Source organism: Mesorhizobium sp. M1143 (genome assembly GCF_040318435.1).
Taxonomy (GTDB): domain Bacteria; phylum Pseudomonadota; class Alphaproteobacteria; order Rhizobiales; family Rhizobiaceae; genus Mesorhizobium.
Genome location: NZ_JAMYMJ010000036.1, coordinates 1 through 54,631, shown reverse-complemented (window position 1 = coordinate 54,631; position 54,631 = coordinate 1). Strand labels below are relative to the sequence as shown.

The 54,631-nt window shown below is 63.6% G+C and carries 59 protein-coding genes, 1 tRNA gene and 1 pseudogene; 38 read left to right on the top strand and 23 right to left on the bottom strand.

All coding sequences use genetic code 11. The features are described 5' to 3' along the window. Positions 1–74 precede the first annotated feature (74 nt). The 5 genes from NKH35_RS21860 (at position 75) to NKH35_RS21840 (ending at position 2,589) form a co-directional block, all read left to right on the top strand. On the top strand, positions 75–578 hold the full coding sequence (locus NKH35_RS21860) for a hypothetical protein (RefSeq protein ID WP_023694007.1): 504 nt from the start codon (positions 75–77) through the stop codon (positions 576–578). A gap of 412 nt (positions 579–990) precedes the next feature. Further along, positions 991–1,185: a hypothetical protein gene (locus tag NKH35_RS21855; protein ID WP_023734574.1), complete on the top strand. Its 195-nt coding sequence runs from the start codon at positions 991–993 to the stop codon at positions 1,183–1,185. A gap of 308 nt (positions 1,186–1,493) precedes the next feature. Next, positions 1,494–1,937 carry an SDH family Clp fold serine proteinase gene (locus tag NKH35_RS21850; RefSeq protein ID WP_352916351.1) on the top strand — a complete coding sequence of 148 codons (444 nt, stop codon included), beginning with the start codon at positions 1,494–1,496 and terminating at the stop codon, positions 1,935–1,937. Between the two features lie 53 nt (positions 1,938–1,990). Continuing rightward, a complete protein-coding gene (locus NKH35_RS21845) occupies positions 1,991–2,365 on the top strand; it encodes a hypothetical protein (RefSeq protein WP_352916349.1) in 375 nt (124 codons plus the stop codon). Beyond that, positions 2,362–2,589 carry a hypothetical protein gene (locus NKH35_RS21840; protein ID WP_352916347.1) on the top strand — a complete coding sequence of 76 codons (228 nt, stop codon included), beginning with the start codon at positions 2,362–2,364 and terminating at the stop codon, positions 2,587–2,589. The genes NKH35_RS21845 and NKH35_RS21840 overlap by 4 nt, the downstream gene beginning before the upstream one ends. Here the strand turns inward: NKH35_RS21840 and NKH35_RS21835 are convergent. Next, a pseudogene (locus NKH35_RS21835) lies at positions 2,586–2,805 on the bottom strand (IS1595 family transposase); the annotation flags it as partial. The gene NKH35_RS21840 and the pseudogene NKH35_RS21835 sit on opposite strands and share 4 nt — an antisense overlap. A gap of 185 nt (positions 2,806–2,990) precedes the next feature. Here NKH35_RS21835 and NKH35_RS21830 point away from each other — a divergent pair. The 4 genes from NKH35_RS21830 to NKH35_RS21815 all read left to right on the top strand — a co-directional run bounded on the left by NKH35_RS21830 (position 2,991) and on the right by NKH35_RS21815 (position 7,610). Beyond that, positions 2,991–4,394, top strand: a complete 1,404-nt coding sequence (locus NKH35_RS21830; protein WP_023734577.1) for a lipopolysaccharide biosynthesis protein — start codon at positions 2,991–2,993, stop codon at positions 4,392–4,394. Beyond that, positions 4,394–5,674, top strand: coding sequence for a GNAT family N-acetyltransferase (locus NKH35_RS21825; RefSeq protein ID WP_023734578.1), 1,281 nt, complete (start codon positions 4,394–4,396; stop codon positions 5,672–5,674). The genes NKH35_RS21830 and NKH35_RS21825 overlap by 1 nt, the downstream gene beginning before the upstream one ends. A 75-nt stretch (positions 5,675–5,749) precedes the next feature. Beyond that, positions 5,750–6,901 (top strand): YncE family protein, encoded by a 1,152-nt coding sequence (locus NKH35_RS21820; protein WP_023734579.1) that lies wholly within the window; start codon positions 5,750–5,752, stop codon positions 6,899–6,901. Between the two features lie 133 nt (positions 6,902–7,034). Next, positions 7,035–7,610 (top strand): cation efflux transmembrane domain-containing protein, encoded by a 576-nt coding sequence (locus NKH35_RS21815; protein WP_023673757.1) that lies wholly within the window; start codon positions 7,035–7,037, stop codon positions 7,608–7,610. Between the two features lie 188 nt (positions 7,611–7,798). On the opposite strand, the gene NKH35_RS21810 is transcribed toward NKH35_RS21815, so the two are convergent. Next, a tRNA-Leu gene (locus tag NKH35_RS21810) sits at positions 7,799–7,883 on the bottom strand. A gap of 206 nt (positions 7,884–8,089) precedes the next feature. Between NKH35_RS21810 and NKH35_RS21805 the strand changes: the two genes are divergently transcribed. Further along, positions 8,090–8,674, top strand: coding sequence for a YqaA family protein (locus NKH35_RS21805; RefSeq protein ID WP_023673756.1), 585 nt, complete (start codon positions 8,090–8,092; stop codon positions 8,672–8,674). 62 nt (positions 8,675–8,736) lie between these two features. Continuing rightward, a complete protein-coding gene (locus NKH35_RS21800) occupies positions 8,737–9,255 on the top strand; it encodes a disulfide bond formation protein B (protein ID WP_023686688.1) in 519 nt (172 codons plus the stop codon). A 265-nt stretch (positions 9,256–9,520) separates the two neighbouring features. Here NKH35_RS21800 and NKH35_RS21795 read toward each other — a convergent pair whose 3' ends face one another. Together NKH35_RS21795 and NKH35_RS21790 are read right to left on the bottom strand one after the other, a co-directional pair. Next, positions 9,521–10,078 (bottom strand): HNH endonuclease, encoded by a 558-nt coding sequence (locus tag NKH35_RS21795; protein ID WP_023734595.1) that lies wholly within the window; start codon positions 10,076–10,078, stop codon positions 9,521–9,523. A 128-nt stretch (positions 10,079–10,206) separates the two neighbouring features. Beyond that, entirely contained in the window at positions 10,207–10,848 is a 642-nt protein-coding gene (locus tag NKH35_RS21790; protein WP_023685318.1) for a DNA-3-methyladenine glycosylase family protein, read from the bottom strand. Positions 10,849–10,922: 74 nt separating this feature from the next. On the opposite strand from NKH35_RS21790, the gene gluQRS reads away from it, so the two are divergent. After that, positions 10,923–11,798, top strand: coding sequence for a tRNA glutamyl-Q(34) synthetase GluQRS (gluQRS, locus tag NKH35_RS21785; RefSeq protein ID WP_023734596.1), 876 nt, complete (start codon positions 10,923–10,925; stop codon positions 11,796–11,798). Here gluQRS and NKH35_RS21780 read toward each other — a convergent pair whose 3' ends face one another. Next, on the bottom strand, positions 11,799–12,086 hold the full coding sequence (locus tag NKH35_RS21780) for a hypothetical protein (RefSeq protein WP_023671677.1): 288 nt from the start codon (positions 12,084–12,086) through the stop codon (positions 11,799–11,801). Positions 12,087–12,304: 218 nt separating this feature from the next. Here NKH35_RS21780 and NKH35_RS21775 point away from each other — a divergent pair, with 218 nt between their 5' ends. Further along, positions 12,305–13,180 (top strand): DMT family transporter, encoded by an 876-nt coding sequence (locus NKH35_RS21775; protein WP_031195766.1) that lies wholly within the window; start codon positions 12,305–12,307, stop codon positions 13,178–13,180. Here the strand turns inward: NKH35_RS21775 and NKH35_RS21770 are convergent. Then, positions 13,177–14,028: a YihY/virulence factor BrkB family protein gene (locus NKH35_RS21770; RefSeq protein WP_023671675.1), complete on the bottom strand. Its 852-nt coding sequence runs from the start codon at positions 14,026–14,028 to the stop codon at positions 13,177–13,179. The two genes, NKH35_RS21775 and NKH35_RS21770, sit on opposite strands and share 4 nt — an antisense overlap. 60 nt (positions 14,029–14,088) lie before the next feature. Here NKH35_RS21770 and NKH35_RS21765 point away from each other — a divergent pair, with 60 nt between their 5' ends. The 7 genes from NKH35_RS21765 to NKH35_RS21735 all read left to right on the top strand — a co-directional run bounded on the left by NKH35_RS21765 (position 14,089) and on the right by NKH35_RS21735 (position 19,514). Continuing rightward, on the top strand, positions 14,089–14,955 hold the full coding sequence (locus NKH35_RS21765) for an SDR family oxidoreductase (protein WP_084023796.1): 867 nt from the start codon (positions 14,089–14,091) through the stop codon (positions 14,953–14,955). A gap of 24 nt (positions 14,956–14,979) precedes the next feature. Next, positions 14,980–15,171, top strand: coding sequence for a twin transmembrane helix small protein (locus NKH35_RS21760; RefSeq protein WP_023671673.1), 192 nt, complete (start codon positions 14,980–14,982; stop codon positions 15,169–15,171). Positions 15,172–15,190: 19 nt separating this feature from the next. Continuing rightward, complete coding sequence (locus NKH35_RS21755; protein ID WP_023671672.1) at positions 15,191–15,772, top strand: cob(I)yrinic acid a,c-diamide adenosyltransferase; 582 nt, start codon at positions 15,191–15,193, stop codon at positions 15,770–15,772. 28 nt (positions 15,773–15,800) lie between these two features. Continuing rightward, positions 15,801–16,601 (top strand): rhomboid family intramembrane serine protease, encoded by an 801-nt coding sequence (locus tag NKH35_RS21750; RefSeq protein ID WP_023734598.1) that lies wholly within the window; start codon positions 15,801–15,803, stop codon positions 16,599–16,601. Between the two features lie 214 nt (positions 16,602–16,815). Then, the gene (locus tag NKH35_RS21745; protein ID WP_023686691.1) at positions 16,816–17,565 is read left to right on the top strand and encodes an electron transfer flavoprotein subunit beta/FixA family protein; all 750 of its coding nucleotides are present in this window, start codon (positions 16,816–16,818) and stop codon (positions 17,563–17,565) included. A 20-nt stretch (positions 17,566–17,585) separates the two neighbouring features. Continuing rightward, complete coding sequence (locus NKH35_RS21740) at positions 17,586–18,515, top strand: electron transfer flavoprotein subunit alpha/FixB family protein (protein ID WP_023734599.1); 930 nt, start codon at positions 17,586–17,588, stop codon at positions 18,513–18,515. A 120-nt stretch (positions 18,516–18,635) separates the two neighbouring features. After that, positions 18,636–19,514, top strand: coding sequence for a 3-hydroxybutyryl-CoA dehydrogenase (locus tag NKH35_RS21735; RefSeq protein ID WP_023671668.1), 879 nt, complete (start codon positions 18,636–18,638; stop codon positions 19,512–19,514). Positions 19,515–19,541: 27 nt separating this feature from the next. Here the strand turns inward: NKH35_RS21735 and NKH35_RS21730 are convergent, their stop codons facing one another. The 3 genes from NKH35_RS21730 to NKH35_RS21720 form a co-directional block, all read right to left on the bottom strand. Further along, positions 19,542–21,476, bottom strand: a complete 1,935-nt coding sequence (locus NKH35_RS21730) for a PAS domain S-box protein (RefSeq protein ID WP_050587141.1) — start codon at positions 21,474–21,476, stop codon at positions 19,542–19,544. A gap of 202 nt (positions 21,477–21,678) precedes the next feature. Next, on the bottom strand, positions 21,679–22,317 hold the full coding sequence (locus NKH35_RS21725) for an NrsF family protein (protein WP_023671666.1): 639 nt from the start codon (positions 22,315–22,317) through the stop codon (positions 21,679–21,681). A 1-nt stretch (position 22,318) separates the two neighbouring features. After that, on the bottom strand, positions 22,319–22,870 hold the full coding sequence (locus NKH35_RS21720) for a sigma-70 family RNA polymerase sigma factor (RefSeq protein WP_023671665.1): 552 nt from the start codon (positions 22,868–22,870) through the stop codon (positions 22,319–22,321). A 204-nt stretch (positions 22,871–23,074) separates the two neighbouring features. On the opposite strand from NKH35_RS21720, the gene NKH35_RS21715 reads away from it, so the two are divergent. The 3 genes from NKH35_RS21715 to NKH35_RS21705 all read left to right on the top strand — a co-directional run bounded on the left by NKH35_RS21715 (position 23,075) and on the right by NKH35_RS21705 (position 26,890). After that, entirely contained in the window at positions 23,075–24,082 is a 1,008-nt protein-coding gene (locus NKH35_RS21715; RefSeq protein WP_023685327.1) for an iron ABC transporter substrate-binding protein, read from the top strand. A 154-nt stretch (positions 24,083–24,236) separates the two neighbouring features. Continuing rightward, positions 24,237–25,811 (top strand): ABC transporter permease, encoded by a 1,575-nt coding sequence (locus NKH35_RS21710; RefSeq protein ID WP_352511810.1) that lies wholly within the window; start codon positions 24,237–24,239, stop codon positions 25,809–25,811. Continuing rightward, a complete protein-coding gene (locus NKH35_RS21705; RefSeq protein ID WP_352916339.1) occupies positions 25,808–26,890 on the top strand; it encodes an ABC transporter ATP-binding protein in 1,083 nt (360 codons plus the stop codon). The genes NKH35_RS21710 and NKH35_RS21705 overlap by 4 nt, the downstream gene beginning before the upstream one ends. A gap of 35 nt (positions 26,891–26,925) precedes the next feature. Here NKH35_RS21705 and NKH35_RS21700 read toward each other — a convergent pair whose 3' ends face one another. From NKH35_RS21700 to ugpB, 4 genes are all read right to left on the bottom strand, one after another. Continuing rightward, positions 26,926–27,987 (bottom strand): sn-glycerol-3-phosphate import ATP-binding protein UgpC, encoded by a 1,062-nt coding sequence (locus NKH35_RS21700; RefSeq protein WP_023673333.1) that lies wholly within the window; start codon positions 27,985–27,987, stop codon positions 26,926–26,928. 7 nt (positions 27,988–27,994) lie between these two features. Next, positions 27,995–28,843: a sn-glycerol-3-phosphate ABC transporter permease UgpE gene (gene ugpE, locus NKH35_RS21695; protein WP_023694018.1), complete on the bottom strand. Its 849-nt coding sequence runs from the start codon at positions 28,841–28,843 to the stop codon at positions 27,995–27,997. 9 nt (positions 28,844–28,852) lie between these two features. Next, a complete protein-coding gene (gene ugpA / locus NKH35_RS21690) occupies positions 28,853–29,737 on the bottom strand; it encodes a sn-glycerol-3-phosphate ABC transporter permease UgpA (protein ID WP_023685330.1) in 885 nt (294 codons plus the stop codon). Between the two features lie 70 nt (positions 29,738–29,807). Next, positions 29,808–31,118, bottom strand: a complete 1,311-nt coding sequence (ugpB, locus tag NKH35_RS21685; protein ID WP_023734601.1) for a sn-glycerol-3-phosphate ABC transporter substrate-binding protein UgpB — start codon at positions 31,116–31,118, stop codon at positions 29,808–29,810. 185 nt (positions 31,119–31,303) lie between these two features. On the opposite strand from ugpB, the gene NKH35_RS21680 reads away from it, so the two are divergent. Both NKH35_RS21680 and NKH35_RS21675 read left to right on the top strand, forming a co-directional pair. After that, positions 31,304–31,450, top strand: coding sequence for a hypothetical protein (locus NKH35_RS21680; protein WP_023734602.1), 147 nt, complete (start codon positions 31,304–31,306; stop codon positions 31,448–31,450). A gap of 147 nt (positions 31,451–31,597) precedes the next feature. Next, the gene (locus NKH35_RS21675) at positions 31,598–34,045 is read left to right on the top strand and encodes a bifunctional diguanylate cyclase/phosphodiesterase (RefSeq protein ID WP_352916336.1); all 2,448 of its coding nucleotides are present in this window, start codon (positions 31,598–31,600) and stop codon (positions 34,043–34,045) included. A gap of 99 nt (positions 34,046–34,144) precedes the next feature. On the opposite strand, the gene tlpA is transcribed toward NKH35_RS21675, so the two are convergent. Then, positions 34,145–34,837 (bottom strand): thiol:disulfide interchange protein TlpA, encoded by a 693-nt coding sequence (gene tlpA / locus NKH35_RS21670; RefSeq protein ID WP_023734604.1) that lies wholly within the window; start codon positions 34,835–34,837, stop codon positions 34,145–34,147. A gap of 35 nt (positions 34,838–34,872) precedes the next feature. Here tlpA and argH point away from each other — a divergent pair, with 35 nt between their 5' ends. The 3 genes from argH (at position 34,873) to lysA (ending at position 37,881) form a co-directional block, all read left to right on the top strand. Beyond that, a complete protein-coding gene (gene argH / locus NKH35_RS21665) occupies positions 34,873–36,273 on the top strand; it encodes an argininosuccinate lyase (RefSeq protein WP_023734605.1) in 1,401 nt (466 codons plus the stop codon). A gap of 68 nt (positions 36,274–36,341) precedes the next feature. After that, positions 36,342–36,548, top strand: coding sequence for a hypothetical protein (locus tag NKH35_RS21660; RefSeq protein WP_023673325.1), 207 nt, complete (start codon positions 36,342–36,344; stop codon positions 36,546–36,548). Positions 36,549–36,612: 64 nt separating this feature from the next. Beyond that, the gene (gene lysA / locus NKH35_RS21655; RefSeq protein ID WP_352916333.1) at positions 36,613–37,881 is read left to right on the top strand and encodes a diaminopimelate decarboxylase; all 1,269 of its coding nucleotides are present in this window, start codon (positions 36,613–36,615) and stop codon (positions 37,879–37,881) included. A gap of 20 nt (positions 37,882–37,901) precedes the next feature. On the opposite strand, the gene NKH35_RS21650 is transcribed toward lysA, so the two are convergent. Further along, a complete protein-coding gene (locus NKH35_RS21650) occupies positions 37,902–38,204 on the bottom strand; it encodes an ArsR/SmtB family transcription factor (RefSeq protein ID WP_023748498.1) in 303 nt (100 codons plus the stop codon). Positions 38,205–38,254: 50 nt separating this feature from the next. Between NKH35_RS21650 and NKH35_RS21645 the strand changes: the two genes are divergently transcribed. The 3 genes from NKH35_RS21645 to NKH35_RS21635 all read left to right on the top strand — a co-directional run bounded on the left by NKH35_RS21645 (position 38,255) and on the right by NKH35_RS21635 (position 42,334). Next, positions 38,255–39,196, top strand: a complete 942-nt coding sequence (locus NKH35_RS21645; RefSeq protein ID WP_023734607.1) for a threonine/serine dehydratase — start codon at positions 38,255–38,257, stop codon at positions 39,194–39,196. Positions 39,197–39,332: 136 nt separating this feature from the next. Further along, positions 39,333–41,921, top strand: coding sequence for a TIGR02302 family protein (locus NKH35_RS21640; protein WP_352916330.1), 2,589 nt, complete (start codon positions 39,333–39,335; stop codon positions 41,919–41,921). A 41-nt stretch (positions 41,922–41,962) separates the two neighbouring features. Beyond that, on the top strand, positions 41,963–42,334 hold the full coding sequence (locus tag NKH35_RS21635; RefSeq protein ID WP_023685340.1) for a glyoxalase superfamily protein: 372 nt from the start codon (positions 41,963–41,965) through the stop codon (positions 42,332–42,334). On the opposite strand, the gene NKH35_RS21630 is transcribed toward NKH35_RS21635, so the two are convergent. Beyond that, positions 42,331–43,194: a LysR substrate-binding domain-containing protein gene (locus tag NKH35_RS21630; protein ID WP_023734609.1), complete on the bottom strand. Its 864-nt coding sequence runs from the start codon at positions 43,192–43,194 to the stop codon at positions 42,331–42,333. The genes NKH35_RS21635 and NKH35_RS21630 overlap by 4 nt on opposite strands. Before the next feature lie 226 nt (positions 43,195–43,420). Here NKH35_RS21630 and NKH35_RS21625 point away from each other — a divergent pair, with 226 nt between their 5' ends. Further along, positions 43,421–44,371: a DMT family transporter gene (locus NKH35_RS21625; RefSeq protein ID WP_023673317.1), complete on the top strand. Its 951-nt coding sequence runs from the start codon at positions 43,421–43,423 to the stop codon at positions 44,369–44,371. 6 nt (positions 44,372–44,377) lie between these two features. Here NKH35_RS21625 and NKH35_RS21620 read toward each other — a convergent pair whose 3' ends face one another. The 3 genes from NKH35_RS21620 to NKH35_RS21610 all read right to left on the bottom strand — a co-directional run bounded on the left by NKH35_RS21620 (position 44,378) and on the right by NKH35_RS21610 (position 46,016). After that, entirely contained in the window at positions 44,378–44,749 is a 372-nt protein-coding gene (locus NKH35_RS21620) for a response regulator (protein ID WP_023734610.1), read from the bottom strand. Between the two features lie 64 nt (positions 44,750–44,813). Further along, positions 44,814–45,356: a hypoxanthine phosphoribosyltransferase gene (hpt, locus tag NKH35_RS21615; RefSeq protein WP_023673315.1), complete on the bottom strand. Its 543-nt coding sequence runs from the start codon at positions 45,354–45,356 to the stop codon at positions 44,814–44,816. A 24-nt stretch (positions 45,357–45,380) separates the two neighbouring features. Beyond that, the gene (locus NKH35_RS21610) at positions 45,381–46,016 is read right to left on the bottom strand and encodes a hypothetical protein (RefSeq protein WP_352916326.1); all 636 of its coding nucleotides are present in this window, start codon (positions 46,014–46,016) and stop codon (positions 45,381–45,383) included. Between the two features lie 178 nt (positions 46,017–46,194). Here NKH35_RS21610 and ftsE point away from each other — a divergent pair, with 178 nt between their 5' ends. From ftsE to NKH35_RS21595, 3 genes are all read left to right on the top strand, one after another. After that, positions 46,195–46,854, top strand: coding sequence for a cell division ATP-binding protein FtsE (gene ftsE / locus NKH35_RS21605; RefSeq protein ID WP_023685344.1), 660 nt, complete (start codon positions 46,195–46,197; stop codon positions 46,852–46,854). Continuing rightward, a complete protein-coding gene (locus NKH35_RS21600; RefSeq protein ID WP_023824702.1) occupies positions 46,847–47,836 on the top strand; it encodes a cell division protein FtsX in 990 nt (329 codons plus the stop codon). Before ftsE ends, NKH35_RS21600 begins: the two co-directional genes overlap by 8 nt. A 133-nt stretch (positions 47,837–47,969) precedes the next feature. Next, on the top strand, positions 47,970–48,689 hold the full coding sequence (locus tag NKH35_RS21595) for a YdcF family protein (protein WP_023824703.1): 720 nt from the start codon (positions 47,970–47,972) through the stop codon (positions 48,687–48,689). Between the two features lie 92 nt (positions 48,690–48,781). Here the strand turns inward: NKH35_RS21595 and NKH35_RS21590 are convergent, their stop codons facing one another. After that, the gene (locus tag NKH35_RS21590; RefSeq protein WP_023673310.1) at positions 48,782–49,414 is read right to left on the bottom strand and encodes a pyridoxamine 5'-phosphate oxidase family protein; all 633 of its coding nucleotides are present in this window, start codon (positions 49,412–49,414) and stop codon (positions 48,782–48,784) included. 112 nt (positions 49,415–49,526) lie between these two features. Between NKH35_RS21590 and NKH35_RS21585 the strand changes: the two genes are divergently transcribed. Further along, positions 49,527–50,432, top strand: coding sequence for a LysR family transcriptional regulator (locus NKH35_RS21585; RefSeq protein WP_352916323.1), 906 nt, complete (start codon positions 49,527–49,529; stop codon positions 50,430–50,432). Between the two features lie 115 nt (positions 50,433–50,547). After that, positions 50,548–51,357, top strand: a complete 810-nt coding sequence (locus tag NKH35_RS21580) for a lysophospholipid acyltransferase family protein (protein WP_023673308.1) — start codon at positions 50,548–50,550, stop codon at positions 51,355–51,357. Positions 51,358–51,426: 69 nt separating this feature from the next. On the opposite strand, the gene NKH35_RS21575 is transcribed toward NKH35_RS21580, so the two are convergent. From NKH35_RS21575 to NKH35_RS21565, 3 genes are all read right to left on the bottom strand, one after another. Continuing rightward, positions 51,427–52,053: a LysE family translocator gene (locus tag NKH35_RS21575; protein WP_023698717.1), complete on the bottom strand. Its 627-nt coding sequence runs from the start codon at positions 52,051–52,053 to the stop codon at positions 51,427–51,429. Between the two features lie 82 nt (positions 52,054–52,135). Beyond that, positions 52,136–53,083 carry an aldo/keto reductase gene (locus NKH35_RS21570; RefSeq protein WP_352916320.1) on the bottom strand — a complete coding sequence of 316 codons (948 nt, stop codon included), beginning with the start codon at positions 53,081–53,083 and terminating at the stop codon, positions 52,136–52,138. Between the two features lie 164 nt (positions 53,084–53,247). Next, on the bottom strand, positions 53,248–53,781 hold the full coding sequence (locus tag NKH35_RS21565) for a gamma-glutamylcyclotransferase (protein ID WP_352916317.1): 534 nt from the start codon (positions 53,779–53,781) through the stop codon (positions 53,248–53,250). Positions 53,782–53,903: 122 nt separating this feature from the next. Between NKH35_RS21565 and NKH35_RS21560 the strand changes: the two genes are divergently transcribed. After that, on the top strand, positions 53,904–54,631 hold a 728-nt coding region (locus NKH35_RS21560), incomplete at its 3' end, for a DUF2125 domain-containing protein (RefSeq protein WP_352916314.1).

Sequence of the window (54,631 nt, the reverse complement as noted above, 5' to 3'; positions counted from 1 at the left end):
ATCCTTAAACCACGCCACCGGCGTTTCGGCATCGGCCGCCGTCGCCTTAAGCGTCAACAAACGGACGGAAGACCATGACCATAACTCTTTGGACGACACGCTTCGCGGCTTTCGCCGCCATCTCGATCGCGGCGGGTGCGGCCGCCCAGGCGCACGACGCCAATCCGCTGGCCGAAAAGGTGCGCGCCGCCAACAGCCGCTTCGAAAATGTGGCAGCCGCCACCGCCGAAGGCTATGCCCCCATCCCTTGCGCCAGCGGCATCACCGGCGGCGCCATGGGCATCCACTATGTCAACGGCGCCTATCTCAAGGACGATGCCGTCGATGTCGCCAAGCCCGAAGCGGTGATGTACGAGCCGACGGCCGACGGCAGCCTGAAGCTGATAGCGGTCGAATACATCACCTCGAAAGGCCCGGCCTCGCTCGAAGGCCAGCTGTTCAACTTCAACAGCGCCCCCAACCGCTACGGCCTCGGCCCGTTCTACGAATTGCATGTCTGGGCCTGGAAACAGAACCCGACCGGCGCCTTCGCCGACATGAACCCGAACGTGTCCTGCGATGCAATGAAGGGGATGTAACGCTCCGACAACCTCTGGCACCGGACACCCGGTGCCTGGCCATCCCCCTTGGCGGGGGAGGGGCGAGCGAAACGCCGACCGGCTCCCCAGTCTTCCCCGGCGTTCGCTCGCCCTTTTGTTTTGCCTCCGATGTCGCCAAGCCCGAGATGTCCGAGCCGACCGCCAGCGGTACGCGTTTCCATCTTCCTTGTGGCGTTGTGACCGCAACTATGCTATGGTTATGGCTATGGTGCTGATTGGCGCCGACAACCCGCCGCCGAGGCGGGTTTTTCATTTTCCTGGGTGATTCACTGCTGTTTGCTAACGACGCCACCCCGGCCCAGGGCTGGCGTATCCTTTTCTACGCCGCCTTCAGCCGCACCATTTCGGCCTCGTCCGCTCCACCCGATAGGAACACGCCATCAACACGCTGGTGGCGAAACGCGCGGAAATATCCGGCGCAATCCGGTTCAACGGTGCGACCCTGGCTGACCAGCTACAGTACATAGACGCGGTGCTGCTGATCCTTGGCTACGAGGGCGACCCGGCGCAGATCACGCCATTTCGACGCCAGCCCAGCAAGGCCAACAAGGAAACGGCCCAGCGCATTGTAACGATGAAAGGCTGAGAACCGTCGCTTGTCGAGCGGGTCAGGCAGTGCGTCAATACCGCGAAAGTGCGGCGAAGACGGAAGGCAAACGGCCTGTAACGAGGCCGCTAGGTGGTGCGCTTCTACTATGAGGGTGACAGGGCCACCGGCAGCACTTCGAAGACCATTAATTGTAGTGGGTTCATTTCACTTCGGTATATTGTGGAAACGTCACGAAACACTTACACTCCGAATCTGTGGGGTATAAGGGGGCTCTCGGCTGGGAAAACCAGCGAGAGAAGGGTCGGGATGATGGTCTGCCAGAGGGTCACAGCGGAGCTGGTTCAATGAACCCGCACGATCTGGACCACACAATTCTGCATCACATTAACGGTAAGGCCGCCGAGCTTGAGGAGCACCTCAAGTCCGACGTTGTTGCATTTTACGGGCAAATTCAGCCGGCGTACTTCCGTGTCTTCCGGAATTTTATTGAAGAGGTAGCAAAAACCTCAAAACGCAAAGAGAAGACGCTCTCTATTGTTCTGCGAACTCCCGGCGGGTCAGCCCAAACGGTTGAGAGAATGGTTTCTGTGGTCCGGAAACATTATAAGTTGGTGAACTTTATTGTTCCAGACCTTGCGATGTCAGCAGGGACAATCTTCTGTATGTCTGGTGACAAGATATATATAGATTATTCTTCGTCGCTTGGGCCAATTGATCCACAAGTCATGCTTCCGGACGGGAGCGGGTTTGTAGCTGCTTTGGCTATCTTGATAAGGTCGAAGAGATAGTAAGTAAGAAACAATTGTCGCCGGCGGACGTTGTGTTCCTTCGAGGCCTTGACTTGGCCAAATTGGCACTGTTTGAACAGGCTAGGGATTTGTCGATCGACCTGCTCAAGACATGGCTAGTTAAGTATAAATTCAAAGACTGGAAGACTCATCGGACTACTAATGCCGGCGCCAAAGTGACGAGAGCTGAGAAAATCGAACGGGCTGAAGCGATAGCCAAGCAGCTTGCTAATCACAAGAAATGGCATTCGCATGGCCGAGCGTTGGATGTTGATAAGCTAAAACTTCTACGACTTGAAATCGATGATTATTCCGACGATGCCGACCTTGCGCCTGCGATACGCGGATACAATGATCTTTTGACTGCATATACAGATCAGCAGAAATTCCCTTTCTACTTGCATAGTCATCTAACGGAGGCTCCATGATGTCTGAAAAGCTGACCGAAAAAGTGAAAAAAGTGCAAGGTGACCTTAACAAAGAGAAAGTTCGGCGCGCGGTTACTCTTAGGAAGGAGGTGCTAGACGCACTAGCGCTTGCTGACCAGTTCTCATCCATCCAGCCCGAGGTCTATGTCCTCCCACTCGATGCGATGGGAGGTTTTTGCGTTGCCAACGCCAAGACAGAGTTGGTTTTGGAGGCTGCGGTCTAGGCGGTCGAGCGCTGCCAGTATCCAGCCCACACGCGGTTTACGGAGTGATTGAGCGCGCCACCAAGTAGGGCATGCGCATTGTTGCCATTCGACCGGCGAGGGCCATCTTCAACCCAAGCGGCATGATTGTCGTACTGGTAAAGGTAGCGGCGCGAAACGTGGTGGTGCTGACCGGCGACCATCCGGCTGAAATAGCTCGACCATGTTGGTATGCTGCCGTGGCCCTCGAGCTCTCCGAGTGGTTGATGCGAGTCGCGAGCCCGCGCCGCCCCTCGTCTGCCTGCCGGCACCTTCTCCCCGTATGGTGACGGGGAGAAGGGAGCTCACCCGCCCACCCTTTCTTAATGTGTCTCCGCTACATCGAAACCTTGGAAACAGGCGGAAAACGGAGAGACATCGGGGTGCGCTTTTCCGCGGCGACGACGGCCGGGCGGTTCTTGCCGCAGCGCTTGGCGCTGCGCATGGGGCCGCTGCTTGGCCGCATCGATGCGGTGCTGTTCACCGCCGACGAGCGCGGCGAAGCCGGGCGCATGTCGCTGATCGCCTTTGCCATCCGCATCGTCAGCGCCGTTATCGCCTTCATCAGCCAGGTGCTGATGGCGCGCTGGATGGGCTCGTTCGAATACGGCATCTTCGTCCTCGTCTGGGTGACGATGGTCATCGTCGGCAACCTCGCCTGCCTGGGCTTCCACACCTCGGTCATCCGCTTCATCCCCGAATACCGCGAACGCAACATGCTGGCCGAGCTGCGCGGCATCGTGGTCGCCAGCCGCGTGTTCGTGCTGATTGCCTCGACCGCGATCGCCGGACTTGGCGCGCTGGGCGTCTGGCTGTGCGCGAACTGGATCGAGAGCTACTATGTAATGCCCTTCATCCTCGGCCTGTTCTGCCTGCCGATGATCGCCATGGGCGACCTGCTGCAAGGCCAGTCACGCGCCAATTCCTGGGCGTTGTTTGCATTGTCGCCGACCTATCTGGTGCGGCCGGTGCTGATCCTGGCGCTGATGGCGCTGATGCTGGCGCTGGGCTATGCGCCCGACGCCAGGACCGCGATCTTCGCTTCGATCGCCGCCACCTACGCCACCACGCTCGGCCAGCTCATCGGCGTGACCACACGCATGGGCAGGAATATCCCGGCCGGGCCGATGAAGGTGCATTTCGCCGAGTGGTTCATCGTCTCGCTGCCGATCTTCCTGGTCGAGAGCTTCTTCTTCCTGCTCACCAACGCCGATGTGCTGATGGTCGGCGCCTATCTTCAGCCCAACGACGTCGCCGTCTATTTCGCCACCGTCAAGACGCTGGCGCTGGTGCATTTCGTCTATTTCTCCGTCAAGGCCGGCGTTGCCCAGCGCTATGCGCAGTTCACCCATGGCGAACCGGAAAAGCTCGCCGCCTTCGCCCGCGAGACCGTGTCATGGACGTTCTGGCCGTCGCTGCTGATGGCGCTGCTGGTGCTGGCGCTCGGCGAACCGATGCTGGTTCTGTTCGGCCCGGAATTCACCGCCGGCTATCCGCTGTTGTTCCTGCTGGTGTTCGGCGTCGTGGCGCGCGCCGCCGTCGGCCCGTGCGAAAGCCTTCTGACGATGAGCGGCAACCAGAACATCTGCGCCGCCGTCTATGCCATGACGCTGGCCTTCAACATCGGTCTCAACGTGGTGCTGATCCCGTTCTTCGGCCTGTGGGGGGCGGCGATCGCCACCAGCCTCGCCATGGTCTTCGAGGCCAGCGCCCTGTCCTTCACCGTCTGGCGCAAGCTCGGCATCGTCATGCTGATCTTCGTGCCCGCTGCCGAGGGAGCCGCCTGATGGCCGCCATCCCGCTGATCGAGGAAACCAGCGGCGGTCCGGCCGGCGCCATGGTGTCCGGCCTTGCCGGCCTGGCGCGCGACGCCGATCCGGCGCATCTCGAGATCCTCGCCAACAACCGGCCGCTGCGCAAGCTGGCGATCTATCCGGCTTCGGCCGGCTTCGAACTGGTCGAGGAACTCGACTTTCTCTGCACCCGCACGATCGAGCCCAACGTCTTCTTCAACCCGCGCTTTCTGGCGCCGGCCATGCCCCGGCTGGAAGATCGCGAGGTCAAGCTGGCGGTGATCCGCGACGGCGACGAATACCGCAACCGGCTGCGCCTGCTGGTGCCGTTCTCGGTCGAAAGGCCGGCCGTGCCGCTCGGCGTTCCGGTGATGCGCACCTGGTCGAGCCCGTTCGGCCCGATCGGCACACCGCTGGTCGACCACGACGACCCGATCGGCGTCGTCGAGGATTTCTTCGGCATGCTGTCTCGGCCGCATCTCAAGCTGCCGAAGGTCTTCGTGCTGCCCGACATGCGCCTCGACGGCCCATTGGCCAGCGTGCTGGCCACCGTTGCCGAGACGCGCGGCCTGACAATGGTCACCACCGGCAAGGCGGACCGGCCGGTGCTCGAAAGCACCCTCGACGGCGAGGCCTATTTGAAAGCATCGCTGCGCGCGCACCACTACCGCGAATTCCGCCGCCTGAAACGGCGCCTGGGGGATCTCGGCAGGCTGGAGCATGTCGTGGCGCGGGGACCGGACGAAATCCGCCACGCCATCGAAAGTTTCCTGACGCTGGAGGCGGCCGGCTGGAAGGGCCGCGAGCGCACCGCCATGGCCATCGACCGCTACCGCGCCGCCTTTGCCCGCGAAGCCGTGCACCGGCTGGCCGAGCACGACATGTGCCGCATCCATTCGCTGACGCTGGACGGCCGCACGATCGCCTGCCTGGTCGTCTTCGTCGAGGCCGGCGTCGCCTACACCTGGAAGACCGCCTATGACGAGACGCTGGCGACCTATTCGCCGGGCACGCTGCTGATGATCGAGGTGACCAGGCAGCATCTCGACGACCCCAACATCATGATGACGGATTCCTGCGCCGTGCCCGACCACCCGGTGATGAGCCGGCTGTGGAGCGAGCGCAAGCCGATGGGCTCGCTGGTGATCGGACTGACGCCGGATGCCGACCGCCTCGCCCGCCAGGCCGCCTCGCAGCTGCATCTCTACCGCGAGACCCGCAACATGGCCCGTCTGCTGCGCAACCGCGTGAAGAGTTTGCTGGGACGGCGATAGCCACTGGATCAACGGCAAGACACCAGCTATGGCTCCGGCGGCAATTTCGGCCGGCCTTCACGACAAGCCATCCTGATGATCAGAACCTTTTTGCGTCACGCCGGTCCCCGTGCGGCCTTTTTGCTGCTTGCGCTGCTGCCTGTCCGCGCCTGGGCCGATAGCTGTCCCGAGGATTGCAGCGAGCCCGCGCCGTCCATCAACATCTACAGCCACACCGCCGCCAGCCATCTCAGCCCGGCCACGCTGGGTGCACTGCCGCGCGTCTATGTGCCGAACCGCTCCTCCAACAGCGTCACGGTGATCGACACCATGACACTCAAGGAAGTCGACAGGTTCCCGGTCGGCAGCAAACCGCAGCACGTCGTGCCGTCCTGGGACCTGAAGACGCTCTGGGTCGCCAACAATGGCACCGGCAAGAACGGCAGCCTGACGCCGATCGACCCGATGACCGGCAAGCCCGGCCCGCAGATCGCCGTGGACGATCCCTACAATTTGTATTTCATGCCGGGCGCGGCCATCGTCGTCGACGAAGCCCTGGAGCGGCTCGATTTCCGCGATCCTCACACCATGGCGCTAATGTCGAGCCTGCCGACGCCCACTTGCCCCGGCATCAACCACGCCGAATTCTCGGTCGACGGGGCCTACGCGATCTTCACCTGCGAATACGGCAATGGCGGATTGGCGAAGATCGACCTGAAGAACCAGAAGGTGCTTGGCCATCTCGACTTCTCGAAAATGGGCATGCCGCAGGACATCCGCCTCTCGCCCGACGGCAAGGTTTTTTACGTCGCCGACATGATGAATGACGGCGTGTTCCTCGTCGATGGCGACAGTTTCAAGGAAATCGGCTTCATCCCGACCGGCATCGGCGCCCATGGCTTCGTCGTCAGCCGCGACGGCAAGCGGCTCTATGTCTCGAACCGGGGCTCGCACAAGATGGAGCAGGGCAAGGCAAAGGGACCGGGCAGCGTGACGGTGATCGACTTCGCTACCCGCGCGGTCGTCACGCAATGGCCGATCCCCGGCGGCGGCAGCCCCGACATGGGCAACGTCAGCGCCGACGGCAAACAACTATGGCTGTCCGGCCGCTTCGACAGTGCCGCCTACATGATCGACACGACAACAGGCGCCGTGACCAAGTTTCGGGTTGGCTCTGAGCCGCACGGCCTGACGGTGTGGCCGCAACCGGGACGGTATTCCCAAGGCCATACGGGAAATATGCGCTAAGTCCGCGTTCGAGGCGCGCTCGAACGCAAGGGGTCGCAAAGGGCGACCGCTCGTCGGCCCGGAACGAGCAGGGGCTTTCCTTGGACACCGCGAAGCTGTAGCTCCACACACTGGTTTCGGATACCGCCAGAAGATGAACCTCCGCCGCATCGTCCTCATCGTCGCGCTTCTCAATCTTGCCTATTTCGGGATCGAGTTCGCTGTGGCGCTCGCCATTGGATCAGTGTCCCTGTTCGCCGACAGCATCGACTTTCTTGAAGATGCTTCCGTGAACCTCCTCATCCTGCTCGCACTTGGCTGGTCTGTGCGCTCCCGTGCGCGGGTGGGGATGGCATTGGCGCTCATCCTTCTCATGCCGGGTCTGGCAACGCTCTGGACGGCTTGGGAAAAGTTCAACGTGCCGGTGCCGCCGCAGCCTATCGCCTTGACCTTGGCGGGACTTGGCGCTCTCGCCGTCAACCTGTCCTGTGCCTACATGCTGGCCGCGCACCGGCATCGTGGCGGCAGCCTCACAAAGGCGGCCTTCCTGTCGGCCCGCAACGACGCCTTGGCCAACATCGCCATTATTGCCGCAGGGTTGGTCACGGCCTTGCTCTGGCATTCCGCGTGGCCCGATTTGGCGGTGGGATTGGGGATCGCGGTCATGAACGCCGACGCGGCCCGCGAAGTGTGGGAAGCTGCCCGTGAAGAACACCGTGCGGCGGCCTGAGAGCACGTAGAGCTGGGCTACCGGCCGCCGCTGATTGGCGCTATCGCTGTCATTCGCAGCAGCCGCGGTTGGCTCTGTGTTCAAGGCACTGTTCGAACCCGGAGGGTTCGCAAGGGCGACCGCCCGTCGGCCGGTCAGGCCGCCCCATCGGAGCCCATGAGCGAAGCGAACTAGCATGAGATCAAAAATGGTGCCCCTAGCCGGAATCGAACCAGCACTCCTTGCGGAACTCGATTTTGAGTCGAGCGCGTCTACCAATTCCGCCATAGGGGCTCAGGCCCAAAGGCCTGGATGGGCGCGGACTATACGGTTGGAGGCCTGTTCGTCAACTGGCCAAATGCGCCGCCGTGCCCTGCTTGCGGCAAAAGCCCGCCTTTCTGTTTCGTGAAGCTCCTGCCATTGTGCGGCGCGGAAAATCTTTCTAGACAGACGCGCATCAAAGCGCGTTGCGTCTGGGCAACCTGCATCCAGGAGAGCCGATGCTTCGCGGACTTTACGACTGGACCTTGTCGCTGGCGGCCCGCAAATCCGCCGAATGGTGGCTGGCCTTCATCGCCTTCGTCGAAAGCTCGGTGTTTTTCATACCTGCCGACGTCTTGTACCTGCCCATGGCTTTGGCGCGGCCCGAACGCGCCTATCGCTACGCGCTGACCGCTACTGTCGCGTCGGTGCTGGGCGGCATTGCCGGCTGGCTGATCGGCTACTATGCCTACGACACGATAGCACGGCCGATGCTGGAGCACTTTGGCGGCCTTGACGCGTTCGAGAGGTGGCAGTCGGCCGGCACCGGGCTGATGCTGGTGCTGCTCGTCACATCGGGTGCCGCCCACCTGCCGCCGATCAAGGTGGTCACCATTCTGGCAGGCGCCCTCCACGTCAATCTTTTCGTCTTCATCGTCTCCGCCATCCTGGCGCGTGGCGCTCGTTTCCTGCTTCTTGCCTGGCTGCTGCGCCGCTATGGCGAGGAGATCAAGGAATTCATCGAGAAGCGTTTGGGATTGATCGTCGGCGCCGGCGCCGCCGCCCTGATTTTGCTCTATATCGTCGTCAAATACGCCTTCTGACCGCCCAAGGCGGGCGGTGGGTCAGGACTATGCCGGCGGACGGCGAATTCAACGGACGAAACATGACAGCCACGATGACAGCCGATACCGGACGCCAGCGGACGCGCACCGCTTTGTTTCTCGCCGTGGCCATGGCCGCCACGGTCGGCTCCGCGCTCGCCTTCCAGCACATAGGCGGCTACATCCCCTGCCATCTCTGCCTGGAACAGCGCACGCCCTATTATATCGGCGCCCCGCTGATGCTGCTGGCGGTGATCGCCTCGATGTTCAGCGCACCCGCATGGCTGACGCGCGGCCTGCTTGCCGTCGGCGGCCTGCTGATGCTCTACGGGCTCTATCTCGGCGTCTATCATTCGGGCGTCGAATGGGCCTGGTGGCAGGGTCCGGCCGATTGCACGGCCGGCGCCGGCCCGGTCGATACCGGCGGCAAAGGCGTGCTCGACGCGCTCGACAAATTCGTGCCGCCATCCTGCGACAAGGCAGCCCTTCGTATCCTCGGCCTGTCGCTGGCCGGCTGGAACGCCATCGCCAGCTTCATCCTCGCCGCCGTCGCCTTTCGCGGCGCGCTGGCCCGCGATTAATCAAGTGCGAGGTCGCGCCATACGGCCAGTCTCTAAATGTTGGCACCGCCCCTCATTGCCCTGCCGGGCATTTCTCCCCGTATAGTGACGGGGAGAAAGACGCAGTCATCAATGGTTTCGCCAATCCCGAACGCTGAAAGAAGGGCGCCAAATTTGCAGACAATTCCCTTCTCCCCGTCACTATACGGGGGAAGGTGGCGGCAGCCGGATGAGGGGCAGCACCTGACATCGGCGATTGCCCTGGCAAGGCCGATCGCGCCAATCCCTACGGCTCCAACTCCACATCCCAGTAGAGATAATCCATCCAGCTTTCATGCAGATGGTTAGGCGGGAACAGCCGGCCATTGTTGTGCAGGTCGTGCACGGTCGGCTGGTAGGGCTTCTGCAGCGGCCACATCTTGGCGTGCGCCGGCATCATGCCGCCCTTCCTCAGATTGCAGGGTGAACAGGCGGCCACGACATTCTCCCACGTCGTCGCCCCGCCGCGATGGCGCGGGATGACGTGGTCAAAGGTCAGTTCCTCGGGCGTGCCGCAATACTGGCACTGGAAGCGGTCGCGCAGGAACACGTTGAAGCGGGTGAATGCCGGGTGCCTCGACGGCTTCACATAGGCCTTCAGGCTGACGACGCTGGGCAGCTTCATCGAAAAGGTCGGCGAAGACACCGCATGCTCGTATTCGGCGACGATGTTGACCCGGTCGAGGAACACCGCCTTGATGGCATCCTGCCAGGACCAGAGCGACAAGGGGTAATAGCTGAGCGGACGGTAATCCGCATTCAGCACCAGCGCAGGAAGCCCATCCGGAGATACGGCAACCGTCACCTTGTTGACCTCCTCGTTTTAAAACCGATCGGCGTGGATACTGTAAGCCCGACATGACAGGGATGTGAAGCGGATTGTCATCAGCCAAACGCGGCAAAAATGCAGGGTTTTCATGCTTTTTTGCGGTTTCAGGCCGGAGGTGCTGCGTCCCGGCCCCTGGTTTCGCGATAATAGGACCAGAAAAGCCGCGATGCGACGCCTCGCCACGGGCTCCATGATTCGGCCAGAGCGATCAGCGTTTTCTCCGGCGGACGCGGCTCGATGCCGAGCGCGTGGCCGACCGCGCTCTGCAGCGCGACGTCGCGCGCGGGGAAAATATCGGGGTGGCCGGCGGCAAACAGGAGATAGACTTCCGCCGTCCACGGGCCGATGCCCGGCACCGCGATCATAGCCGCGATCGCCTCTTCGGCGTCGAGCGAACAGAGGTGATGCAGGTCGAGCCCCTCAACCACGGCCTGCGCAACCGCGATCAGACCGCGCTGCTTCGGCCGCGACAGCCCAGCCTCACGAAACATGTCCTCGCCGGCGGCAAGGATCGCCTGCGGCGTTAGCGGATCGACCAGTTTCACCAGCCGGCCGAAAATGGCATCGGCGCTCGCACGGGATACTTGTTGCGAAACGATAATGGAGGCCAGGCTTCGAAAGCCGGGCTCCGACAGCCGCAGCGGCACCTCGCCGGCCATGCCGCGCACCTTTTCCAGGCGCGGATCGATTGCGCAAAGCGCATCCAGCCCGCGCGCAATATCGTCCAGTGTCGCGATGCGTTGCATGTTTTCTTGTTCCTGAACCGACCTCACGGTAGCAATTGGCAAAACCGCTGCACAACCCGATTGCCGCTTGTGAGATGACGCTCCTGACATTCCGCTTCGCGCCGAGCCCGAATGGCGAACTGCATCTCGGCCATGCCTATTCGGCACTGCTCAACCAGCAACTGGCGCGTGCGGCCGGCGGCCGCCTGCTGCTGCGCATCGAGGACATCGACACGATCCGCTGCACGCCTGAATTCGAGGCCGGCATCTTTCGCGACCTCGAATGGTTAGATCTCGAATGGGAACAGCCGGTGCGGCGCCAGGCCGAGCATTTCTCCGACTATCAGGCCGTGCTCGACCGGCTGGTCCGCGAAGAACTCGTCTACCCTGCCTTTATGAGCCGTGGCGAGATCAGGGCCTTCATCGCCGACAGCGAAAAGCGCGGCCGCGGCTGGCCGCGCGACCCGGACGGCGTGCCGCTTTATCCCGCCGCCGACAAGGCGCTGCCGGTCAGCGAACGCAACCGCCGCATCGCCGAAAATGCGCCCTTCGCCTGGCGCCTCGACATTGATGCAGCGCTGGCGCGCGTCGGCACGGATTTGTCCTGGCGCGAATTCACCAACGAGACGCTTTCGGCGACGCAGCGTGTCGAGGCGCGTCCGCAGGACTGGGGCGACGTCATTCTGGCGCGCCGCGACATCCCGACCAGCTATCACCTGGCCGTCGTCGTCGACGACGCTCTGCAAGGCGTCAGCCATGTCGTGCGTGGCCGCGACCTCTATTCCGCGACCGGCATCCAGCGCCTGCTGCAGGAATTGCTCGGCCTCGGCCAGCCGCAGTATTTCCACCACCGTCTCATACTCGGTCCGGATGGGCGCAAACTGTCGAAGAGTTTTGCTGATACCGGCCTTGCCGCGCTGAGGCAGGCAGGCATGTCGCCGGACGAAGTCAGGCGGCTGGCCGGGCTATGACTAAAGCCGGGCCAGCCCCGCCTTGAGCAGCGCCAACGCGCCGATAAACGCGAAGGCGCCGCCCAGTCCCCAGGCAACCGCGAGCTTCAGATCTCTCAGGACGATGCCATGTTCGTTCGCGGCCATGACCGCGGCGAAAAAGCCGAGCGTGAACAGCAATGTGTTGCCGGTCGACCCAAAACCGTCCTCCTGCATGATGGCGTCGAGCGCTGAGCCGAAGAAGAAGCCGAACACGGCCACACTGGCCACCGTCATCAACAGCCAGCTTGTATCGAGATGCAACAGCATGCGCGCTCCCTGTCGAAGCCAAAACGCCATGTCGCCGGATCGATCGACAGAAGTCGATTGCCCTGACGCCGCCTTTTGAATTCGGCCACCTCCTACATCAGGATGAGCTTATGTACCAATTGTTTCACTTTGCTTGCCGGATTGAACCGCATTAGAGCAATTGCCGTATTTGTCTCTTCACCGAATCGGACCTCTCCACCGGAAACGGCTTCCCCGAAATGCACAGTCTCAAGCGGTTCATCCCCGCCTCGTTTGTCGTCCTGTGGGCGACAGGTTTCATCGGCGCGCGCTACGCCATGCCCTGGGCGGAGCCCTTCACCTTTCTGGCAGCCCGCTTTGTCATCGCCGCCTTGCTGCTTGCCGGGCTGATGCTCGTGCTTGGCTCGAAGCGAGCCACAAGGGCAGAAGCGCTTCACGCCACGGTCGCCGGCATCCTCATGCATGGCATCTATCTCGGCGCCGTGTTCTGGGCGATCCACAGGGGCATGCCCGCCGGGCTTTCGGCGCTGATCGTCGGCCTGCAACCGCTGATCACCGCCGTGCTTGCCGGCCGGTTCCTCGGCGAGGACATCCTGCCGCGCCACTGGGCCGGCCTTGCCGTCGGCCTTGTGGGAGTGATCATCGTGCTGTGGCCGAAGCTCGGCGCTCTCGGCGGCGGCGTTACGCCCGAAACCCTGACGGCGTCGCTGGTCTCGGTGCTGGGCATGAGCGCCGGGACCATCTGGCAGAAGCGCTATGCCTCGGGTGGCGACCTGGTGGCGGCGACGATGTGGCAATATATCGGCGGCGGCTCGCTGATGATCCTGGCTTCGCTGGCACTGGAGACCCACACGGTGATCATCAACGGCGAACTGATCTTCGCCATGGCCTGGCTGGTCCTGGTGCTGTCGATCGGCGCCATCTTCCTGCTGATGGTGATGATCCGCGACGGCGAGATGTCGAAGGTCGCGTCGCTGTTCTACCTGGTGCCGGCCGTCACCGCTGTCATCGCCTGGGCGCTGTTCGGCGAACAGCTCAGCCTCGTGCAGATCGTCGGCATGGCAATCGCGACGCTCGGCGTCGGGCTGGCCACGGCTCGGCCAGCCAAAACCTAGCTGCCGACACGTGCGCGCGCTTCGAGAAAGCGGCTGATCGCCGCATTGAGTTCGCCGCCGAGGATGAAGATCGCCGACAGCATATAGAGGAAAACCACGGCGATCATGATCGAGGCGAGGCCGGCATAGGTCGTCACATAGGACGAGAAATGGTCGAGGTAGGTCGCGAACATCGTCGAGCCGACAAGCCACGCAGCCAGAGTGAAGATGATGCCAGGCACCAGCGAGACAAAGCGGCGCTTGCCCGCCGGCAGCCAGTAGTGGACGGCAAACAAGCCACCAATGATGACGGTTGAGGCGATGACGTAGCGCCACAGCGTGATCGTGCCCGTATAGGGTTTGATCCACTCGAAATGAGCTTCCGCCAGCCGCGCCAGCAAAGGCGCAAAGACCAGGAGCACGCTGATCGCCAGGAAACCGGCCGTCGCGATCAGCACGAAGAAAATGCTCTGCACCCGGCGGTAGATGATGCCGCGCGTTTCGGCGACGCGGTAGGCGCGGTTGAGCGAGGTGCGCAGCGCCTCGATGCCGTTGGAGGCGAAATAGGCCGCCAGAAGCACGCCGTAGGTCAAAAGATCGGTGCGCCGCACGGTCAGCACGTTGAGCACCTCGCGCGCGATAGGCTTGGCGATCTGTTCGGGCCAGGTGTCGAAGACCAGGTGCACGGCAGTATCGGCGAACGCCTGCGCACCGAGGAAGCTCGCCAGCGTGGTGGCGAAGATCAGGAACGGGAACAGCGCCATGAGCGAAGTGATCGCCAGATGGCTGGCCATGGCCCAGCCGTCATCGGTGTTGAAATGGCCAAGCGCGTCATAGAGCACGCGGCGCAGCACGACGATATTCCGCATCAAGAGCCGCGTTCCCTTCGATTGTCTCGACGCCGCGAATATGGGAAGGGATTGTGGCAAATGGCAACCCTTGCTCAAACCACGATGCCGCCTGCCAAAGAGTTGCGCACCATCATCGTCACCGGCGCCTCGTCCGGGATAGGCGCCCACTGCGCCCGTGCACTGAAGGCGGATGGCTGGCGCGTGTTTGCAACGGCGCGCAAGCCGGATGACATAGCCGCACTTGAAGCCGATGGCATCGAGGCCTTTTATCTCGACTACCGTGAGCCGGATTCCATCGCAGCACTTGCGGCATCGGTGCTGGAGCGGACAGGCGGACGCCTCGACGCCCTGTTCAACAACGGCGCCCATGCACAGCCCGGCGCCGTGGAAGACCTGCCGGTTGCGGCATTGCGCGAGCAGTTCGAGGCCAATTTCATCGGCTGGCACGACCTCACCCGACGCATCGTACCGGTAATGCGTCGCCAGGGACATGGCCGCCTCCTTCATTGTTCCTCGATCCTTGGGCTAGCGCCGGTGCCTTTTCGCGGCGCCTACTCAGCCTCCAAGCACGCGCTCGAAGGCCTGATGCTGTGCATGCAGCAGGAACTCAGGGGCAGCGGCATCCATGTCTCGCTGATCGAACCGGGGCCGGTGACCTCGAAAATCGCCAGCAACGGGCTGTTCTGGTTCCTGAAAAACATCGACCACGAGAATTCCGTCCACCACGTCGCCTATGCCACGCAGCTGGCGCGGCTTCGGGCCGGCGGCAGCTCATCACGGCTGAAAAAGGGGCCGGAGGTGGTCTATGCGGCCTTGCGCCATGCACTTCTGTCGCGGCGCCCGCGCCCGCACTATGTGGTAACAGTGCCGGCCAGGATTGGCGTGATGCTCAAGCGCATCCTGCCGGCATCGATGCTCTACCGCGTTCTGGCCGGACGCGCCTGATCGCAACAGAACTGGGAACAGATCATGGCAACCGTCATCAAAGTCCTCCTCGTCCTCGTCATGGTCGCCGTGGTGATCGTGCTTGTCCGCGGCCTCATCAACATGATGCGCGGCGGCTCCGGTGTGAGCTCGAACAAGCTGATGCAGGCACGCGTGCTGCTGCAGGCGCTGGCGTTGGCACTGATCCTGCTGGTGGTGTATTTCACCCGCAAGTGACGGCCGTTCGGGAGGCGACGTGGTCAAGCTCAACAAGATCTACACCCGCACCGGCGATGACGGCACCACTGGCCTCGGCACCGGTGAACGCAGGCTGAAATCCGACCTGCGCGTCGATGCCTACGGCACCGTCGATGAAGCCAATGCCTGCATCGGCATCGCCCGCCTGCACACAGCGGCAAGTTATCCCGCCATCGACGCCATGCTGTCCCGCATCCAGAACGATTTGTTCGACCTCGGCGCCGATCTCGCCGTGCCCGACGACGGCAAGCCGCTGGGCTACGAGCCGCTGCGCATCATCGCCTCGCAGACCGACCGCGTCGAAAAGGATATCGACCTTCTCAACAAGGATCTGCAGCCGCTCAAATCCTTCGTGCTCAATGGCGGCACGCCGGCGGCGGCAGCACTTCATCTTGCCCGCACCGTGGCGCGACGGGCCGAGCGGATCATGGTGGCGCTGGCGCAGGACCCGGCCGAACATGTCAATCGCGAGGGGCTGAAATACATAAACCGCGTCTCCGACTTTCTGTTCGTCGCCGCCCGTGCGGTCAATGACAACGGAAATGCCGACGTGTTATGGGTGCCCGGCAAGAACCGCTGAATTTCGAAGGCGGGAAAGGGCTTGGGGCATGTTCATCCCGCTTTACGACTCCAACAGGTTGCGCCACATCCGGCTGCAATATGTGACGATCGGCCTGATCGCGGCCAACGTGTTGGTCTTTCTCATCACCACGATCGGCGGCGAAAATTTCAACAACGCAGCCGTGCTCGGCTTCGGCTTCATTCCTTCGGTTGTCCACGACACGGCAGAACTCTCGCCCCAATTCGTCGTCATTCCGGAGAGCCTGAGTTACCTCACCTATGCCTTCCTACATGCCGATATCTTTCATCTCGGCGGCAACATGCTGTTCCTGTGGGTGTTCGGCGATAATGTCGAGGACGCACTCGGCCACATCCGCTACCTCATCTTCTACCTGCTTTGCGCCATCGCCGGCGCCTTCTTGCAGGGGCTCGTCGCCTGGAGTTCGGAGGTTCCGCTGATCGGCGCCTCCGGCGCCATTGCCGGCGTCGTCGCCGCCTATCTGGTCCTCTACCCCCGGGTGAAAGTGTGGGTGCTGGTCTTTGCCCGGATTCCGCTGCGTATCCCAGCCTTCATCCCACTGATCCTGTGGATCGGCTTCCAGGTGGTGATGTTTGCCGCCGGCGGCGAAAACCAGATATCCTGGGCCTGCCATATTGGCGGCATCATTGCCGGTGGCGTGCTGGTGCTCATTATGCGCAGCCGCGGCGTGCCGCTGCTCGCCGGTGGCGACGGCGAGCCGCAACCCGCCGATCAGCCAGCCGCTTCTACTGGGCCGGCGCCAGCCGGTCCCGCTCCCGTGCAACCTGAGACGCGTTGGGGCCGGGGTGGCGCTTCCGGTCACAAGTGAACCGATTTGGGTGGTTTGGCCGCTGCCGTGGCATATTGACGTGTTGCGTCGCCACAACTACGGAGAGCGCCACCGCTAGGCGGCAGAAGACCAGAATTCGTCCGGCCAGGATTCCGTTTGGCCGGAATTCAGTCAGGAATGTCGGCTTTCGACAACTCTGCGGAGGCGCACGCTGCTATAGCGCGCCCGGATATCTCAGGAGAGGTGACAGACAATGAAGATCCTTGTGCCCGTGAAGCGGGTTGTGGATGCGAACGTCAAGGTTCGCGTCAAGGCCGATGGTTCGGCGGTGGAACTCGCCAACGTCAAGATGGCGATGAACCCGTTCGACGAGATCGCGGTGGAAGAGGCGCTCCGGCTGAAGGAAGCCGGCAAGGCCGAAGAGATCATCGTCGTTTCGGTCGGCCCGCAGCAGGCGCAGGAAACGCTCCGCACCGCGCTCGCCATGGGCGCCGACCGCGCCATCCTGGTCAAGACCGACGAGCAGACCGAGCCGCTCGGCGTCGCCAAGGTGCTGAAGGGCGTCGTTGACGCCGAACAGCCCGGTCTCGTGATCCTCGGCAAGCAGGCGATCGATGATGACTCGAACCAGACCGGCCAGATGCTGGCCGCCCTGCTCGGCTGGGCACAGGGCACTTTCGCCTCCAAGGTCGTGATCGACGGCGACAAGGCCAAGGTGACGCGCGAAGTCGACGGCGGCCTGCAGACGGTGGAACTGAAGATGCCGGCGATCATCACCGCCGATCTTCGCCTCAACCAGCCGCGCTATGCCTCGCTGCCCAACATCATGAAGGCCAAGAAGAAGCCGCTCGACGAAAAGAGCCCGGCCGATTACGGCGCCGACGTCAAGCCGCGCCTGAAGGTGCTCAAGACCGAGGAGCCCAGCGGCCGCAAGGCGGGCGTGAAGGTCAAGAGCGTCGCCGAACTGGTCGACAAGCTGAAGAACGAAGCCGGCGTGCTCTGAGACTGGAAGGAACAGATAAAATGACCATTCTCCTCATCGCAGAACACGACAACGCAACTCTTTCCGACCAGACCGCCAAAGCGCTCTCGGCGGCGCTGCAGATCGGTTCGGACGTGCATGTGCTGGTGGCCGGCAAAGGCGCCAAAGGCGCTGCCGACGCCGCCGCCAAGCTCAAGGGCGTGAGCAAGGTGCTGCTGGCCGAGGCCGACGAACTGGCCGAGCGCCTCGCCGAACCGCTCGCCGCACTCGTTGTCTCACTGGCCGGCGCCTACGACACCATAATCGGGCCGGCGACCTCGTCGGGCAAGAACGTCTCGCCGCGCGTGGCGGCCCTGCTCGATGTCGCGCAGGTCTCCGAGATCATCGAAGTGGTTTCACCAGACACGTTCAAGCGGCCGATCTATGCTGGCAATGCGATCCAGACGGTGCAGTCTACCGACGCCAAGAGAGTCATCACTGTGCGCACCGCCTCCTTCCAGGCTGCCCCCGAGGGCGGCTCGGCAGCTGTCGAGACGGTGAAGGCCGCGGCCAATCCCGGCCTCTCCACTTTCGTCGAGAACAAACTCTCGGAAACCGACCGTCCGGAACTGACCTCGGCCAAGATCATCATTTCGGGCGGCCGCGCGCTCGGCTCCTCGGAAAAGTTCCAGGAAGTCATCCTGCCGGTCGCCGACAAGCTCGGTGCAGCCGTCGGCGCCTCGCGCGCTGCCGTCGACGCCGGCTACGCCCCGAATGATTGGCAGGTCGGCCAGACCGGCAAGGTCGTGGCGCCTGACCTCTATATTGCCGTCGGTATTTCCGGCGCCATCCAGCACCTTGCCGGCATGAAGGATTCGAAGGTCATCGTCGCCATCAACAAGGACGAGGAGGCGCCGATCTTCCAGGTTGCCGATTATGGCCTGGTCGGCGACCTGTTCGTCATCCTGCCGGAACTGCAAAAGGCGCTTTGACGCTTTCTGCCAAAGCGTATTAAATTGTGAAAGGGTGGGGTAGACGAAGCTGCCCCACCCTTTTAGTTTGCACTGCACAAAAAGCAGGCCGCAAAGGCCTTTTCGACGGGATCGCTGCAAATGGCCAAGATCGAGACGATCGGCATCATCGGCGCCGGCCAGATGGGCGGCGGCATCGCGCATGTATCAGCACTTTCGGGTTTCAAGGTGCTGATCTACGACGTCTCGCCCGACCGTATCGAGAAGGGCATTGCCACGGTCAGCGGCAACATGGCCCGCCAGGTCGGCTCCGGCAAGCTTGAGGAAAAGCTGCGTAACGAAGCGATGGCGCGCATTTCCGCAGCCCCCACCATGGCTGATCTCGCCGGTGCCGATCTGGTTATCGAGGCGGCGACCGAGGACGAGACGGTCAAGCGCAAGATTTACGCGCAGCTCTGTCCCCAGCTCAACCCGGAAGCCATTCTGGCGACCAACACCTCGTCGATTTCGATCACCCGGCTTGCCGCGCAGACCGACCGTCCTGAGCGTTTCATCGGCATACATTTCATGAACCCCGTGCCGCTGATGAAGCTGGTCGAACTGGTGCGCGGCATCGCTACCGAGGATCAGACCTTCGAGGCGGCCAAGGCCTATGTGAAACAGCTCGACAAGACCATCACCGTCTCTGAAGATTTTCCGGCCTTCATCGTCAACCGCATTCTGTTGCCGATGATCAACGAGGCGATCTACACGCTCTATGAGGGGGTCGGCTCGGTCGATGCCATCGACACCGCCATGCGGCTCGGCGCCAACCATCCGATGGGACCGCTGCAGCTCGCCGATTTCATCGGCCTCGACACCTGCCTGTCGATTATGCAGGTGCTGCATGACGGCCTGTCGGATTCGAAATATCGCCCCTGCCCGCTGCTGGTGAAATATGTCGAGGCCGGCTGGCTCGGCCGCAAGACCGGGCGCGGCTTCTACGACTATCGCGGCGAGCATCCGGTTCCGACGCGCTAACCACCAGAACGAAAGTTCCGTGCTCCCTCAGGACGCCGCTGCAAGCGGCGGCTCTGCTTGGCCTCTTGACCCGGTATCGTCAGGCGCCACGGAAACACAGCCGCGGCCGGCGGCCTTGGCCGCATAGCAGGCAGCATCGGCCCGGGCGATGATCTCGTCGACTTCACCGCTGTTGCTGTGGATTGGCGCCAGCCCGATGCTGGCATCGATCGCATGCGGCCGGCCGTCCCAGCTGAACTGCAGGCCGCGGATGGCGTCGATGACAGAGCGTGCGGCAATCCTGGCGCCGGCGCTCGGCCCGGCTTTCAGGATGACCGCGAATTCGTCGCCGCCGAGGCGGGCCACGATATCCTCCGGCCCAAGCGCACCGCGAATGGCCTCGGCAACCCGCTTCAGCAAGGCGTCGCCGGCGGCGTGCCCGCCAGTGTCGTTGACCAGCTTGAAATGGTCCAGATCGATGAACATGAAATGATGTTCGCCCGCCGACCTGGCTGTGCCGGCCTTGCGGCTCCGGTCGACCAGTTCCTCCATGGTGCGGATAAAGCTCGAACGGTTGGCAAGGCCGGTCAGCGCATCATGCGCGGCGGCATAGGCGAGCTGGCGCTGCAAGGCGCGCGCATCGGTGAAGTCCTGGAAGACGATGACAAGACCGCAGAACTCCTGGCGGTCGTTCATGATCGGCGACACCACCTGGCGGATGCTGCAGCGTGTGTCGTCGCGACGGATGAGGACGGCGCGACTGTTCTGGTCGGCAGGGCTGGCGCTGCCGAGCGCCGGCCGCGTCATGCCGATCCTTTGCCCGGTTTCTTCGTCCACCGCCCAGTAGACATGGCCAAGCGTCTTGCCGAGCGCCTCCGCGCCAACAACGCCGGTGAGCTTTTCGGCGACCGGGTTCATGAAGGTGATGCGGTTGGCGGCATCGGTGCAGATGACGGCGTCGCCGATCGACTGCAGCGTCACCCTCAGCCGCTCCTTCTCGTCGGCCAGCATTGCCGCCGATACGATGAGGCTTTCCTCGGTTTGCTTGCGCTGGGTGATGTCGGTCAGGCTGCCGATGGCCCTGACCAGCCGTCCGTCCTTGTCGCGTTCGAGCGTCTTGCCGCGGTCGAGGATCCAGACCCAGTGGCCATCCTTGTGGCGCATCCGGAACTCGGCTTCGAAGAACGGTGTCCTGCCCTCCAGATGGGCACGATCGGCTTCGGCGACGTTTTCGCGATCGTCGGGGTGGATCATCGCCAGCCAGCGGTCGGGGTCGCCGTCCAGTTCGCCATCGGCATAGCCCAGCATCTTCACCCAGGTGGCGGAGTAGGTGGTGCCGCCCTTCCGCATATCAAGATCCCAGACGCCTTGTCCGGCGCTGGCCAGGGCAAAATTCCAGCGCGTTTCGGCTTCGGCTATGCGCGCCTCGGATTGCTTGCGCGCATCGATATCCTCGATCTGGGAGACCAGGTAGAGCGGGCTCCCGCTCTTCTCGTCGCGAATGACGGAACCGGCAAGATGGGCCCATACCGGCGTGCCGTCCTTCCTGAGGTAGCGCTTTTCGAAGTGGAAGGCGTTGACGGTGCCCGCCCGCATGCCGTCCATCGTCTCACGGCCGATCTGCACATCGTCGGGATGGGTGATCTGGAAGAAGGTCAGCGCCTCGATCTCCTGCTTGCTGTAGCCGAGCATGGCGGCGAAGGCCGGGTTGGTTTCATGGATGCGGCCGTCGAGGCCGACAATGGCGATGCCGATCGCCGAATCCTCCATGGCGCGGCGGAAACGCTGCTCGCTTTCGGCGATCTGCCGGCGGTCGTCCAGTATCCGGTAAATGAACAGGGCGGCGAGAATCAGCGCAACGGCGGCGACCGGCACCGATATCTGCAAGCATAGCTTCAGCACTTCGGCGCTGACATCGAGCCGCGACAGCAGGAGCGCGACCACGGCAGCGCAAAGCCCTCCGGCCGCAAGCACCAAAGCCACGTGACTGTCAGCCCGCAGGCTTTTTCGCTCTCGCCGCATCACTGTGCATGCCACCCCATGCGCAACACATTTCTGCAAAAAACACTGGATGATCGATTTTAAGGAAAGGTTGCGCCGGAGCCACCGGCAACACGGTGAACCCGCAAACAATTGCCGGCATGATTAAGGATCGGTGATTATTGGGCGATCTTGAACGGCCCGGTCACCAGCGCACGAAGAACCGTCCCCCGAGCGCGCCCAGACCGGCGAGGACGGCGATGGCGAGCGTGTACCAGGTGGCGACGAAAAGCGGCGAATCGTCGAAGCAGTGCGCGGCGTAGAAGGTCGCCGCCAGGCCGCCGGCGAGCAGTCCCGCGACCGCCCCGGCCAACACCGGCCGCGTCGGCGCGCCATAGCGCAGCATCCACAGGAAGACGGCAAGCGGGCCGATGCCGATCAGCGGGATGAAGCCCATGCAGATCATCATGTTGGAGCCGACCATGCGCGTGCTCCACATCGGCTCCGGCACCATGAACAGTTCGAGAGCCACCGCCACGGCCACCAGCAGCGGCGCCGCCAGCATCCAGGCCGCGGCTCTTGCCGTCGAAGCGCCCGGCGTCGACAACGCCCGGACCAGGCCAAAGGCGGTGACGGCGAGCACGATGGTGAACACGAACTTCGCCAGGAACCGCATCGTGTGCATGGCGGTCATGATGTCGGGACGCGGGCCGATGGTGAGAAAGAAGACCAGAGCCGCGATCACCGCCGCGGCTGCGGCCGCCATCAACCAGGCCGAGCGCAGCGGCATCGCCTTGCTGCTTGTGTCGGCGTCGAGTGCCTTGATGAGATCCTCCGTCCTCATGTCACTGCCGCCCGAAGCGCCCCTGCCCAAATCGCTTGGCGATCGCGGCAAGCCCGCGATGCAGCGACACCCGCACCGCCGTCTCGCTGACGCCGAGCCTGGCCGCCGTCTCGCCGATGGAGCGGCCGTCGACCGAGATCGAAGAAACGACGGAACGCTGCGCAGCCGGCAGTCCGTCCAGCGCCCGGTTGATGTCGCGTTCGCTGACGGTCTCGGTTTCCGGCTCGGCAAAGGTCTCGGCGATCTCGTCGATCTCGATTTCGATGCGCCGTCCGCGCCGCCGGAAAGCATCGATCAGCTTGAAGCGGGCTATCGCATAGATCCATGGCAACACCGGCGCGTCCTGGCGCCAGGTATGCCGTTTCACATGAATGGCCAGCAAGGTTTCCTGCACGACATCCTCGGGATCGACCCCGCCCTGTACGATCTTGCGCCTCGCAAAGCCGCGAACCAGCGCGGCGATCCGGTGCAAAAAGTCGGCGTAGGCCCTTTCATCTCCCGCGATCGCGGCCCGCATCAGCCGGGAAAGCTCGGCCTCATCCTTGCCGCTCACAAGAGTTCACTCCCCGATCTTCGCGCCTCGGCATCGATTTGTTACGTGTCCGGCGAAATGATGTCCAAGCCAAAGTGCCGCAAAATCACGAAAGTTTGCGGGAGCGGCGACCGATTGAAGCAGCCGAGCAATGTTGACTACTGCTGTCAGGTATCGATAGGTGCAGCCTGCGAAACCAGAACCACCGAGATTGAGGATGACGCCATGAGATACACGCTCTCCACCCTAGCGGGGGCCACAGCGCTGGCCGTGAGCATGATCGCCGGGCCGGCGATGGCCGCGGATGCCGGCATCATCGTCTACAACGCCCAGCATGAGAGCCTGGCCAAGGAATGGGTCGAAGGTTTCACCAAGGAAACCGGCATCAAGGTCACGCTGCGCAATGGCGGCGACAGCGATTTCTCCAACCAGATCGTCGCCGAGGGCGCTTCTTCGCCGGCCGACGTGTTCCTGACCGAAAACTCGCCGGCGATGACCCTGGTCGAAGCGGCGGGCCTTTTCGCGCCGGTCGACGCCGACACGCTGGCGCAAGTCCCGGCCGAATTCCAGCCGAGCAGCGGCAGATGGGTGGGTGTCGCGGCGCGCAGCACCGTCTTTGCCTACAACAAAACCAAGCTCACGGCCGAAAAGCTGCCCAAATCGATGCTCGATCTCGCCGATCCGAGCTGGAAAGGCCGCTGGGCAGCCTCGCCTTCCGGCGCCGATTTTCAGGCCATCGTCAGCGCGCTGCTCGAGCTCAAGGGCGAAGCCGCAACCGCCGACTGGCTGAAGGCCATGAAGGAGAATTTCACCGCCTACAAGGGCAACGGCACGGTGATGAAGGCGGTCAATGCCGGCGAGATCGAAGGCGGAATCATCTACCACTATTACTATTTCGGCGATCAGGCAAAGACCGGCGAAAACAGCAAGAACGTCGAACTGCATTATTTCAAGAACCAGGATCCCGGCGCTTTCGTCTCGATCTCCGGCGGCGGCGTGCTCGCCTCGAGCAAACACCCGAAGGAAGCCCAGGCGTTCCTCAAATGGGTGACCGGGAAAGGCGGCCAGGACGTGCTGAAGACCGGCACGTCCTTCGAATACGCTATCGGCAAGGACGCGCAGTCCAATCCCAAGCTGGTGCCGCTGGCCGACCTGCAGGCGCCGAAGGTCGATCCGGCGACACTGAACTCCAAAAAGGTGACGGACCTGATGACGGCAGCCGGCTTGCTTTAGGCTGGGTTCGTCCTAAAAGGGCAACGATTGCGCTCCTGCCGGACTTTCCGCAGGAGCGCTCTGTTTTCGAGATGGCATTGTCCATGACAACACATTGCGTTTCCGGCCGCGCCTGCGGCGCCCCCGCCCCGGCGGCAGTGGCGCGGTCGAGCTGATGCAAACTGCGGTCGATCTCGCACGTTCAGGCCAGACAGTCGGGCGGTCCCGCCGGAAGCCCATGTCATCCTGGATCGCGCTTGCCGCCATAATCGTCTCGCTGCTGTCGCTGCTGCCGCTGGCGTTCATCATCTGGATCGGTGTGCAGATCGGCTGGGACACTGCTTCGGCCCTGGTCTTCCGGCCGCGCGTCGGCGAACTTCTGGTCAACACCGTGCTTCTGGTGGCGCTCACCGTGCCGATCGCCACCGTGCTGTCGGTGACGCTGGCATGGCTGACCGAGCGCAGCGACCTGCCCGGCGCCCGCCTGTGGGCTTGGCTGTCGGTGGCGCCGCTCGCCATCCCCGCCTTCGTGCATTCCTACGCCTGGATCACCATGGTGCCGACCTTGCACGGCCTGTGGGCCGGCGTGCTGGTCTCGGTTCTCGCCTATTTCCCGTTCCTCTATCTGCCGCTGGCGGCGGCTCTGCGCCGGCTCGATCCTGCTTTGGAGGACGCAGCCGCAGCACTCGGCCTTGGACCGTGGCGGGTGTTTTGGCGTGTCGTGCTGCCGCAGCTGAGACTGGCCATTTGCGGCGGCGCGCTGCTGGTCGGCCTGCATCTGCTGGCCGAATACGGCCTCTACGTCTTCATCCGCTTCGACACTTTCACCACCGCGATCGTCGACCAGTTCCAGTCGACCTTCAACGGCCCCGCCGCCAACATGCTGGCCGGCGTCCTGGTGACATGCTGCTTCGTGCTGCTCGCTCTGGAGGTGCTGGTGCGCGGCGAAGAGCGCTATGCCCGCGTCGGCTCAGGCGCGGCGCGCCACCGGCAGCGCTCGAGGCTCGGGCGCGCCACGCTGGCTTGCCTGGCTCTGCCTGCCGTCACCACGCTGCTCGCCATCGGCGTGCCCTTCGTCACCATCGGCCGCTGGCTGGTCGCCGGCGGCGCCGATGTCTGGCGTTTGGACGAGATCGGCCTGGCGCTTGGCCAGACACTGTTCCTGGCGCTGGCCGGCGCCTTGCTTGCGACCATCGCCGCCATGCCGATGGCCTGGATCTCGATCCGCGCGCCGGGACCGCTGCAGCGGCTGCTCGAAGGCTGCAACTACATTGTCGGTTCGCTGCCCGGCGTGGTCATCGCGCTGGCCTTGGTCACCATTACCGTGCGCATCGCCATGCCGCTCTACCAGACGCTGTTCACAATCCTGGTCGCCTATGCCCTGATGTTCCTGCCGCGCGCCTTGATCAGCCTCAGAGCCTCGATCGCACAGGCGCCGGTCGAGCTCGAACGCGCCGCCGCCAGCCTTGGCCGGCCGCCGCTGAAGGCGCTTTGGTCGACAACGATTCGCCTGTCGGCGCCGGGGGCTGCGGCCGGCATGGCGCTGGTCGCGCTCGGCATCATGAACGAGCTGACCGCCACCCAGATGCTGGCGCCCAACGGCACGCGCACGCTGGCCATGGCGTTCTGGTCCTATAGCGGCGAGATCGACTATGCCTCCGCCGCCCCTTACGCCTTCATCATGGTGGCGATGTCGCTGCCGCTGACCTGGCTGCTCTATGTCCAGTCGAAACGGATGGCCGGGCGATGAGCTTTCTCGAAATCAGTGGCCTCACCAAGCACTACGGCCCGGTCGCAGCCCTTGCCGGCATCGAGCTCAGCGCCGCAAGCGGCAGTCGCACCGCGATCGTCGGCCCGTCCGGCTGCGGCAAGACGACGTTGCTGCGGCTGATCGCCGGCTTCGAGGCGCCCGACCAGGGCCGCGTCGTGCTCGACGGCGAGGTGCTGGCCAATGGCGGCCATGCGGTGCCGGCGCACCGCCGCGGCATCGGCCTGGTGGCGCAGGATGGCGCCCTGTTCCCGCATCTCAGCATCGGCGGCAATATCGGCTTTGGCATGGCCCGCGGCGAGGACCAGCGCGCCGAGCGCATCGCCGAGCTCGCCTATACCGTCGGGCTGGACAAGGCGATCCTCAAGCGCCGCCCGCACCAGCTCTCCGGCGGCCAGCAGCAGCGCGTGGCGCTGGCCCGCGCCATGGCGATGAAGCCCAGGCTGATGCTTCTCGACGAACCGTTCTCGGCGCTCGACACCGGTCTGCGCGCCTCGATGCGCAAGGCGGTCGCCGAACTACTCGAAGCCGCCGGCATCACCACCATCCTGGTCACCCACGACCAGGCCGAGGCGCTGTCCTTCGCCAGCCAGGTGGCGGTCATGCGCGACGGAAGGTTCTCTCAGATCGGCACACCGCGAGAACTCTATCTGCAGCCGAAAGACCGCATGGTTGCCGAGTTTCTTGGCGACGCCATCATCTTGCCGGCAAAGATTTCAGGCGGCTTCGCCACCTCCTCGCTTGGTCGCATAGCCGTCGACTCGAAGGAGCGGCGCGACATCGCCCGCATCATGCTGCGACCGGAGCAGGTGCAGGTAAAGCGCACGTCGCGCGAAGGCATGTCGGGTCCTGCGGGCACGATATTCGCCGAGGTGACGGACTCGGAATTCGCAGGCTCGATGTGCACCATTGCCGTGCGGCTGTTGAACAACCCCGATCCGCCGGACGCCGCGGCGATCGGCAGCACACCGCTGACCTTACGCAAGCCGGGAATCGACGCACCTGCCGTCGGCGAGATCGTGCGTCTGACAGTTTCCGGCAAGGCGCATGTCTTCGCCTGAACTGCCGATGCGTCGGATTGGCGCGAGCGGCTGCGTCAATCGACTCGTTTCCCAGCATTGTCGAACCAATGCAGCTTCTCGGCCCTGGCCACGACGCGCAGTTGATCGCCGGGTTTGGCCGTGGCGCGGCCGGCCACACGCACGACGATGCGGTTGCCGCCGGCGGCACAGTGAAGAAAGCTTTCGGCTCCCACAGGTTCGACCGCCTCGACCGCCGCAGGCAGAATAAGCGCGCCGGATGATGCCTCGGCACTGAAGGTGACGTCGGCATCCTCAGGGCGGAAGCCAAGCGTGGCGGCGTTCGTAGGCGCGAAGTCAACCGTCTTGCCGTCGGTCAGCGCCGGACCAGCCGGTCCTTGCGAAAGAGGCAGAAGGTTCATCGGCGGCGCTCCGATGAAGGAGGCGACGAAGGTCGATGCCGGCTTCTCGTAGATGTCGAGCGGCGCGCCCGTCTGCTCGACCAACCCGCCATTCATGACGACGAGAATATCGGCCAGCGTCATCGCCTCAAGCTGGTCGTGGGTGACGTAGACCGAGGTGACACCGAGCGAGCGCTGCAAATTCTTGATTTCGACCCGCATCTGGCCGCGCAGTTTGGCGTCGAGGTTGGAAAGCGGTTCGTCGAACAGGAAGACTTTTGGATTGCGCACGATTGCGCGACCCATGGCCACGCGCTGGCGCTGGCCGCCGGAAAGCTCGCGCGGGCGCCGGTCGAGCAGCGCCGTGAGCTCCAGCACCTTGGCGGTCGAGCGAACCCTGCTGTCGATCTCGTCCTTGGGAGTACCCCGGTTGCGCAACCCGTAGGCCATGTTGTCGTAGACCTTCATATGTGGATAGAGCGCATAGTTCTGGAACACCATGGCGATGTCGCGCTCGGTCGGACCGATCGTGTTGACGATCTTGCCGTCGATGGCGACGGTGCCGGAAGAAATGGTCTCAAGCCCGGCGATCATCCGCAGCAGCGTGGACTTGCCGCAGCCGGACGGCCCAACCAGCACGCAAAGCTCCTTGTCGGGAATGGCGATCGAGACACCCCTCACCGCCTCGACGCCGCCGGGATAGACTTTCTTCACATCCTTCAGATCGATGGTCGCCATCAGCTTCTCACTTTTCGGTATCGACCAGTCCGCGCACGAACCAGCGTTGCATCAGCACCACGATCAGGATCGGCGGCAGTATGGCCAGCATCGCGGTGACCATGACCAGATGCCATTGGGTATCGGCATCGGCGAAGGAGACCATTTTTCTAAGTGCGATGACGATGGTGTTCATGTCATTGCTGTTGGTGACGAGCAGCGGCCACAGGTACTGCGTCCAGCCATAAATGAAGAGGATGACGAACAGCGCCGCGATGTTGGTGCGCGACAGCGGCAGCAGGATGTCGAAAAAGAATCGCCATGGTCCGGCGCCGTCGACACGCGCCGCTTCCACCAACTCACCTGGGATGGTCATGAAGAACTGGCGAAACAGAAGCGTGGCGGTGGCCGAGGCGATCAGCGGAATGATCAGGCCGGCATAGGTGTCGATCATGCCGAGATCGACCATCACCTTGTAGGTCGGCAGGATGCGCACCTCGACGGGAAGCATCAGCGTGATGAAGATCAGCCAGAAGAAGACCATCCGAAGCGGAAAACGGAAGAACACGATCGCATAGGCCGAAAGGATCGAGATGAAAATCTTCCCCACCGCGATGCCGAGCGCCATGATCGTGGTGTTGAGCAGCAATCGGCCGACACTGACGCCGCCGATGCGGCCGACACCGCCGAACAGCGCCTCGCTGTAATTGTTCCAGACCTGGTCGCCGGGCAAAAGAGGCAATGGCGGCTTGAGGATGGTCTGCAGCGTCTGCGTGGAGGCAACGAAGGTGTAGTAGATCGGGAAAGCGACGATCAGGATGCCCAGGATGAGCACGGCGTGGGCGATGAGGGCGCGAAGCGGGGACTGACCAATCATCGCTCGCGCTCAACCGTAGTGGACTTTGCGTTCCACATAGCGGAACTGGATGGCCGTGAGTGAGATGACGATGACCATCAGGATGACCGACTGCGCGGCCGAATCGCCGAGGATCAAATTGACGAAACCGTCATTGTAGACCTTGTAGACCAGCGTCTCGGTGGCCTTGCCTGGCCCGCCGCCGGTGACGGCATGAACGATACCGAAAGTGTCGAACAGCGCATAGACAGTGTTGACGACCAGCAGGAAGAAGGTCGTCGGTGCGAGCAGCGGGAAGACGATGGTCCAGAAGCGCTTCGTCTCCCCGGCGCCGTCCATGGCCGCCGCCTCTATCAACGTCTTCGGCACCGCCTGCAGCCCGGCGACGAAGAACAGGAAATTGTAGCTGATCTGCTTCCAGGCAGCCGCAGATACCAGCAGGATCATGGCTTGGTTTCCGTTAAGCAAGGGATCCCAGGCGATGCCGAGACCTCTCAAGGCGTAGGCCAGCGAACCGATCGAGGGGTTGAACAGAAACAGCCACAACATGCCGGCAATCGCCGGCGCCACCGCATACGGCCAGATCAGCAGCGTGCGATAAAGGCCTTTGCCGCGCACCACCTTCTCGGCCATGACGGCAAGCAACAGGGCCACACCCATGGCGACCATCGCGGTCGCCAGAGAGAACACCAGCGTAACTTTGATCGAGTTGAGGTAGGCCGGGTCGGCCAGCACCTTGCGAAAATTGGCGAGCCCGACGAACTTGCTCTTCAGCCCGAACGGGTCTTCCCTAAGCATCGACTGGTAGAGCGCCTGCCCGGTCGGCCAGTAGAAAAAGATCAGCGTAATGGCGAGTTGCGGCGCCACCAGCAGGTAAGGCAGGGTCTTGTTGGGAAAGACGACGCGTGGAGACAGGGTGATTCCCTCGCTATTCAGGAAATCGTCCACGCGGGTCCGCGTGGACGAGGTTCAACTGACAATCGCTTCAGTTTCCGATCGCTTCCTGAATCGCCTTGTTGCCGCGTGCGACCGCGTTGTCGAGCGCCTGCTGCGCAGTCTGCTGGCCGGCCAGCATCTTCTCGAACTCCTCATTCTCGATGTCGCGCACCTGCGGCAGGTTGACGAGGCGCACGCCCTTCGAGTTCTCGGTCGGCGCCTTGCCCAGCATCTGCAGGATCGGCGTCTCACGGCCCGGGTTCTTGTCATAGAAGCCGGACTTCTTGGTCGCCTCATAGGCAGCGAGCGTCACCGGCAGATAACCCGACTTCTGGTGCAGATACTCCTGCACTTCGGTCTTGGACAGGTAGGAGAAGAACGCCGCGACGCCCTTGTATTCCTCGTCCGATTTGTTGCCGAATACCCACAGGCTGGCGCCGCCCGGCGTGGTGTTCTGGGGCGCGCCCTTGGCGTCACTATCATAGGGAAGCTGGCCGATGCCGTAGTTCATGCCCGATTTGACGATGTCACCGAGACCCCCCGACGATTCGGTGAAGATGCCGCATTCTCCGGCAAGAAAGATCTGCTTGGCTTCGGATGTACGGCCGCCATATTTGAAGGTGCCGTCCTTGGCCAGGTCGGCGAGCGCCTGGAAATGATTGACGAAGATCGGCGCATTGATCTTGAGCTCGACGTCGGTTCCGGCAAGTCCGTTCTGGTTGGTGCCATAGGAAACGTCGTTCCAGGCGGCGAAGGCCTCAAGGTGGATCCAGGTCAACCACGTCGAGGTATAGCCGCAGGAAGCGGCGCCGCTCGCCTTGATCTTCTTGGCGGCTTCCCACACCTCGTTCCAGGTCTTTGGCGGATTGTTCACGTCAAGCCCGGCCTTCTGGAAGATATCCTTGTTGTAATAGAGGATGGGCGACGAGGAATTATAGGGGAAGGACAGCATGGTCCCGTCCGGCTTCGAATAGTAGCCGACGATGCCGGGCAAATACTCGCTCTTGTCGAAGGTCACGCCGGCGCTGGTCAGCACATCGGCCACCGGCTTGATCGCACCTTCGGCGGCCATCATGACGCCGGTACCCACGTCGAACACCTGGATGATGTCGGGCGCTTGCCCCGCACGAAAGGCAGCGATGCCGGCATTCAGCGTTTCGGGATAGGTGCCCTTGAAAACAGGGAGAATTTCATAGTCGCTCTGGCTGGCATTGAAATCCTTGGCGATCTTGTCGACCACCTCGGCATTGGCGCCGGTCATTGCATGCCACCAACTGATCTGGGTGGCGGCGAAGGCGGAGGTGGTGGAAAGCAGGGTCAAGGTGGCGGCAACACCGGCCGCAAAGCCGAACAACTTCATGTTTCATCTCCCGTTTGTCATTGGCGAAAGGGGCGCTCCCGCGAACGCAATATGTGTCGCTGATGACAATCGGACAACGGATTTGTTGCTGTTTCGTGAATTTCATACCCGGCTAACTTCGCGCCCCCTCGCCTTGCAACGAGGACAGAGAGAAATGCCAAGCCGGCTCAGCGATAGAATGGGGCATGGTGGGCCTGCAAGGATCGCCGACCGCCCAGCAATGCGTGAAGGGCCCGCGTGACAGCGCCACGCACCTGCACCGTGCGGCCGCCAAACCGGCGCTCGGCCAGATCGAGATCGGCCGAGCGGCATCGCGCCAGGCGCTGCTGTAACCGTGCGTCTGGAATGAGACAGGATCGCCGCAACGTACAACCCGAAAAACCCGCTGTAGTTGTAGTTCGCATAACCGATTCTTCGTCAAGCGTGGCATACTAATCAAGTGGACGGCTTGATTGCTGTGGGAGAGCAGGTGGGGCGAGATGCTGACGGTCTATAATTGTATCGTGCATGAGCACGATCTGAGACTGGTCGCACTGGCAGCGCTCATTTGCGGTATTTCTTCCTTCTCGGCGGTCAACCTGCTTCGCCATGTCGACCGCTCGAGCGAGCGCAACCGCTATACCTGGCTGATGATAGCAGCCACTTCCACCGGCTTCGGTATCTGGGCGACGCACTTCATCGCAATGCTTGCCTTTTCTCCCGGAATCCCCAACGCCTACAATACGGAAATGTCGGCGCTTTCGCTCGCCGGTTCCGTCGCCCTGACCGCTGCGGGCATGTGGATCGCCACCTTGCGCCGGGGCATCGACTACCCTCTGGTCGGCGGCGCGGTCCTCGGCGCTGGTATCGCCGCCATGCACTATATCGGCATGGCCGCCTTCGAGGTCGAAGGGCGCATCGTCTGGAACCCGCTGCTGGTCGGCGTCTCGGTGCTGACAGGCGTCACCCTCGCCGCGCTGGCGCTGCTGGTCGTGTTGCGACGGCCGTCCATGCAGGCCACAATCGCCGCCGCCATCCTGTTGACGCTGGCGATCTGCAGCCTGCACTTCATCGCCATGGGCGCGGTGTCGATCTTCCCGGACTCCTCCATCGAGATATCGCAGTTCACGGTCGAACCGGTGTCGCAGGCCTTCGCCGCCGCTGCAGTCAGCATGGCTATCCTGGTGCTTTCAGCCGCAGCATTGTGGATCGACCTTCGCTTCCGGCGTCACAAGCTCGAGGCCGAGCGCATGCACGGCCTCGCCAACGCCGCCGTCGAGGGGCTGATCGTCTGCGACGGCGCCCGCATCGTCAGCGCCAATGACAGCATCGCGGCACTCACCGGCATTGCGCCGGAAGTGCTGAACGCGATGCTGCTTGGCGACCTCTTCGGCGAACGCACCGCGGCCGGCATGTCCGACTGCAGCGGACAGGCACAGGAAGCCGAACTCAGAGCCCATGACGGCGCCACCATCCCCGTCGAACTTATCGCCAGAAGCATCGACTATTGCGGCAAGCGGCACAGCGTGGTCGCCGTGCGCGACATCCGCGAACGCAGGAAGGCCGAGCAGGAGATACTGCGCCTCGCCCATTTCGACCCGCTGACCGGGCTCCCCAACCGCCGCAGTTTCTCCGGCCGGCTCGAGGCCGAAATTGCCGCAATGGACCGCGGCGGCAAGGGCGGGCATCTTGCGCTGCTGCTGCTAGACCTCGACCGCTTCAAGGAAGTGAACGACCTGTTCGGGCACGGCGCCGGCGATGCCATGCTGCAGAAGGTGGCGCTATGCGCCTCCGCCGTGCTCCGCCACGGACAGATGCTGGCGCGTCTCGGCGGCGACGAGTTCGCCATCATCGCTCCGAACCTTCCCGATCCGCAGGCGGCCGGCCGCATCGCCGAGGCGGTGCTGGCGGCCATGCGCGAGGAAAACCGGCTGTCGGGCGGGGGCGGGCTGGTGTCGGCCAGCATCGGCATTGCACTTTATCCGCTCGACGCCGATGAGCCGACACTCCTGGTCAGCCACGCCGACACCGCGCTCTACCGCGCCAAGGCCGAGGGCAAGGACACCTACCGTTACTTCGAGGCCTCGATGGGCGCCGAGGCGCGAGACCGGCGCGTGATGGAGCACGAACTGCGCCAGGCCATGGCGCGCGATGAGTTTCGCCTCGTTTACCAGCCACAAAAGGAGATCAGCAGCGGGCGGATGGTCGGGTTCGAAGCGCTGATCCGCTGGCGCCATCCGCAGCGCGGCGACGTGTCGCCGGCGACCTTCATCCCGGTGGCCGAAGACAGCGGCGTCATCATCCAGATCGGCGAATGGGTGCTGGCGACGGCCTGCGCCGAGGCTGCGCGCTGGAAGAACCCTCTCACCGTCGCGGTCAATGTCTCGGCGGTGCAGCTCCACAATCCGAATTTCAGCCGCAAGGTGCATGAAGTCCTGCTCGGCTCCGGCCTGACGCCCGGCAGGCTCGAACTCGAGATCACCGAAACGGCGCTGGTCAAGGACATGCCGCGCGCGCTGGCGACCTTGCGCCAGGTGAAGGCGCTTGGCGTGCGTGTGGCGATGGACGATTTCGGCACCGGCTACTCCTCGCTGTCCAATCTCCGCGCCTTCCCCTTCGACAAGATCAAGATCGACGGCTCATTCATCAAATCAGTCGACAGCAACGGCCAGGTGGCAGCCATCGTGCGCGCCGTTCTGGGGCTTGGCCGCGGTCTCGGCCTGCCGGTTCTGGCCGAGGGCGTCGAGACGCTGGGCGAGCTGAAATTCCTCGACGCCGAGGCCTGCGAGATCGGCCAGGGCTATTATCTAGGCCGGCCGAGCCCGATCGAGGCGTTCAGCGAACTGACCGGCGTCGCGGCGCCGGCGGCACAAGAGGACGCCAGCGTCAAACAACGCGGCGGCAGCATCTTGATGCTGCCGCCGGCGGCGGCCCTGCGCTCAGCCTAGAGCAATTTCAGGAAAAGTGTGAAACGGTTTTCCGTCCGAAATTGCGTCGAAACAAAAAAGTTAGCGCGGGTAGCCGTTTCGACGAAACGGTGAACCGCTCTAAGGGGCGAGTGCGGCCTCGACCAGGCGCTTGGCATCCGGTCCTGACCATTCGGCCGGTCCGTTCATATGCGCGATCAGGCAGCCTTCGCCATCGATCAGCATGGTGACGGGGAGGCCTAGCGCCAAGCCACGCGTCTTGACGTCGTTGAACAGCGCCAGCGTCGAATCGCGGTAGTAGCCGAGCGACCCGATGCCGATATCGGCGAGGAACTTCTTGGGCTTCACATCGTCGCCGGCATCGACATTGACCGCGACCACTTCGAAGGCATCGCTGCCCTTTTCCTTCTGCAAGGCGTCGAGCGCCGGCATTTCGGCGCGGCAGGGCGCGCACCACGTTGCCCACAGATTGAGCAGCACGGTCTTGCCGGCATGATCGGCGAGCGTCATCGGCTTGCCGTCGGGACCGTTGAAGGCGAGACTTTCCAGCGATTGCGGCGGATCGGCGGGCAGCAATGCCGCAACCTGGCCGGTGGCCGCGGCGGCAACTTTTTTGGCGCGGTCGCTCTTGGCGGCGCAGGCGACGTCGTCCTTGCTGTTGCCCGCGCCGGCCGCAGGTGCGCTGCCGGTGGCTGCGTTGTTGCCAGACCCGCTCTCGCTGACATATACCGCGACCGCGCCGGCCAGCACGCCCGCCAGCAAAGCGGCGAGGATCAGGCGCGGGGCCGGGAAGTATCTGTTACCGTCTGCCATTTTTCTAAGACTGCTCCGGAGCACGGGTTATAGCGATGAGCGACAAGAAGGCCAGCAACCAGATGTGGGGCGGACGTTTTGCCTCGGGTCCGGCCGCGATCATGGAAGCGATCAACGCGTCGATTTCGTTCGACCGCAAACTCTATGCCCAAGACATAAGAGGTTCGATCGCCCACAGCGAGATGTTGGCTGAAACGGGCATTATTTCGGCGGCCGATCAAGAAAAAATCGCTCACGGGCTGAACACGATCCTGAAAGAGATCGAGGCCGGCACGTTCGAGTTCTCGACCCGGCTGGAAGACATTCACATGAACATCGAGGCCCGCCTTGCCGACCTGATCGGCCCGGCCGCCGGCCGCCTGCACACGGCGCGGTCACGCAACGACCAGGTGGCGGTGGATCTCCGGCTCTGGGTCAAGGACGAGTGCTTTCGCGTCGCCGAGGCGCTGAAGGGGCTGATCTCAGCCTTGCTCGACCGCGCCGAGGAGCATGCGGCGACCGTGATGCCCGGCTTCACCCACATGCAGGCGGCGCAGCCGGTGACCTTCGGCCACCATTGCATGGCCTATGTCGAGATGTTATCGCGCGACCTGTCGCGCGTCCGCGACGCCATCGAGCGGATGGATGAAAGCCCGCTCGGCGCGGCAGCGCTTGCCGGCACCAGTTTTCCGATCGATCGCCACAAGACCGCCAAGGCGCTCGGCTTCCGCGAGCCGATGCGCAATTCCCTGGACAGCGTCTCCGACCGCGATTTCGCGCTGGAGTTTTTGAGCCTGGTGGCGATCTCCGCCACGCATCTATCGCGGCTCGCCGAAGAAATCATCATCTGGTCGACGCCGCAATTCGGCTTTGTCAGACTGTCGGACAGTTTCTCCACCGGCTCCTCAATCATGCCGCAGAAGAAGAACCCGGACGCCGCCGAACTGGTGCGCGGCAAGACCGGCCGCGTCACCGGCCATCTCGTCGGGCTGCTGACGGTGATGAAGGGCATGCCGCTGACCTATGGCAAGGACATGCAGGAAGACAAGGAATCGGTCTTCGACGCCGCCGAGACGCTCGATCTGATGCTGGCGGCGATGACCGGCATGGTGCGCGACATGACGGTCAATGCCGCCGCCATGAAGAAGGCCGCCAGCTCGGGCCACGCGACCGCGACCGACCTCGCCGACTGGCTGGTGCGAACGCTGGGCCTGCCCTTCCGTGAGGCACACCATGTCACCGGCCGCGCGGTGGCGGTGGCCGAAGAGAAGAAGGTGAGCCTTGAAAAGCTGTCGCTGGAAGATCTGCAGTCGATCAACCCCGGCATCACGGCAGACATCTTCTCGGTTCTGGCGGTGCAGAATTCGGTGAAGAGCCGCACCAGTTTCGGCGGCACGGCGCCGTCGGAGGTCAGGAAGCAGATCCGCAGCTGGAAAAAGCGCATCGCCAAGGCATGATGCCGGGGTGCAATGCGCCTAAAACTCGGTTAAAAGCGCAGCACATAAAGTTTCGGACGGATGGATCGATGACCGCAAGCAGGATTTTGGTGACGCTGACGCTGCTGACGGCGATGGCTGCCGTGACCGCTTGCGGCCGTAAGGCCGGTCTCGACACGCCCTATGAAGCGGCCGTCCAGGCCCGCAAGGACGCCGAGCGCGCCAAACAGCCGGTGCCGCCGGAGCCGGAAAAACCGGTCGTGGACAAGAAGTTCATCCTCGACCCGCTGATCTAGAGCCGATGAGACCGGCTTGGTCTTTCTGGCCAGGTCTCGTGCTCCAACTTCCGGAAACACTCTCGTGAACCATTTCGATTACCGCGACGGCGTGCTCCATGCCGAGAACGTGGCGATACCAGACATCGCCGCAAGCGTCGGCACGCCGTTCTATTGTTATTCGACGGCAACCTTGACGAGGCACTACCGGGTGTTCGCCGGGGCCTTTGCCGGGCTCGACACGCTGGTCTGTTATGCCTTGAAGGCGAATTCCAACCAGGCGGTGCTGCGAACGCTGGCAAAGCTCGGCGCCGGCGCCGACACCGTCTCGGAAGGCGAAATGCGCCGCGCGCTCGCCGCCGGCATCCCGGCCAGCAAGATCGTATTCTCGGGCGTCGGCAAGACCGCGCGCGAGATGGATTTTGCGCTCGAGGCCGGCATTCTCTGCTTCAATGTCGAATCCGAGCCGGAGCTGGAGTTGCTGTCGGCCCGCGCCACCGCGCGCGGCAAGGTGGCGCCGGTCTCGCTGCGCATCAACCCGGATGTCGACGCCAGGACGCACAGGAAGATCTCCACCGGAAAGGCCGAGAACAAGTTCGGCATTCCATGGCAAAGGGCGCGCCAGGTCTATGCCCGCGCGGCCGGTTTGCCGGGCACCAAGCCCATCGGCATCGATACCCATATCGGCAGCCAGATCACCGAGTTGCAGCCCTTTGACGATGCTTTCGCGCTTCTGGCGGAACTGGTCGGCGCGCTGCGCGCCGATGGCCACGCCGTCGAGCATGTCGATCTCGGCGGCGGCCTCGGCATCCCCTACCGCACCGACAACAGCCCGCCGCCTCTGCCCGATGCCTATGCCGAGATCGTCAGGAAGCACCTGACAAAGCTTGGAGTGAAGGTGATGTTCGAGCCGGGCCGGCTGATCGTCGGCAATGCCGGCATCCTGGTCTCGGAAGTGATATTCGTGAAGGAAGGCGACGCCAAGAACTTCCTCGTCGTCGACGCCGCCATGAACGATCTGATCCGGCCGACGCTCTACGATGCCTTCCACGACATCAAGCCGGTGGTGCAGCCGCCGGCCGACACGCCGCGCATGGCGGTCGACGTCGTCGGCCCGGTCTGCGAGACCGGCGACTATCTCGGCCTCGACCGTGACCTGCCCCGGCTCAAGTCTGGCGACCTCATTGCCGTCACCACCGCCGGCGCCTATGGCGCGGTGCAATCCGGCACCTACAACACCCGCCTACTTGTGCCTGAGGTTCTGGTCGACGGCGACCGTTTCCACGTCGTGCGCCGGCGCCAGACCTATGACGAGCTGATCGGCCTGGATTCGGTGCCCGACTGGCTTGCATAGGAGCCGCAGCGCCGGCTGCGCTACAGCCGGTTCTGGATGAGCAACCTTGCGTCGGCGATGCTGTCCTCGTCGCGGCGGTAGAACGTCCATTGCTTGATGCGCTTGGGCCGCAGCAGGCCGGCCTGGGTAAGCACGCGCATATGTTCGGAGAGCGTCGCCTGCGTAATGCCGAGCTTCTCCGCGATCAGCAGCGCGCAAACGCCATCCTCGACCAGATCGCCGTCTGCCTGGGCCGGGAAATGCGCCTGCGGATCCTTCAGCCAGTCGAGGATCTGCAGCCTGCGTTCATTGGCGATCGCCTTGAAGATTTCAACCTCTTGCATTTAGCCATTTTGCCAAGTTACTAATTGCTGTCAATCCCAAGGAGATGGTCATGACGAACGGCAACACCGTCACGCGCGAACGCATTGCCGCGATGGAATCGCGCATCCGCCGCTATATCAGGCGCACGCCGGTGCTGCGCGTCGACATGGCCGATTTCGACCGGCCGCCGCTGGCGGTCGACCTCAAGCTCGAATGCCTGCAGCATTCCGGTTCGTTCAAGGCGCGCGGCGCCTTCACCAATCTGCTCGAACGGCCGGTGCCTGCGGCCGGCGTGGTTGCGGCTTCGGGCGGCAATCATGGCGCCGCAGTCGCCTATGCCGCCATGCGGCTTGGCCACAAGGCGACGATCTTCGTTCCCGAAGTCAGCCCGGCGGCCAAGCTGCAGCGCATCCGCGGGTACGGCGCCGAACTGATCGTCGGCGGCGCCCGCTATGCCGAGGCGCTGGCCGCCAGCGAGGCTTTTGCCGAAAAGACCGGCGCGCTGCAGATCCATGCCTTCAACCAGGAGGAAACATTGGTCGGCCAAGGCACGCTCGGCCTCGAAATCGAAACCGATCTGCCAGACATCGACACGCTGCTGGTCGCTGTCGGCGGCGGCGGCCTGATCGGCGGCATCGCCGCCTGGTTTGCCGGCCGCATCAGGATCATCGCCATAGAGCCCGAAGGCGCGCCGACGCTGCATCGCGCCTTCGAAGCCGGCCACCCCGTCGATGCGCCCGCCGAAGGCGTTGCCGCCGATTCGCTGGCGCCCAAGCGCGTCGGCGAGATGATGTTCCCGATCGCCGAGGCTTTTGTCGAGCGCTCCATTCTGGTCACCGACGACGCCATCATTGCCGCGCAGAAGGCGCTGTGGGAGCGGGTGCGTATCATCGCCGAGCCGGGTGGGGCCGCTGCCTTTGCGGCTCTCTTGTCCGGCCGCTACACCCCGGCGCCGGGCGAACGGATCGCGGTCCTGGTATGCGGCTCGAACACCGATCCCACGAAATTCTAAACCTTGCTGCGACTGAAGTGGGACGCAAACCCGCCAAAGCTTTTCAAGTTTTCCGGAACCGCCTCGCCTTTGCCGTGTTTGCTGGTAAACTTCTGCTTGTTGAGTCCGGGCTATCCCGCCCGGGCAGGAAGGGCCAATGACGGAACGCCCCATTCCCAGTGGCGATCGCAGCCTGGCCGGGCGGCTTGCCCTGAGCCGGCTGGCGACACGGGTCTCGATGACGGTCGAGCGCGGCTGGCCGCTGCTTCTGCCGCTGCTCATCGTCGCCAGCCTGTTTCTCAGCCTCTCCTGGCTCGGCCTTTTCCCCCGGCTGCCTGACATTGCGCGCATTATCCTGGTCACGGCGTTCGGTATTGCCACGCTGGCGGCGCTCTACCCGCTGCGTTTCTTCAAGCTTCCATCCGCCGCTGAAATCGACCGCCGTATCGAGGCCGCCAACCAGCTGCAGCACAGCCCGGTGCTGGTGCAGACCGACCGTCCCAGCGGCAAGGAAAGCATCTTTTCCCAGGCGTTGTGGCGCGAACACCAAAAGCGCATGGCCGACAAGCTCGGCAGCCTTGGCGCCGACCTGCCGCGTACCCGCGTGCCGGAGCGCGATCCGTGGGCATTGCGTGCCGTGGCGGCGCTGCTGTTGGTCACCGCTTTTGCCTTTTCCTTCGGACCGTCCGGCGGCAGGCTGTCTGATGGTTTCAGTGCCCATGCGGCGCGCGACATCGTACCGCCGCGCATCGATGCCTGGGTGACCCCGCCGGCCTATACCGGCAAGCCGCCCATCTTCTTGACCGCGCCAGTCATCGATGGCAACGCCAAGCAGGCGGTTGCCACCTTCACCGTGCCGCAAGGCAGCGACGTCTCGCTGCGCGTGACCGGCGGCTCCGGCGAGGAAACGCTAAGCTTTGCCGACAAGGGCGGCAATGCTCGCGCCATCGACCCGTCGGGACCACAGGTGGCGGCCGTCAAGGCAGCGGCGGTCAACCCCGCGACCCCCAAGCTGCGCCAGTTCACCGTCAAGCTGACCGCCGACGGCACGCTGACGCTGAAGTCGGGCGAAGCCGATCTCGGTCGCTGGGCCTTCGCGGTGATCCCCGACAAGCCGCCGACGATCCGCTTCGTCGGCGAGCCCAAGCGCGCCGTCAACGGCGCCTTCGAGCTCAACTACCAGATCGACGACGACTATGGCGCGGCCACCGCCAAGGCGGTTTTCGCGCTGGCCGATCCGGCGGCGCCCGATGCGCATCCGCTCTACGGTCCGCCTGACCTGCCGCTGGCGCTGCCGCGCCGCGGCGGCAAGGCGAACGCCGCCAAGACCACCAAGGACCTCACCGAGCACGTCTGGGCCGGCGCCAGCATCAAGCTGTCGCTTGTCGCCACCGACGATGCCGGACACACCACGACCAGCGAAACCAAGACTATTGTGATGCCGGAGCGGCCCTTCGCCAACCCGCTGGCGCGGGCGGTGGTCGAGCAGCGCCGCCTACTGGCGCTCGACGCCAATGCCAAGCCGCGCGTGCTCGACCTGATGGACGCCATCACGCTGCGGCCCGAGGACACGTTCGACAACATGTCGCATTACCTCGCCATCATGAGCGCCCGCAGCCGGCTGAAGATGTCGGACAGCGACGATCAGTTGCGCAACGAGGTTGCCTATCTCTGGGAAATCGCGCTCGGCATCGAGGAAGGCAATCTCTCGTCCGCCGAAAAGCGGCTCCGCCAAGCCCAGCAGGCGCTGCAGGACGCCATCAAGCGCGGCGCCAGCGACGAAGAGATCGAAAAGGCGATGAAGGAACTGCGCGAGGCGATGAACGAATTCCTGCAGGAATTCGCCGAGCGCGCCAAGCAGAACCCGAACGCGCCGCAGATGCAACAGAATGGTCGCGAGCTGCGTCAGAGTGATATCGACCGCATGATGGACCAGATCGAGAACCTGGCGAAGTCGGGCGACCGCGACAAGGCGCAGGAGCTGCTGTCGCAGCTGGAAAACATGATGAACAACCTGCAGGCCGGCCGTCAGCAGGAGGGCGGCGAGCAGGACAGCGAGATGCGCCAGCAGATGGACAAGCTGGGCGAGATCATGCGCCGCCAGCAGGAGATGATGAACGACACCTACCGCATGGACCAGATGCAGCGCGGAGATAATCAGCAGCCCGGCGAAGGCAATGGCGACGACCCGGACCAGCCGGGCGTCGGCAAGGATCGCGATCCTCTCGCCCGGCCGAAGTCGATGACACCGCAGGAATTCGCCGATGCGATGAAGCAGCTGCAGGAAGGCCAGGGCCAGTTGCAGAGCGAACTCGACAAGCTGAAGAAGGGCCTGGAAGGCATGGGCATGCAACCCAATGAGGGGTTTGGCGACGCTGGCAAATCCATGGGCAATGCCGAAAAGTCGCTTGGCGAAGGCGAAGGCGACCAGGCAGTCGGCCACCAGGGTCGCGCGCTGGAAGCGCTGCGCAAGGGCGCCAAGGAGATGATGAAGCAGCTGCAGGCGATGCAGGGCGACCAGGGCGGCAGCCAGGAAGGCGGCCGCCAACAGGACGCCGGCCGCGATCCGCTGGGCCGACCGCGCGCCAGCCGCGGACCCGATTTCGGCGATTCGGTGAAGGTGCCCGACGAGATCGACGTGCAGCGCGCCCGCCAGATTCTCGAGGCGATTCGCAAGCGGCTCGGCAACGCGCTCAGCCCCGACATCGAGCGCAGCTACCTCGAGCGGCTGCTGGAGCTGAAGTAGCCTCCAAGGCAACATCCGTCGAACTGAATGGTATCAGCGCCATGCCGAAACTCGGTGCCGTCACGCCCATCCTGCGCATCTTCGACATCGCCAAGGCACGCGAATTCTATGTCGACTTTCTCGGCTTCAAGGTCGAGTTCGAGCACCGCTTCGACGACAATGCGCCGCTCTACATGGGTGTAATCCGCGACGGCTGTGTCCTGCATCTGAGCGAACATCATGGCGACGGCGCGCCGGGTATAGCCATGCGCATCAAGGTCGAGGACATCGCGGCATTGCACCGCGAACTGATCGGCAAGAGATACCGCTACGCCCGGCCGGGCCTCGAAACCACGTCGTGGCAGACCCGTGAAGTGTCGGTCGGCGACCCCTTCGGCAATCGGCTGCATTTCTACGAGGATGCAACAGACTAAGCCGGCCGGTTGACGAACGCCTCGCGTATTGCTTCCTGCATGCTGTCGATCGCCTCGCCTGAGGCATTGGGGTTGCGATGCATCACCACATTCGAGGAATCGATGTGGCCGAACCCGTCCGCGGCGGTGAGCTCGCGGCAGCCATCCGGAATGTTGCTGTGCGAGATCGGCGCGATCGCCAGGCCAGAGGTGACGGCGAGCTTCAGGCCGCCGGTGGTGTCGCTGGTATAGGCGACACGGTAGGCCAGCCCACGCTGCTCAAGCGATTTGATAGCAAAGTCCTTGCACCAGCCGGCCCGGTTGTAGAGCGCGATCGGCACCGGCCGCTCCTCATGCATGTGATGCAGGCTCGATGTCACCCACACGGTCGGATCATGCATCAGCACCTCGCCGCCGCCAGGATCCTGCCATTCGAACACCACGGCGAGGTCGAGTTCACCGGCCGCCAACGCTGCCAGCTGGGCGCCCGAATGTGCATAGCGCACGGTGACCTCGACCTTGGTGTGACGCTTCGAGAAGGCGCCGAGCGCGCGCGACAGGATGGCGTGACCATATTCCTCGGGAATGCCGATGCGCACCGGCCCGCCAAGAGGTGCCGCCGCCATCGATGCCGCCGTCTCGTCGAGCAGCGAGACGATGCGGCGGGCATTGACGATCAGCTCGCCGCCACGGCGCGTCAGCGCCACGCCGCGCGAGCCGCGTTCGAACAGGCTGTCGCCGACCAGCTCCTCGAGCTTCTTCATCTGCATCGACACCGCCGACTGGGTGCGCCCGGCCTGCTCCGCCGCCCGGGTGAAATTGCCCGCTTCGGCAATGGCGACGAAGGTGCGCAGGAGATCGCTGTCGAGGGTTGGCCGCATCAAGTCCGTCATAAGCAAATTTGATCTCTGGCATCATTCCAATTCGTTTGCAACATGTCAAACGCCGCAGCATAGTCCGCTCACCCATTGGATATGCCGCCGCGAAACCGGCTGCGGACCAATCAAAGAGTCCTCACTCATACCCGCTGCCCAAAACGGTGGCGGGTTCTTTTTACCCCATGGCCGGGCGGCTGCGGGCAGTTAAGGCAAGGGCCGGCAGAACAATATGCGCAACCGGATCGTTCTCGGCATCATCAGCCTGTGCCTTGGCGTGCTGGTGTTCTCGCTCCAGGACCCGCTGGTCAAGGCGGTGTCGGCCGGCTATCCCGTGACCGAGGTGATGTGGATCCGCTCGATCGTCGCTTTGCCGATCCTGGTCGTTCTCGTTCGCGCCGATGTCGGCCTGCGGGCCATTGTCTCGAAGCGGTTCGGCCTGCTGACGATACGCGCCTTCGTCCAGTTCTCCTCCTATACGGTCTACTATCTGGCGATCGCTGCCTTGCCGCTCGCCGACGCGGTGGCGCTCTATTTCATGGCGCCCCTGTTCATCATGGCGATAGCCGGGCCCTATCTCGGCGAGCGGGTATCCTGGCAGGCTCTCGCCACCGTGCTGATCGGCATGCTGGGCGTGGTCGTGATGCTGCGCCCGGGCGCCGGCCTGTTCGACTGGGCGGCGCTGCTTTCGTTGGGCTCGGCTTTGCTCTACGGCTTTTCACAGCTGATGGCGCGCAAGATCGGCGACACCGAATCCTCCACCGTCATGGCCTTCTACCAGAACGGCGCCTATCTGGTCGGCGCCGCTGCGGTTGCCGGCACATTCTGGCTTGCCGGCATAACCCATGCTGTCCACCCCAGCCTCGAATTCCTGGTGCGGCCGTGGGTCTGGCCGACGACCCCGGATTTCCTCAAGATGGCGGCCTGCGGCTTCGTCGCTTCGGCCGGCATGATTCTGCTGTCGCAGGCCTACAGGCTGGCGCCCGCCAACCGCGTCGCCACCTTCGAATACACCGGGATTATCTGGTCGCCGCTGTGGGGCTTCCTGTTCTTCGACGAGGTGCCGCGCTCGACCACCGCCATCGGTGCGGCGCTGATCATCGGCGCCGGTCTGCTGGCGCTCAACACCGAACGGCGCCGGAGTGCTGCGCCTGTCCTCGCCGCGTCTCAGGATGCCGCCTGAAGCGTGTCAGGCGAAGCAGGCGAGCGCCTGGTCGACCCGCGAGCGGATTTCGGCCAGCGTGAAAGGCTTTTGCACGACGTCGATAATGGCGCCGTTCAATTCCTCGGCGCGCTCGCGCTGGTCGGCATAGCCGGTCATCAGCAGGATCTTCATGTCAGGGAAAAGCCTGGCTGCGGCGATCGCCATCTCGATGCCGTCCATTTCCGGCATGCGGATATCGGAGACGACGAGGTCGTAACCGCCGCCTGCAGCACTGACCATCGCCAGCCCCTGCGCGCCGTCGGCGGCGATATCGATCGAGTGCCCGGCGCGTTCGAGCGCGCGGGCGGCGAGGGTGCGGACGGACTCATCGTCCTCGACGATCAGAAGCTTTGCCATGGGCCGGAATTTGGCGGGCAAAAGTTGACTTTTTCTGAAAATTTGAAGCGTCGTGGGCCTTTTCTCAGGCATCGCCTTTGACGACACCGACAAACGGCAGTTCGCGAAAAGCGTGAGCGACGTCCATGCCGTAGCCGACGACGAAGTAATCGGGACAGTCGAAGCCGACATAGTCGGCGTTCAGCTCGGTCTGGCGGCGCATGCGCTTGTCCAACAGCACCGCGATGGCGCAGCTTTTGGCGCCGCGCGACAGCATCAGGTTGCGGGTGAAGGAGAGCGTCTTGCCGGATTCCAGGATATCGTCGATCAGCAGCACGTCGCGGCCGGCGACCTCATTGTCGATGTCGCGCAGCACCCTCACCTCGCCGCTGGTGGTGCCGGCGCCATAGCTGGAAATGAAGATGAACTCGACCTCGGGCGACAGCCCGACATCGTGCATGGCGCGGATCAGATCGGCGGCGAAGATGAACGAGCCCTTCAGCACCGAAATCACCAGCAGGTCGTGATAGTCGTGCTCGGCGATCTCCTTGGCGAGTTCGAGATTGCGCCGCGCGATCGCGGACGCCGAAAACAGGACCTCGATGTCCTTGCCGCGCACAACTGGCATCAACGACCTTTCCAGAGAAACCGACTAGCCGGCGAAGGTGACCGCCACGGCCTTGACGCCGTTTCTAGGCACATCGAGGCGGCCGGAAAAGCCGAATCTTTCGCCGGGCGCCAGAGAACGGTTGGATGTCCCCAGAGTATAGCGGGTGATGCGGCTGTCATTGCCGGTGACACGTATCTCCAGCGGCGGCAATTGTCCCGCCTTCAAACCGTCATTGACGGCCTCGCCATCCACGAACAGCACCGGGGTGGGTCCTGACGCGTCGACACGCGTGGTGACGCCGGCAATGCTGAGTACGGTGCCCTCCGGCTGTTCGACTGACCAGAACGGCGTCTGGCGCACCAGCGCGTGGCCACCCGAGACCCAGAAGGCGGCAAGGGCCGCACCGATGCCGGCAATCCAGAAGATCGGCCCGCCACGCGATGCCGGCCGCCCGGCTGACGCATCTGATTTGCGCAGCATCTCCATGCCTTCGATCGACGGCGTCGCGATGTCGCGCGCCGGCGTCGGCATGGCTTCTATCAGTGGGATCAGCTGCGGCAGCACCTCATAATCCGCATCGACGATGTCGGTCGCCACAGGACGCGATTCCGGTGCGACACTTGTCCCGGTCATGATTTCGCCGGAAACCGGGCGCGCGGTTCGTTGCTCAGCCATCATGGCCCCGCTGTTGCCTCTTCGTTTCTTTGCGTAAATGGAAATGGTTAACGCTTCCCACCGGAACCCTTGTGACGCAGTCAAAAACAGCGAAAATTAACCGACGGTTAACCATGGCGGCCGATGGTCGTTGGACAGAAAGGGCTGGCACGCCGCCGCCACACACCTCAGGTCGTCGCACGTGATCCGCTTCGAAAATGTCGGCCTCCGCTATGGCATGGGTCCGGAAATCCTCCGCGACATCTCCCTGCACATTCCGGAGAGCTCCTTCCAGTTCCTGAGCGGGCCCTCCGGCGCCGGCAAGACGACGCTGCTGCGCCTTTTGTTCATGTCGCTGAAGCCGACGCGCGGGCTGATCACCATCTTCGGCAAGGACCGCTCGCGCATCTCGCGCGCTGAACTGCCGCATCTCAGGCGCCGCATCGGCGTGGTGTTCCAGGATTTCCGTTTGCTCGACCACATGACCACTTATGAGAATGTCGCTCTGCCGCTGCGCGTGCGCGGCCGCGAGGAAGCGAGCTACCGCACCGACGTCACCGAACTTTTGAAATGGGTTGGCCTGGGCGAGCGCATGCATGTGCTGCCGCCCGTCCTTTCGGGCGGCGAAAAGCAGCGCGCGGCAATCGCCCGGGCCTTGATCGAACAGCCCGAAATCCTGCTTGCCGACGAGCCGACCGGCAATGTCGACCCGCCGCTGGCGCGCCGGTTGCTCAGGCTGTTCATCGAGCTCAACCGGCTCGGCACCGCTGTGGTGATCGCCACTCACGATCTCGGCCTGATGGAGCAGGTCGACGCGCGCCGCATGATCCTGGCCGGCGGAAGGCTGGATATTTATGACTGAACTATCGGCCGAACAGTTGCATGGAGACGCCGCCGATCTCGCGACGACGACGCAGCGCGTCCAGCGCCGCATGGCGCCGATCGTGCCGGCGCAGAATATCGCCGGCCGCGCCTTGGTGCTGGTCATCGCCATCATGACCTTCCTGTCCTGCCTGACTTTCGGCGCCGTCACGCTGGTGCGCGACACTGCCTCGGTCTGGGAAAACCAGATCTCGCGCGAGGCCACGATTCAGATCAAGCCGGTCGACGGCCTCGACATGGAGGCAGCCCTTGCCCAGGCCTCGCAGATCGTCGGCGAATTCCCCGGCGTGAAGGAAACCCGGATCATCGATCGCGACGCCACCGCGCGCCTTTTGGAGCCATGGCTGGGCTCGGGCCTGAATATCGACGAATTGCCGGTGCCGCGCCTGATCATCGTCACCATCGACGAGACCAGCCCGCCCGACTTCAGCGCCATCCGTGCGGCGCTCACGCCCAAGCTGCCGAGTGCTTCGCTCGACGATCACCGTACATGGGTCGACCGGCTGGTCGCCATGGCCCGCACCACGGTCACCATCGGCATCGCCGTGCTGGTCCTGATGCTGTCGGCGACGGTGCTGACCGTAGTGTTTGCGACGCGCGGCGCCATGGCGGGTAACGGCCATATCATCGAAGTGCTGCATTTCGTCGGCGCCGAGGCGCGCTTCATCGCGCGCGAATTCCGCTGGCATTTCCTGGTCACCGGGATGAAGGGCGCGGCCGCCGGCGGCGCAGCCGCGATCCTGGTTTTCATCGTCTTTTCCTGGTGGTCGTCGCGCAACATGGCAACGCCGCAGGCCGACCAGGCCACCGCTTTGTTCGGCAATTTCGCCATCGGATCGGCAGGCTATCTCGGCGTCGGCCTGATGGTGCTGGTGATCGGCGGACTGACGGCGGCGACCTCGCACGCCACCGTCGTCGCCTATCTCAGCGACATCGATGTCCGCCAGCCGGATGCGGGGTGACCCGTGAGGGCAGAAGCGAAAACAGTTCGGGGGCAAGGACAGGAATGGAAGGGACGATCACGGATCGAAAACCGACGTAACGCAATGTGCGCTTTTTTCCTTACCAAAAAGGCATTTCAGGATTAACCATAGGATGATGAACGCGCGGGAGTCGACCGGAACGGCTGGACAGATGCCAGTGGTGCGTTTGCGTGTGCGTACCGGGCTGGGCCGTTTGCGCACCGCCCTGCGTCTCGCCTCCCTCTGTCTACTGCTGCTGGTGGCCCTGTTTGCCGGTGGCTTCGGCTGGTTCGCCAGCAAGGTCAGCCACATGACGACCCCGACCAACCCGGCCAAGGCCGATGCGATCATCGTCTTGACCGGCGGTCAGGCCCGCCTCGACGCAGCACTCGATCTGCTTGCCTCCGGCAAGGGCGAGCGGCTGCTGATCTCAGGCGTGCATCCCTCTGCCAGCCGCCGCCAATTGCAGGCTGCTACCGGCGGCGACAAGGCGCTGTTTTCCTGCTGTGTCGACATCGACCGCGCCGCGCTCGACACGATCGGCAATGCCGAGGAAAGCGCTAAATGGGTGGAGAGCCACGCCTATGGCAGCATCATCCTCGTCACCAACAATTACCACATGCCGCGCAGCCTGCTCGAGATGGGCCGCCTGCTGCATGGCGCCAGGCTTGAACCCTATCCGGTGGTCAACACCAATCTGGACAATGGCGACTGGCTGACCAAGCCGGAAGCGCTACGCGTGCTTCTGACCGAATACAGCAAATACCTGCTGGCGCTTGCGCGCGGCGTCGTCCCGGTCCGCCAGACTGCCGACAGCGTCGCACTGGCCGAGGTTTCGACCGCCAAGGACTAAAGCAATTCCAGGAAAAGTGTGTAGCGGTTTTCCCGGGAAAAGCACGTACGCTTTCCCTTGGGAATTGGACAGACGACTCTGACGGCGCTCGATTACCCCTTGGCCGTGCCGTCTTCCGCGCCACGCAGCCGCGCAATCTCCTGTTCGAGGCTTTCAATCCGCTTGTCGCGTTCGGCGAGTGCGGCCGCGACATCGGCGGCCTCGAATCGCTGCGGAATGTGTTGCGGGCAATTGGCATCCCAGGCCGAGACGGTGAACAAGATGACCTGCTCGGGGCGCGCCTTGTAGTCCTGCGGCATCAGCCTTGCCAGAAGCTCGGCATCGTCCTCGACGACGCGCGCCGTGCCCCAGATCTTGACGCGCTGGCGATGCGCATAGTCGATCAGGAACAGGAATGCCTGGTTGTTGTCGGCGAGATTCCCCTGCGTGATGAACTGCCTGTTCCCGGAGAAATCGGCAAAGCCGATGGTCTTCTCGTCCAGCACCTTGAGGAAGCCGGCTGGCCCGCCGCGATGCTGGATGTAGGGCTGACCCTCGCCATTTGCCGTCGACAGGAAGACGCTGGTCTGCGCCGCGATGAAGTCGGCGAGGTCGGGCGTCATATGGGCGCGCCATCCGCCGCGCTCCTCGGCGCTGGCATAGCCCTTGCGCGAACCTTTGCGGGTCTGGATCGCCTTGACCGTCGGCGTGAAGGCGACATCGCTGGTGAAAGTATGAGCATTCATGGAAGCCTCCGCGAGGCCGAAACACGGCCATTGTACGAAGAGGTAGGTCCTTCCATGTTTTGGATGTAGATGGCATAGTTGCAAGCTATCCTTCCAATTTCCGGAAGACACTATGGATCGTCTCGAAGCCATGTCGCTGTTCGTCGCCGCGGTGGAAGCGGGCAGCCTTTCCGCTGCCGGCCGCCATTTCGGCATTCCACTGGCAACGGTCAGCCGCAAGGTTTCCGACCTCGAAAAGCACCTTCAGGCGCGCCTGCTGAACCGTTCGACCCGGCAGCTCACGCTGACCGATGCCGGCCAGGCCTATCTCGCCGCCTGCCGCCGCATCCTCGGCGAGGTCGGCGAAGCCGAACGCACCGCTGCCGGCGAATACAGCACGCCGACCGGCGACCTGTTCATCACCGCGCCGGTCGTCTTTGGTCGCCTGCACGTGCTGCCTGTCGTCACCGAATTCCTGGCGGCTTATCCTCAAGTCAACATTCGCCTGACGCTGGCTGACCGGATAACCCAACTGGCGGAGGAACATCTCGACCTTGCCATCCGCATCGGCGAGCTTGCGCCTTCGAGCCTCATTGCCATCCGCGTCGGCGCGATCCGTCGCGTCGTGTGCGCCAGCCCCGCCTATATCGCCGCGCATGGCATGCCGCGGACGCCGGACGATCTGGCCGCGCATGAATGCATCAGTTTCGAAGGGCCTGCAGCGCTCGCCAGCTGGAGCTTTGCCGGCGACAAGGGCGAACTGATCGTGCCGATCCGCTCACGGCTGCGCGTCAACACGGCGGAAGCTGCAATCGATGCCGCGATTGCAGGCGCCGGGATGACGCGGGTGCTATCCTACCAGATCGCGGACGCAGTACGTTCCGGCGTGCTCGTCCCGGTCTTGCGACCCTCCGAGCCGCAGCCGTGGCCGGTGAGCCTCGTCCATGCCGGCCAAGGCCTGCTGGCGGTGAAACTCAGGGCGTTCCTCGATTTCGCCGCTCCGCGGCTGAAGCAGCGGCTATTGCAGGCGACGTGGTGAGTTGAGACTGGCTTGAGTCAGTGGCGAGCCGGCCTATGTCAGGCCATTGCGGCGTTTCCTTTTTGCCCGCGCTTGGTGTAACCAACGCACACCTCCTCAACGGGCCCTTCCCCGCATGCTCTATATCCGCTCGCTGGCGTTCAACTTCGTCTTCTATGTCAATCTGATCGTGCAGATGGTCCTCTGGACCCCTTATTATTTCCTCTCGCCACGCCATCGCGCCTGGTTCGTGCCGAAATTCTGGTCGCGCACCAGCCTGTGGCTCTACGACAAGATCGCCGGCACCAGGAGCGACATCACCGGCGTCGAGAACCTGCCGGAGGGCTCTTTCATCCTGGCGCCGAAACACCAGTCGTTTTGGGACGCGATCGCTTTCTTTCCCTTCCTCCACGATCCGCTTTATATCCTGAAGCGCGAGCTGACCTGGATCCCCTTCTTCGGCTGGTACATCCTGAAGATGCGGATGATCCCGGTTCACCGCGGCAGCCGCTCCAAGGCGTTGAAGCAGGTCGTTGCATCGACAAAGCAGGAGATGGGGCGCAATCCGCGCCAGCTGATTATCTACCCCGAAGGCACGCGCCGAGCGCCAGGCGACGAGCCGGCTTACAAATACGGCATTGTCGAGCTCTATACGCAGCTTGGCGTCCCGGTGGTACCGGTCGCCCATGTCGCCGGCCTCTATTGGCCTCGCCGCAAATTCTTGCGCTTTCCCGGCACCATCAAGGCCCGCTTCCTGCCGCCGATTCCGCCCGGGCTCGGCAAGGACGAATTCATGGACCGGCTGATCGGCGATACGGAAGCCGCCTGCGACCAGCTGCTGATCGAGGCATCGCAGGCTCCTAACCCGCCGCAAATGCCGCCGACGGCGGTCAAGCGGCTGGCCGAACTCGCCGCGGCCGCCAAAGCAATTCCAGGAAAAGTGTGAGCGGTTTTTTCCGTCCTGAATCGCGCCAAAACAAAAAAGACCAAAGCTTGATCTCTTCTGCGGGCCGGCTCAAGGCCACGCCGCCAGCGCCGTTGTCAGCACCAGCGTCGCCGCGAAGGCCAGATTGATGATCCGCGACGCCAGCGGCTGGCGCAGGGTGCGGGCGAAGGCCGCGCCGGCCAGCAGCCACAGCACATGGATGGCTACGATCATCAGGGTGAGAACCGCCAGCCTGGCCGGGATGCCGAGAGCATCGGCGCCGGCTGCGGTCGCGGAGCCAGCAAGGACCGCAGCAATCGCCACATAGGCTTTCGGGTTGGCAACGGCGAGCAGGAAGCCGCCGAGGAAGGTCGGCAGAACCGCGCTGCTGTCACGCGCGGCCAGCGGCGGCGCTGTCGCTATTCTGTAGGCGAGGTAGAGAATATAGGCGGCGGAAGCGACCGCCAGCACTGGCGCTACGCCCGGCATCGAGGTGAGGATAGCCTTGATGCCGGTGGCCACCACCAGCAGCACCGCGACCGTGCCTAAAATGATCCCCGATGTGTAGTGAAGCGAATTGCGCAGGCCGAAGGCGGCCCCTATCGCCGTGACGCTGATCGTCGCCGGGCCAGGACTGCCCATGACGACGGTTGCCGCCAGCACCAGCGCCAGCAATTGCTGCCAGGGCTGCGCCTGCGAAAGAATGTCTGCGGCCATGCTGCCTCTTCTCCCAATAATGGAGAACAGTGTGGCAAGGCGGACAGCCGTCGTCTTGGACGATCGTGCCGAACCTGCGCGGCTAGGCGCTGGCCTTGTCCAGCGCCACGAGATCCTCCGCGCTGAGCTTCAGCGATGCGGCGCGCACCAGGCTGTCGACCTGGTCCAGCGTCGTGGCGCTGGCGATCGGCGCGGTGATGCCGGGCTGCGCCATCACCCAGGCGAGTGCTACTTCCGCCTGCTTGGCCGAATGGCGCGCCGCCACAGTGTCGAGTGCGGCCAGAATGCGCATGCCGCGCGCATTGAGATAAGCCTTCACGCCGCCGCCGCGTTCACTTTTGCCGAGATCGGCCTCGCTACGGTATTTGCCGCTCAAAAACCCCTTGGCGAGGCTGAAATAGGTGATGACGCCGATATCCTCGGCCACGCACAGATCATGCAGCGGCCCGTCGAAGGATGAGCGGTCGTAGAGATTGTATTCCGGCTGCAGCACGCTGTAGCGCGGCAGCCCGCGCAGGCTGGCAACATCGAGCGCGGCGCGCAGCTGGCCGGCGTCGAGATTCGAGGCGCCGATATGGCGGACCTTGCCGGCAGCGAGCAGCTTCTGGTAGGCGCCGAGCGTCTCCTCATAAGGGGCTGTCGGGTCCGGCCAATGCGAGAGATAAAGGTCGATCACGTCGGTCTGCAGTCGCTTGAGCGACGCCTCGACTGCCCTTTCGATATGGGCAGCGGACAGATCCTTCTTGCCTTGTCCCATATCCGAGCCGACTTTGGTGATGACGATGATCTTGTCACGGTTGCCGCGGCTTTTCATCCATTTGCCGATGATGGTCTCGGACTCGCCGCCCGCGTGGCCGGGCACCCAGCGCGAATAGGCATCGGCCGTATCGATAGCGTTGAGGCCGGCGCCGCCGAACCGGTCGAGCAGGTCGAAGGAGGTCTTCTCGTCCGCGGTCCAGCCGAAGACATTGCCGCCCAGGACCAGCGGCGCGATGGAAAGGTCGGTTTGACCGAGACGGCGTTTTTGCAAGACGGGGCTCCGTGGGCTGGCGGCGGGCGACCCGAATGCTTCGGGCCGCAACTAAGCTAGGTCTCGCCGCGCCGAGGTCAAAGGCCTCAGCCAATTTTTCCAGCGGGCCAGCGCTTCACAAAGGCGCGAGCGCTTCGCCTGCAGGCTCGCCGTGGTCTACCGGCTCACGAGGCGATCCGCTTCGCCACCTCTTCCAGCCAGTGGTCGCTGATACCGAGCGCCGCGAGATGCTGCAGCGTGTTGAGCACATAGTCCTCGTTGTTTCCGGACTGGCCGACGGCGCCACGGATAACACCTGCCGCATGCGCGGGGTCGAGCCCGCCGGCATACTGCTCATGCTGGCGGTCGACGATATAGGCGACCGCTTTCACTCTCTCTCCCGCGGCCGCACCATTCACGTCGAGACTGATATCGAGCACACGCTCGAGATAGACGCTGGTCACCAATTCGCGCTCGCGCAGATAGGTCAGCACCTCATCGCGCAGCTCGCCGGGCACGCGAAACGCCAGCCCGATGCAGGAGCCGCCACGGTCGAGGCCGAGCACCAGGCCCGGCCGCTGGCGCGTGCCGCGATGCACGAAGGAATAGACGCAGAGCGACCGGCGGTAGCCGTAAAGCCGCGCGCGGCGGGTCTCCACATGCGCAAATCCCGGCCGCCAGATCAGCGAGCCATAGCCAAAAACCCAAAAATCGCCCATATCGCCAAGCCTGATTGCACGAAGGTGACGCCGCCGCATCGGAATCGGTGCTCTTCTGTCTTTTTGCTTGTTGCGTAACCACAGTCCACCCGCAACACGCCCGCGTTAATGAAAGCCGCAGCATGACGTCAAGTGACGAGCGTCCGTCGAAGTTTCGCCGCCGGCTGATGTGGCTCGCTGCCTTGCTCGTTATGCTGTTCGGCGTCTACAGCGCGGTCTGGTTCTATGTCGCCGGTCGCGTCAGCAGCGAAGCCGACAAGGCGGTGGCCTCGCTCAAGGACAAAGGCATCGAGGCCGGCTGCGCCAACCTCACCGTCAGCGGCTACCCCCTGAGTTTTGCCATCTCCTGTGACAATCTGGCTTACGAGGACGACGCCAGGAACGTTGCCGCCTCGGCAGGCAGCTTCAACTTCGTTGCAGAGCTCATCCGGCCTTTGTCGCCTGCCGCCGAGTTGCGTGGGCCGCTGCGCACCTCGGTGCCGGGGATGGCGCCGCTATGGATCGACTGGGACAATCTGCAGGCCAATGCCAAGCTCTTCTGGCCCCTGCCCCGGAGCATTTCGCTGCAGGCGGAGAGCTTGTCCGGCCAGACGGATCCGGCCGGCGACACTGATCCGGTTTCACTGTTCAGCGCCGGAACCGCGGCGGGCGAGTTGCGACCCGACGGCCAGGACATCGGCTACGTCGGCAGCTTCACCGATCTTGAGATCGACGCCGACGCGATCGGCGGGCCCGTGCTGCCGCCGCTCGACGGCAGCGGCGAGGGCGCGCCGCAGTACAGCCGGGCGCGGGTGAAGCACCCCGCCCCGCGCCAGCGCCCGCCGGCCGGCGCCCAGCACCACCACCCGGT

What these genes read in the sequence shown, in the direction of transcription:
- NKH35_RS21860 (WP_023694007.1), top strand. Translation starts at nt 75, where the DNA reads ATGACCATAACTCTTTGGACGACACGCTTCGCGGCTTTCGCCGCCATC.
- NKH35_RS21850 (WP_352916351.1), top strand. Translation starts at nt 1,494, where the DNA reads ATGAACCCGCACGATCTGGACCACACAATTCTGCATCACATTAACGGT.
- NKH35_RS21840 (WP_352916347.1), top strand. Translation starts at nt 2,362, where the DNA reads ATGATGTCTGAAAAGCTGACCGAAAAAGTGAAAAAAGTGCAAGGTGAC.
- NKH35_RS21825 (WP_023734578.1), top strand. Translation starts at nt 4,394, where the DNA reads ATGGCCGCCATCCCGCTGATCGAGGAAACCAGCGGCGGTCCGGCCGGC.
- NKH35_RS21820 (WP_023734579.1), top strand. Translation starts at nt 5,750, where the DNA reads ATGATCAGAACCTTTTTGCGTCACGCCGGTCCCCGTGCGGCCTTTTTG.
- NKH35_RS21815 (WP_023673757.1), top strand. Translation starts at nt 7,035, where the DNA reads ATGAACCTCCGCCGCATCGTCCTCATCGTCGCGCTTCTCAATCTTGCC.
- NKH35_RS21805 (WP_023673756.1), top strand. Translation starts at nt 8,090, where the DNA reads ATGCTTCGCGGACTTTACGACTGGACCTTGTCGCTGGCGGCCCGCAAA.
- NKH35_RS21800 (WP_023686688.1), top strand. Translation starts at nt 8,737, where the DNA reads ATGACAGCCACGATGACAGCCGATACCGGACGCCAGCGGACGCGCACC.
- NKH35_RS21790 (WP_023685318.1), bottom strand. Translation starts at nt 10,848, where the DNA reads ATGCAACGCATCGCGACACTGGACGATATTGCGCGCGGGCTGGATGCG.
- gluQRS (WP_023734596.1), top strand. Translation starts at nt 10,923, where the DNA reads ATGACGCTCCTGACATTCCGCTTCGCGCCGAGCCCGAATGGCGAACTG.
- NKH35_RS21780 (WP_023671677.1), bottom strand. Translation starts at nt 12,086, where the DNA reads ATGCTGTTGCATCTCGATACAAGCTGGCTGTTGATGACGGTGGCCAGT.
- NKH35_RS21775 (WP_031195766.1), top strand. Translation starts at nt 12,305, where the DNA reads ATGCACAGTCTCAAGCGGTTCATCCCCGCCTCGTTTGTCGTCCTGTGG.
- NKH35_RS21770 (WP_023671675.1), bottom strand. Translation starts at nt 14,028, where the DNA reads ATGCGGAATATCGTCGTGCTGCGCCGCGTGCTCTATGACGCGCTTGGC.
- NKH35_RS21765 (WP_084023796.1), top strand. Translation starts at nt 14,089, where the DNA reads ATGGCAACCCTTGCTCAAACCACGATGCCGCCTGCCAAAGAGTTGCGC.
- NKH35_RS21760 (WP_023671673.1), top strand. Translation starts at nt 14,980, where the DNA reads ATGGCAACCGTCATCAAAGTCCTCCTCGTCCTCGTCATGGTCGCCGTG.
- NKH35_RS21750 (WP_023734598.1), top strand. Translation starts at nt 15,801, where the DNA reads ATGTTCATCCCGCTTTACGACTCCAACAGGTTGCGCCACATCCGGCTG.
- NKH35_RS21745 (WP_023686691.1), top strand. Translation starts at nt 16,816, where the DNA reads ATGAAGATCCTTGTGCCCGTGAAGCGGGTTGTGGATGCGAACGTCAAG.
- NKH35_RS21740 (WP_023734599.1), top strand. Translation starts at nt 17,586, where the DNA reads ATGACCATTCTCCTCATCGCAGAACACGACAACGCAACTCTTTCCGAC.
- NKH35_RS21735 (WP_023671668.1), top strand. Translation starts at nt 18,636, where the DNA reads ATGGCCAAGATCGAGACGATCGGCATCATCGGCGCCGGCCAGATGGGC.
- NKH35_RS21725 (WP_023671666.1), bottom strand. Translation starts at nt 22,317, where the DNA reads ATGAGGACGGAGGATCTCATCAAGGCACTCGACGCCGACACAAGCAGC.
- NKH35_RS21715 (WP_023685327.1), top strand. Translation starts at nt 23,075, where the DNA reads ATGAGATACACGCTCTCCACCCTAGCGGGGGCCACAGCGCTGGCCGTG.
- NKH35_RS21710 (WP_352511810.1), top strand. Translation starts at nt 24,237, where the DNA reads ATGCAAACTGCGGTCGATCTCGCACGTTCAGGCCAGACAGTCGGGCGG.
- NKH35_RS21705 (WP_352916339.1), top strand. Translation starts at nt 25,808, where the DNA reads ATGAGCTTTCTCGAAATCAGTGGCCTCACCAAGCACTACGGCCCGGTC.
- NKH35_RS21700 (WP_023673333.1), bottom strand. Translation starts at nt 27,987, where the DNA reads ATGGCGACCATCGATCTGAAGGATGTGAAGAAAGTCTATCCCGGCGGC.
- ugpE (WP_023694018.1), bottom strand. Translation starts at nt 28,843, where the DNA reads ATGATTGGTCAGTCCCCGCTTCGCGCCCTCATCGCCCACGCCGTGCTC.
- ugpB (WP_023734601.1), bottom strand. Translation starts at nt 31,118, where the DNA reads ATGAAGTTGTTCGGCTTTGCGGCCGGTGTTGCCGCCACCTTGACCCTG.
- NKH35_RS21680 (WP_023734602.1), top strand. Translation starts at nt 31,304, where the DNA reads ATGGTGGGCCTGCAAGGATCGCCGACCGCCCAGCAATGCGTGAAGGGC.
- NKH35_RS21675 (WP_352916336.1), top strand. Translation starts at nt 31,598, where the DNA reads ATGCTGACGGTCTATAATTGTATCGTGCATGAGCACGATCTGAGACTG.
- tlpA (WP_023734604.1), bottom strand. Translation starts at nt 34,837, where the DNA reads ATGGCAGACGGTAACAGATACTTCCCGGCCCCGCGCCTGATCCTCGCC.
- argH (WP_023734605.1), top strand. Translation starts at nt 34,873, where the DNA reads ATGAGCGACAAGAAGGCCAGCAACCAGATGTGGGGCGGACGTTTTGCC.
- NKH35_RS21660 (WP_023673325.1), top strand. Translation starts at nt 36,342, where the DNA reads ATGACCGCAAGCAGGATTTTGGTGACGCTGACGCTGCTGACGGCGATG.
- NKH35_RS21650 (WP_023748498.1), bottom strand. Translation starts at nt 38,204, where the DNA reads ATGCAAGAGGTTGAAATCTTCAAGGCGATCGCCAATGAACGCAGGCTG.
- NKH35_RS21645 (WP_023734607.1), top strand. Translation starts at nt 38,255, where the DNA reads ATGACGAACGGCAACACCGTCACGCGCGAACGCATTGCCGCGATGGAA.
- NKH35_RS21640 (WP_352916330.1), top strand. Translation starts at nt 39,333, where the DNA reads ATGACGGAACGCCCCATTCCCAGTGGCGATCGCAGCCTGGCCGGGCGG.
- NKH35_RS21635 (WP_023685340.1), top strand. Translation starts at nt 41,963, where the DNA reads ATGCCGAAACTCGGTGCCGTCACGCCCATCCTGCGCATCTTCGACATC.
- NKH35_RS21630 (WP_023734609.1), bottom strand. Translation starts at nt 43,194, where the DNA reads ATGCGGCCAACCCTCGACAGCGATCTCCTGCGCACCTTCGTCGCCATT.
- NKH35_RS21625 (WP_023673317.1), top strand. Translation starts at nt 43,421, where the DNA reads ATGCGCAACCGGATCGTTCTCGGCATCATCAGCCTGTGCCTTGGCGTG.
- NKH35_RS21620 (WP_023734610.1), bottom strand. Translation starts at nt 44,749, where the DNA reads ATGGCAAAGCTTCTGATCGTCGAGGACGATGAGTCCGTCCGCACCCTC.
- hpt (WP_023673315.1), bottom strand. Translation starts at nt 45,356, where the DNA reads ATGCCAGTTGTGCGCGGCAAGGACATCGAGGTCCTGTTTTCGGCGTCC.
- NKH35_RS21610 (WP_352916326.1), bottom strand. Translation starts at nt 46,016, where the DNA reads ATGATGGCTGAGCAACGAACCGCGCGCCCGGTTTCCGGCGAAATCATG.
- NKH35_RS21600 (WP_023824702.1), top strand. Translation starts at nt 46,847, where the DNA reads ATGACTGAACTATCGGCCGAACAGTTGCATGGAGACGCCGCCGATCTC.
- NKH35_RS21595 (WP_023824703.1), top strand. Translation starts at nt 47,970, where the DNA reads ATGATGAACGCGCGGGAGTCGACCGGAACGGCTGGACAGATGCCAGTG.
- NKH35_RS21590 (WP_023673310.1), bottom strand. Translation starts at nt 49,414, where the DNA reads ATGAATGCTCATACTTTCACCAGCGATGTCGCCTTCACGCCGACGGTC.
- NKH35_RS21585 (WP_352916323.1), top strand. Translation starts at nt 49,527, where the DNA reads ATGGATCGTCTCGAAGCCATGTCGCTGTTCGTCGCCGCGGTGGAAGCG.
- NKH35_RS21580 (WP_023673308.1), top strand. Translation starts at nt 50,548, where the DNA reads ATGCTCTATATCCGCTCGCTGGCGTTCAACTTCGTCTTCTATGTCAAT.
- NKH35_RS21575 (WP_023698717.1), bottom strand. Translation starts at nt 52,053, where the DNA reads ATGGCCGCAGACATTCTTTCGCAGGCGCAGCCCTGGCAGCAATTGCTG.
- NKH35_RS21565 (WP_352916317.1), bottom strand. Translation starts at nt 53,781, where the DNA reads ATGGGCGATTTTTGGGTTTTTGGCTATGGCTCGCTGATCTGGCGGCCG.